This window comes from Celeribacter sp. (assembly GCF_048259695.1).
In the GTDB taxonomy this organism is placed as follows: Bacteria; Pseudomonadota; Alphaproteobacteria; order Rhodobacterales; family Rhodobacteraceae; genus Celeribacter.
Genome location: NZ_JBLXHL010000002.1, coordinates 394082 through 449731, shown reverse-complemented (window position 1 = coordinate 449731; position 55650 = coordinate 394082). Strand labels below are relative to the sequence as shown.

Here is a 55650-nt window from a genome sequence, read left to right as displayed (position 1 = left end):
GATCGAATAGGGCTTTTTGGCACGGCCAAACACATCGGCGTCCACATCGGCCTTTTCCAAAGACGCGCGGATGTCGGTGGTGATTTTGTGGATCACGTCGCCTGTTTCACGCTGCAACGTGATAAAGCGGCGAATGATCGAGTTACGGGCCTCGGGGTTGATGACACGGAACGAGAGATCCTCAAGCTCCTCGCGCATCCACTGCATCCCCATGCGTCCAGCGAGGGGCGCAAAGATGTCCATCGTCTCGCGGGCTTTTTGCTGTTGCTTGTCGTCGCGCATGGATTTGATCGTGCGCATATTGTGCAAACGGTCGGCGAGTTTGACAAGGATCACCCGCAGATCCTTTGACATGGCCATAAACAGCTTGCGGAAATTTTCCGCCTGTTTTGTCTCTGTCGAGGACAGTTGCAGGTTGGTCAGCTTGGTCACACCATCGACGAGCTCGGCCACACCGGTGCCGAACCGGCGCTCGACCTCGGCGTAAGACGCGCGGGTGTCTTCGATCGTGTCGTGCAAAAGGGCGGTGATGATTGTCGCGTCATCAAGCGCCTGTTCGGTCAGGATCGCGGCGACCGCAACAGGGTGCGAAAAATACGGCTCGCCGGAGTGGCGAAACTGCCCCTCATGCATCTCTAGGCCATAGGCATAGGCCTCGCGAATGAGGTCGGCATTTGTTTTGGGATTATAGTTGCGGACCAATGCGATCAGGTCTTCGACGTCGATCATGTTCGGTCCGCAAACTCCGTTTGTGGGATCCCTTTCGGGCTCTCGGTCTTATTGCTGTCCTTGCGCTTCCATAAGGGCGCGGAGCAGTTTTTCTTCGGACATGTCGTCATCGGCGGGCTTGTCAGCCTCTTGACCCATCAAAAGCGCCATCTGGTCTTCTTCGGGTTCGTCGACTTCGATCTGTGTCTGGTGGAACTCGATCGCACGTTCGCGCAGGGCGTCGGCGGATTGTGTTTCGTCGGCAATTTCACGCAGGGCAACAACGGGGTTTTTGTCATTGTCACGGTCGACAGTCAGGGCGGACCCTGCGGCGATCTCACGCGCACGGTGAGAGGCGAGCATGACGAGCTCAAAACGGTTCGGAACCTTGTCGACGCAATCTTCTACGGTCACGCGAGCCATGGGATCTCCAATTCTTAACTGTGCGGGGCAACAAAGGCACTATCTAGGGGCAGATACCCCGCATTGCAAGTTGAGAATACCAAGAAACCGCCCGCAAATCCCCCGTTCACAGCGGTTTTATCGCCGCACGTTCACTTTCGGACAGATCATCACACATCTGCGCAACTGTTTTGCCCGAAAGGGGGTGAACCCAGTCGGGGGCCACATCGCGTAAGGGAATCAAGACAAACCCGCGATCCTGAATGCGCGGATGCGGCAAAAGCAGGCCGCGTGGCGTGCGGTTGCGTTGCTCGTCCGCAGGCATCGTGATCCACCCGGACACGGTTCTGGCATCGGGATAGACTGTGGCCCCGAGAGCCAACAGATCGATATCAAGGGTACGGCCCGCCCATCGCGTTTGGCGGACCCGACCGAATCGCGCCTCGATCCGGTGCAACAGCGCCAAAAGATCCGCCGCCCCCTGACCCGTTTCGACAACGGCACAGGCATTTACAAAATCGGGACCCGCGCCAGCCGGAAAACACGGGGTGAGATACAAGGGGCTGACCGCCCGTAGCGACAGCCCCGCCACGGCGCCCAGTTCCGCAAGGGCCGCACGCAGGGTTTGCGCCGGCCGCCCGACAGGCGAGGCCAGATTTCCCCCAAGGGCAAGATACGCAAATTGTCGCTGATCCTGATCAGGCATGGTGGCGTCCTCTCTCCCCCCTGTATTTTCTGGCACGTTACAGTTATGTGAATTTGGCTTTACTGGTAAGAATGGTTTCGTCGCGATATATCTTCGACAGAATTCACTCAGGCATACGTAATAAGTCCGATAAGCATAAAAGGGCAAAACATGTTTTATAAAGACGAACGACTGGCTTTGTTCATTGACGGGTCAAACCTTTACGCCGCAGCAAAGGCGCTCGGGTTCGACATCGACTACAAACTGCTGCGTCAGGAGTTCATGCGCCGTGGCAAAATGCTGCGTGCGAACTACTACACCGCCTTGTTGGAGAATGATGATTATTCACCCATTCGACCGCTTGTCGACTGGTTGAACTACAACGGCTTCACCATGGTCACCAAGCCCGCCAAAGAGTTTACAGACTCGATGGGGCGCCGCAAGATCAAGGGCAACATGGACATTGAACTTGCTGTCGACGCCATGGAATTGGCGCCACGCATCGACCATGTCGTGATCTTTTCGGGCGACGGCGATTTCCGCCCCCTTATTGAAAGCCTGCAACGTCAGGGTGTACGGGTCTCTGTGGTCTCCACGATCCGCAGCCAACCGCCGATGATTGCCGATGAATTGCGCCGTCAGGCGGATAACTTCATTGAGTTGGACGATTTGCGCGACGTAATTGGCCGCCCGATGCGCGAACCACGCGACCTTGACACCAACACGAGCAACTAAACCGCGACCGACGACACAGGTCACATAGCGCCTCCGCATCGCCGGAGGCGTTTTCATCCGGGCCGCAACGGGTGGCACAGGCATTGCCAAGCCGCGCTCAAGCCAATACCTCTAGGGCCAAGGAGCGCACACCATGACACAATCCCCTCTCACCCTCTATCTCGCCGCCCCGCGCGGGTTTTGCGCCGGCGTTGACCGCGCGATCAAGATCGTCGAAATGGCGATCGAGAAATGGGGGCCGCCTGTCTATGTGCGCCACGAGATTGTGCATAACAAGTTTGTGGTCGACAGCCTCAAGGACAAAGGCGCCATTTTCGTCGAGGAACTTGACGAATGCCCCAATGAGCGCCCCGTTATTTTCTCCGCGCACGGCGTGCCTAAAGCGGTGCCGGCAGAGGCCGCAAAGCGCGAAATGATCTATGTCGACGCCACCTGCCCGTTGGTGTCCAAGGTCCACATCGAGGCCGAGCGCCATCATGCGGACGGGTTACAGATGGTGATGATCGGCCATGCGGGCCATCCCGAGACCATCGGCACCATGGGGCAGTTGCCTGAGGGCGAAGTCTTGCTTGTGGAGACCCCCGAAGATGTGGCGGGTCTTGAGGTGCGCGACGCCGAAAAGCTCGCCTTCATCACCCAGACCACGCTTTCAGTCGACGACACGGTGGATGTGATCGCAGCCCTGCGCGCACGGTTCCCCACCATCGTCGGCCCCCACAAGGAAGACATCTGTTACGCCACCACCAACCGTCAGGCCGCGGTGAAAGCCATCGCGGCCCACATCGATGCGCTGTTGGTCATCGGTGCGCCGAACTCGTCCAACTCACAGCGCTTGGTCGAGGTGGGCCGCGCCAATGGCTGCACCTATAGCCAACTCGTTCAACGCGCCACGGATATTGATTGGCGCGCCCTTGACGGGATCACAAACGTTGGCATTTCGGCGGGAGCCTCCGCCCCCGAAGTGCTCGTCAACGAAGTGATCGACGCGTTCAAAGCGCGGTTCAACGTGACTGTGGAACTGGTCGAGACCGCACAAGAGAACATCGAATTCAAAGTGCCGCGCGTTTTGAGGCAGCCCCATGTCGGTTGAGTTTTTAGCCACCGCATTCATCGTCTGTCTGGCCCCCGGGATTGGTGTGATCTTTACCCTGTCCACAACGCTCGGGCGCGGATTACGGGCCGGGTTTTGGGCCATTACCGGATGCACTCTGGCAACCGTGCTACACCTGTGCGTGGCCCTCGCGGGGCTTGCCGCGGTTTTGCAAACCTCCGCCGTGCTGTTCTCCGCCATCAAATATGCGGGCGTGGCTTACCTGCTTTATATGGCGTGGAGCACACTCAAAGGCACGGGGTCGCTCAAGGTCACGCCTGACAGCACCCCGCTGTCTGCGCACCAATTGGTGCGGCGCGGGTTGGTTTTGAATATTCTCAACCCGAAGCTGCCGATGTTTTTCGCGGCGTTCCTGCCGCAATTCATTCCCGCACAGGCGGCCCACCCGACCCTTTTGTTAATCGAACTCGGCCTCGGCTTTGTCATCATGACCTTTGTCGTGTTTGTCCTGTATGCTCTGGCTGCCGGATGGCTGCGGGTGCGGGTTGTCGAAAGCGATCGCGCAATGGCATGGATGCGGCGCGTCTTTGCCGCGTCCTTTGTGGGACTTGGCGCGAAACTTGCACTGGAACGGGCGTAACATCCCCGATGAGAGGTCGATAAATGCCCGAAATTCACGCTTGGACAGATGGTGCTTGCTCCGGAAATCCCGGCCCTGGTGGTTGGGGTGTTTTGATGCGCGCCATGAACGGGACCGAGATCGTCAAGGAACGCGAACTCAAAGGTGGCGAGGCGGACACGACCAACAACCGCATGGAGTTGCTCGCCGCGATCAACGCCCTTGAGACCCTGACGCGCCCCACCGACATCACCATCACCACCGATAGCGCCTATGTCAAAAACGGTGTGACGGGGTGGATTCACGGCTGGAAACGCAACGGGTGGAAAACCGCGAACAAAAAGCCCGTCAAGAATGTGGACCTGTGGCAACGCATCGACGCGGCGCAAGAAACCCATACCGTGACGTGGAAATGGATCAAGGGTCACGCCGGTCACGCCGAAAACGAGCACGCCGACGAGCTTGCCCGTGCGGGCATGGCCCCGTTTAAAAAGGCGTCCAAATGACCCTGATTGAATCCCTCGATTATGCGGCTGTTGTGGTCTTTGCGATCACGGGGGCGTTGGCGGCCTCGCGGGCGCAACTCGACATTGTCGGCTTTGCTTTTGTCGCCTCTCTCACGGCGGTGGGCGGCGGCACGATCCGTGATCTGTTGTTGAAACGCGAGGCGGTGTTCTGGGTCGAAAACACCAATTATATCTTCTTTGCCGTCATCGCGGCCTTTGCCGTTTTCTTTGCCGCGCACCTGTTCGAGAGCCGTCTGAAAGCCCTGATGTGGCTGGACGCCGTGGCGCTTGCCGTTGCGGTTTCCGCAGGGGCCGGTGTGGCGATGGAGATGGATCAATTGCCACAGGTCGTGGTGATTATGGGCATCGCCACGGGATGCTTTGGCGGCTTGATGCGTGACGTGGTGTGCAACGAAGTGCCGCTTGTTCTCAAGCAAGGCGAGCTGTACGCCTCCGCCGCTTTCGCCGGGGCCTTGGCCGCCGTCATCGCATCGTTTGTAACGGCCTCGCCCCTTGTGATCAGTTTGGCCTGTGCGGCCACAACATTCATCCTGCGCGCGGGCAGTCTGAAATTCGGGTGGTCCTTACCGGTGTATAAATCCCGCCCGCCACGCAGCTGAGCCGTTAGAAAAAGTCGGCGTAATATTCGGTTGCAAGCAGGGCAAGGATACAGGCCACGGCCCATCCACCGGGGCGAAACATCAACCAGATGCAGGTGCCAACCACGATGCGCAGGGCCAAGCGCGGGATCGCCAGAATTGCAAACATTTAGCGGCGGTCCGACAGCTTCTTCCAGATCCAGATCAGCGCCATCGCACCAAGGATCGCGCCGACAAACCCCGCAGCCATCCCGAACAAGGCCCCGACAAGGCGCAAGATCAAGGTCCCGAACAACGCCCCCGCAATGCCGATGGCGATGGTAACGGGTACGGATGACCGCAAATCCAGGAGCCGTGTGGCAATAAACCCGGCCGCGGCACCAACAATCACGAGAACCAAAACGGGCATGGGTTACCTCCGCCGCCAATGGGTTGGGATGATGATAAGCGCACCCAGAGACGAGACAATCGCGTTCACCCCCGCAGGGCGCAACCCGATCCCGAACATCAGTTTGACGAAATACGCCAAAAACGCGCCGCCGACACAGATGATGATGGATTGCAGGTAGCCGTTGCGGGTAAAGCCGACCTTTTCGGAGGCATAGCCCACGATACCTGCGATCACCACGGTGCCGATCATGACGGGAAACATATGCGATCCTTTACGCGAACTTGGTGCCTTCGGGCATATCCAACCCTTTCAGAATTTCGGCGACAGGCATAGCCCGTTTTCCCTCGCGCTGCGCCGTTGTGATCTCGACCGCACCCGCCCCACACGCGATGGTGAAATCACCGATGACCTCCCCCGCCGCACCATCCGCATCCACGACACGCGACATGTGGAATTTGATCCGCTCGCCGTTCAGATCCGCCCATGCGCCCGGAAACGGGGTGAGGCCACGGATTTGGCGGTCAACTTCGGTCGCGGGGCGCGACCAGTCAATTCTGGCTTCGGCCTTGTCGATCTTTCTGGCGTAGGTCACACCCGTCTCGGATTGAACCTCGGGCGTCAAAAGCCGCAGCGTATCAAGCGCCGTAACGATGGCATCCGCGCCCATATCGGACAGGCGGTCATGCAAGGTCGCGGTGGTGTCGTTGGCCGCGATGTCGGTCTCCTGACGCAATAAAACCGGCCCCGTATCAAGGCCCGCCTCCATCTGCATAATGCACACACCCGTGGCCGCATCGCCCTCGATCACCGCGCGATGAATGGGCGCCGCGCCGCGCCACCGCGGCAACAATGACGCGTGGATATTGAGGCAGCCATGTGTGGGCGCATCAAGCAACGCCTGTGGCAAAATCAGACCGTAGGCCACCACAACCGCCACCTCCGCGTCAAGCGCCGCAAAGGCCGCCACATCGGCGGGGTCTTTGAAGTTGAGCGGATGACGGACGGGCAAGCCAAGTTGTTCGGCGCGGGCCTGAACCGGTGTCGGGCGATCTTTTTTACCCCGACCGGCGGGACGGGGCGGCTGACAATAGACACAGGCGATCTCGTGCCCCGCCTCGACCAAAGCATCGAGCACAGGCACAGAAAACTCCGGCGAGCCCATAAAGGTCAGTCTCATTTGATCACCCCGAGCTTTTTGGCCTTTTTGAGGAACATCTGGCGCTTCACCGGTTTGAGATGATCGAAATACATCTTCCCGTTGAGGTGGTCGATCTGGTGCTGCACCGAGGTGGCCCAAAGACCGACAAAGTCACGCTCTTCGTGCTCGCCTTGCGCATTCATGAACGTGACCGTGACGGCACGCGGGCGCGAAATCACGGCAGACATCGTGGGCAGGTTCGGGGAGGCCTCTTCGTGTTCGCGCGGTTGCGCAGAGGCGTGCAGGACACGCGGATTGGCCATGCGTACCGCGCGGCCACGTTCGTTGGAGCAATCCACAACGGCCAATTGCATCATCACACCGATCTGCGGCGCGGCAAGCCCGTAACCGGGCATGGCGTCCATCGTTTCCACCATATCATCCCAGATCGCGCGCACCTCATCGGTGACCGCCTCAACGGGCGGCAAAGCCGTTTTCAGACGCTTGTCAGGATAGGGGATAAAGGGTCGGGCCGCCATTGTTGTCACCTTTGACTGTCAGGCGGAGACCGCCCGTGAGCGCATATTTCAAATGGCGTCAGTCGCGCATTTGCTCGCGCTTGAGTTTTTGCATTTTGCGCGTGATCATCTGACGCTTCATCGGTTTGAGATAATCAATGAACAAGGTACCGTTGAGGTGGTCGATCTCGTGCTGCACACAGGTCGCCCAAAGGTCATCGAACTCCTGCTCGTGGTCTTTGCCCTCGATATCCTGCCAGGTCACGCGCACCATTTTGGGGCGCTCGACATCGGCGTACTGACCCGGGATCGACAAACAGCCCTCTTCATACACATTGCGCTCTTCGCTTTCCCATACCACATTCGGGTTCACGAGGATCATGGGGGCGGGCGCTCCGCCCTCTTCCTTGACGCAATCCATCACCATCAGGCGGTTCATCACGCCGATCTGCGGTGCGGCCAAACCGATGCCCGGCGCGTCATACATGGTTTCAAGCATATCATCCGCCAAAGCCGCGAGTGCTTTGTCGAATTCAGTGACGGGATCACATGCTTTTTTAAGGCGCGGGTCGGGATGTATCAGGATGTGCTTCAGGGTCATATCGCAGCATGTAATCAATGCGCCGCCACTTCGCAACTGTGCGTGATCATGTGGCGCAATACCTCAAATCAAAAAATGTGGTTTTCTATGTGTCACGATGCGCTTTAGCATGGCGCAAAACAGATAAGGACAGACTATGAGCCACTCCCCCTTCGACGACCTCATCGACCGCCACGGCACCCACAGTGCAAAGTGGGACAGCATGGAATCGCTTTACGGCGTCCCGGCGTCTGACGGGATCGCGATGTGGGTCGCCGATATGGATTTCCGCCCGCCTGCCTGTATTCAGAACGCGGTCGAGGAGATGGCCGCACATGGCGTCTACGGATACTTCGGGGATGAAAGCGACTATAAGGCCGCGATCGGGTGGTGGATGCAAAACCGCCACGGATGGACCATCAACCCCGACTGGATTTTCACCACGCACGGTCTGGTCAACGGAACGGGGCTATGCCTTGACGCCTTTACCAAAGAGCGCGACGGCGTGGTTTTGACGACCCCCGTTTACCACGCCTTTTCCCGCACGATCAAAGCGGCCGGGCGCACCGTTGTCGAATGCGAACTGGCGTTAACGGACGGGCGTTACGAGATGGATTTCGACACTTGGGACGCGCAAATGACAGGGTCAGAGACCATGTTCATCCTGTGCTCGCCCCACAACCCCGGTGGTCGGGTCTGGACCCGCGACGAATTGCAAGGCGTCGCGGATTTTTGCGTCCGTCACGATCTCATACTGGTGTCCGACGAGATCCACCATGACCTCGTGTTCGGCGGCCATAAACACATCCCGATGGCACAGTTTCGCGATATATCCGACCGCTTGGTGATGATGACCGCGACGACGAAAACCTTTAACATCGCAGGCACCCATTCGGGCAATGTCATCATCGAAGACCCCAAACTACGCGCACGGTTCGCGAGCCGCCTTATGGCATTGGGCATCTCGGCCAACTCGTTCGGTCTGGCCATGGCAACGGCGGCCTATTCCCCCGAAGGGGCGGCATGGGTGGACGATCTGGTTGCCTATATTGACGGCAACCGCATGCTCTTTGACGAGACGGTCAATGCCATTCCGGGCCTCACATCCATGCCACTTGAGGCCACCTATCTGGCGTGGGTCGATTTTTCGGGGACGGGCATGTCGCGACAGGAGTTTACCGACCGCGTACAAAAAGGCGCACGGATTGCCCCCAACCACGGGCCAACGTTTGGCAAAGGGGGCGAGAGCTATCTACGGTTCAACCTTGCGACACCGCGCTCGGTGATCGCGGAGGCCTGCGCACGGCTACGCGACGCGTTTAGCGACCTGCAATAACGCGGACCCTAGCGCGCGAGCAATGCAACCGGCGCATCATCGGGCCGGTCGTAATCCAGTGGCGCCTTGTCGACCGCCGCCGTGGAGCGCTTGAACTCGAACGTCATCTCGTGGCCGTCATCCTCGCTTGCGACGATGAGCGCCTGATAGAGGTGGTTCGCGCCATCATACAGGTCCACAAGACCACGCAGATGGGCCGCGTCATCATGGTCCAACGCAAACCCGCCATCCCACAGCCGCAACACGCGAAATGTCTCGCCTCCGGCCTGTACCCGCAAACGCGAACGCTTTTTCAGGCTCGCTTTGCGGGCCATTTCCAAGCCCTCACGGACTTCTTTGGACAGGTATTCGGACACGCGCTTTCTCCTTTTTCCTTGTCACCGAAGCGACAGTCAAAAGATGGGGCATTCATGGTTTCAGTCAAGTTAACGTTCTGTGACACAGCGGGATTGACGCGGTGACAGTTACCCTATTGCCGCACTTTCGGGCGCAAAACGTGAGGCATATCAGGATCATAAAGTGCGCTATCCTTGAAATCGGCCACCTCGCCAAGGGCCGGCCCGACAAGGATCAACGCCGTACGGGTGATTTTTTGATCCCGCACTTTCGCGCGAATATCGGCCAATGTGCCACGGATCAGCATCTGGTCGGGCCACCCAACACGGTAGGCCACGGCAACGGGACAATCCGCACCATAGTACGGCGCCAACTGACGCTCAATTTCACGCAGGTTGCGCACGCCAAGGTGGATGGCAAGTGTCGCCCCCGTGCGGGCAAAGTTTTCCAACGTTTCGCCGGCGGGCATGGACGTGGATTTCATCGACACACGGGTGAGCACGATGGATTGCGCAATCTCGGGAATGGTCAATTCCTGCCCCAAGGCGGCCGCGGCAGCGGCATAGGCCGGCACCCCGGGAATAATCTCATAGTCGATCCCGTCCGCCCGCAAACGCCGGATTTGCTCGGCAATTGCACCGTACAAAGACGGGTCGCCACTATGCACCCGTGCAACATTCTGGCCTTTGGCATGGGCGGCTTTGATCTCGGCGTGGGTGTCGTCCAGTGTCATCGGTGCCGTGTCCATCACCTTTGCTCCCTCGGGCGCACAGGCAACGACTTCGGCGGGGACAAGCGAGCCCGCATAGAGGCACACAGGGCATTCACCGATCAGGCGCTCGGCCTTTTTGGTCAACAGTTCGGGATCGCCGGGGCCAGCCCCGATAAAGTAAACAGTCATGACGCGTCCTTGTCATCGAGGTGGCGGTTGCCAACGTTTTCGAGGTCACCGTCAATCCGGCGGGAATAGCCACGCGGGGTATACATGCGCGGGCCCTCACCAAGGAGCGCAAGGCGCGAATTGGACGAGCCGATCAACACAACGGTGAGCATATCCACCTCGTCCACCTCCAACGCGTCCAAGCGGCGATAGCGCACATTCTCGGTCGGACGGCCAAGGTTCGAGGCGAGCATCACGGGCGTATCGGCGGGGCGGTGCTCTAGCAAAATATCACGCGCCTCGGCCAACAACGTGCGGCGCGTGCGGGACACGGGGTTGTAGAACGCAATGACGAAATCGCCCTCGGCGGCGGCCTTGAGACGGCGCACGATATCGGCCCGTGGCGTCAGCAAATCCGACAGGGAGATGGCGCAGAAATCATGGCCAAGAGGCGCACCCGCGCGGGCCGCAGCGCCCTGAAGCGCCGAAACACCGGGCGAACAGACAATCTCTGACCGCCGCGCCGCATCCGACACGCCATGCGCCTCGGGTCCACGGTCGAGCAACTCGAACACCAGTGCGGCCATGGCATAAATGCCCGCATCGCCCGAACAAACGAGGGCAACATTCTTACCTTTTGCTGCCTGTTCAAGGGCATAGCGGCAACGATCCTCTTCACCACCAAGGGGAAAATCGGATCGTGTTTTGCCCGTCGCCAAGGGGCCAAGCAGGTCAAGGTAGAGGCTATAACCGACAAGTTCTTCGGCCTCGGCCACGAGTTTGGAAACCTCCGGTGTGCGCCATGCGGCCTGACCCGGACCGATGCCCACCACAGACAGCCGTCCGCGCGGGCGGCCATTAAGCACGGTGATCGGCGCGTCTGCTTGGGTCAGCGCACAGGTGGTATTGGCGGTTTTGCGTTTCTGCGCAAAGAGCGCACCGCCCGAGGCAAGGGCCGCACCCTCGGCCACGCCGTGGCAACCGACCTCGGCAAACACCACGTCCGACGGGTTGGCAAGACGGTCGGCAACGGCCTCCAGTTCAGCGGCGGTGAACAGGCGCAACGGCACGTTCAGACGTGTCGCGAGAGCGGTCATTGCGGGTTCATCCGCCTTCAGATCTATAGTCGCCACACAGGCAATCGCGCCCGCAGCAACCCCCGCATCCGCAAGCATCGCAGAGACGTTTTGCCATAGCTCCTCAGGGTCGGCATTGCGCGCACAGCCAACGCCAAGCGCATAGCGCTGCGGGTGGTAGACAAGCCGCGCTCCGCTGCCCTCAACAGGCGCATCGGTGACGGTCAATTCGACATCGCCGCCCGCGTCCTCAAGATCGAAAATATTGTGTCCTGACAGGGAGATACCACTACCGGACAACAGGTTCGCCATCGCGTCTTTGGCGTCCTCGGGATTGGCAAGGCGGTAGCCCGCGGGCGGCACATCCAAGGCCACGCCAAGCGCCAGATCCCCCGCCGTGGTCAGCGCCGCTTTGGCCCCCAAAGCCTCTGCAATGTCCTTGGCCAAGCGGTTGGCCCCGCGATGCCCGCCAAGCAGCGGAATCACCACCGAACCGTCGTCAGCCACGGAGAGCACGGGCGGCTCGGACCGCTTGTCATTGAGCAAGGGCGCCACGGCGCGAATGAGGATACCACTGGCACAGACCCCGATCACCGGAATGCCCGCCGCAAAGAGGTCGCGGATATGGTCTAAGGCATTGGGAAACATGACTTTTGCTTGGGTGCGACCTTCGCGGCCATGAAGCTGTGCGCCCAGAGCGACAGCAATCCGTGCGGCGGTTTTTTCACCCGCAGCGTTGAGGGCGATAACGACAGGAGTTAGAGCCACGGGTCGGCCCCTTTCACGATTAGGATCATTGAGAAATACGGTGCTTTTGCGGGGGCCTCGGCGAGCGGCAGGACCACCTCGTCGGGGCAGGAGGCGCGTTCGATATAGACGGCTTTATCCGTCAGGCCGGCGTCGGAAATCATGCTGCGCACCGCGTCGAAATGGCGGCCCAGTTTCATGATCACAAGCGTGTCGGCCTCCTGTCGGACATGTGTCGGACCTTTGTCGGGCAAAAGCCCGCCTTGGGCCACGAGGTGCGGCGCGGGAATAATCGTCACGACCTCGTTGCGCGCGGCCATCGGCACCCCCGCCACGGCGGCACAGGTGGTCACGGAGGAGACCCCGGGGACGACCTCGACCGCGTAGTCGGATTTGAGACGGGCAAAGAGATACATGAAGGAGCCGTAGAAAAACGGGTCGCCCTCGCACAGCACAACCACATCGCGACCGGCGTCAAGTTCGGCGCGGATGGCGGCGGCCCCTGTGTCATAGGCGGCTTGGGCGGGGGCGCGGTCGACCGTCATCGGCACGTCCATCACGATCTCGGGGGTGCCTGCCGTGATGTGATCCGCCGCGATGGTGCGGGCAAAGGACGTCCCGCCCGCAAGAGCCGGATAGGCGATGACATCCGCACCGGCGATGAGACGCGCCGCTTTGAGGGTCATCAGCTCGGGATCCCCCGGGCCAAGGCCGATACCGTATAGTGTTCCGCTCATTTGGTCAGGCTCCATTGGGTGACGGTCATCGACGGTTTCCATCCCGTCAGGCGGCCAACGGGCACGGCGCGCTCAACGGCGATGCGCGTCAGGGTCCCGCCGTATTGCGCGTGCAGGGACAACAGCACCGCCTCGCCTTCCAGTGTGACGGTGTTGGCCACCAGTCGTCCGTGGGGTTTGAGGGCGGCCCATGCGACCGCAAAGACCCCGGGGGTCAATCCGCCACCGATGAATACCGCATCGGGCGCGGGCAGGTTGGCGAGGGCTTCGGGCGCGGTGCCGTCGATCAGGGTGAGCGCGGGTGCGCCGAGCGTGATGGCGTTTTGGGCGGCAAAGGCGCGGCGGTCGGCACGGCATTCAACGCCGATGGCGCGGGCATCACGGGCGGCCCGCATCCATTCGATGGCCACGGACCCCGCGCCACAGCCGACGTCCCACAACAGCGCCCCGCGTGCGGGGGCCAGTTTGGCGAGGGTGATCGCGCGGACCTCTTGTTTCGTCATCGTGCCGTCAGAGGCAAAGGCGCTATCGGGTAGCCCCGTGCGCGGCAGGATCGCAGCCCCCTCCTGTGCGATGCACCGCACCGCAAGGGTGTGAAAGTCGGGCACCGCATGGGACCACGCGTCGGCGGTGCCGTCAAAGCGTGCCTCATCCGTGCCGTTCATATGTGCCAGAGCGGTCATTTGCGACGCGCCATAGCCCCGCTCGCGCAAAATCTGCGCAACTTTTGACGGGCTAGAGGCGTCTTTTGTCAAAATGAGCAAGTTTTGTGACGGAGCAAGGAACGGGATAACCTGTTCGGCGGGGCGCCCGTGGATGGTCAGTGTTTCGCAATCGGCAAGGCTCCACCCCATCCGCGCGGCGGCGAGTTGGAAGGCGGAGAGTTGCGGGTGAAACAGGATTTCGGTCGGGTCAATGTCGCGGGCAATCCGGGCGCCCACGGAATACCAAAGCGGATCACCCGTGGCGAGGACGGCCACGCGCTTTCCCTTGAGCGATTTGAGGTCCGCGATCAGCGCATCGAACGGCGAGGGCCACGCGCGGCGTGCGGCGGTCAGATGCGCGGTCAGATCGTGGTGCCGGTCCGCGCCAAAGATCACCTCGGCATCCTCCAGAATGCTCAGGGTTGCGGGGGACAGGCTGTCCGCGCCATTGTCGCCGATGCCGATCACATGCAGCCATGCGCTCATGTGTGCTCTCCGATTTCGGGCAGACCAACGGCAAGCGCGTTGACGGCGGCCGAGGCGATGGCGGACCCGCCGCGACGTCCGCGCAGGGCGACGAACTCACAGCCGCGCGGGTTGGCGGCCAGTTCGGCCTTGCTTTCGGCAGCACCGACAAAGCCCACGGGGAAGCCGAGGATCAGCGCGGGTTTGGGCGCACCTTGGTCGATCAGCTCCAACAGGTGAAACAGCGCGGTCGGCGCATTGCCGATGGCCACGACAGCGCCCGCAAGGTGGTCGGCCCAGAATTCGACCGCCGCCGCCGAACGGGTGTTGCCGATGGATTTGGCGTGATCGGGCGTGCGCGGATCGTTGAGGGTGACGATCACCTCGTTATCTGCGGGCAGGTAGCGACGGATGATACCCGCGCCGACCATTTCGCAATCGCACAGGATCGGTGCTCCGCCCGCGAGGGCCGCGTGACCCGCCGCGTAGGCATCGCGCGAAAACGCCAGACGGTCGGCCACTTCGACCATGCCACAGGCATGGATCAGCCGGATCGCAAGCCGTTCCATCCCCGCGTCGAAACGGTCCAGACGGGCCTCGCGGCGCACGGTGTCAAAGCTCGCGGCGTAGATCGCGGCGGGGTCTTTTTCATAGGGGCGCACGGGTTATCCCTTTGCCTTACGGGCGCTTTCGGGACCGTGGGGGTGTTTGGCGTGCGGGTAGACGGGGTGCGCATGATCGTGGTCATGGTGGTGGTGATGACCGTGGGAATGAGCGTGACTGTGGCCGTGGTCATGTGCGTGGTCGTGACTGTGCGCATGGCCGTGGTCGTGGTCGTGGTGATGATGGTGGTCGGGGATGTCCAAACGGCACACGCCCGTACAGAAGGTATCGCACAGGGTGCAATCGGCCACGTTTGATCCCGGTGCGGAGGCCCCTTGCCCCTCGACGTGGTGGTGGTGGCTTTCCTGTATCGCGCCGACCTCGGCCTCGAAGCCAAGCACTTCGACACGGTATTTGCACAACACACAGGTGGGCGGCGGGGCGGCGGCAAGGGCGGGATGGGCCGCAGCGCGGTCTTCGGCGGTGATTTTTGTCCCGTCCCCGGTGGCGAGTTTCTGGGTGCGGAACGGGCAGATCCCACAGTTGGGCACAGGCACGGGGCCGGTTTGCTCGATGATGCGTTCGGCAAAGGTTTCGAGCACCTTGGGGTGGTCATTGAGGTAGCCGGCCTTGACGAACTGAATGTCGGGATGCGCGGCGGCCACCTGATCGGTGAAGCCGTAAATACGGTCGATCAGGATGCCGGTGAACAGGAAGTACGGAAACACGATGACGCGTTTGTAGCCCAGTTTCGAGACGTGTTGCAGTGCCGGTTCCACGAGCGGGAAGGTGACGCCGGAATAACCGACCTCGCACCAGCCAAAGCCCATGCCCTCCCACAACATCCGTGCAATTTTGGACACGTTGCCGTTGGCATCGGGATCAGATGCGCCGCGCCCGATCACGACCAGGGCGGTCTCGTGCAGTGGCAGCGCGCCGTGTTCGGCATTGGCCGCATCGACGGCGGCGCGCACGCGTGCGCCTGCGGCGGCGATCATTTTGGGGTCCACGCCCAACTCGCGCCCGTAGGACACGTCAATGCCGTGGGTCGCGGCATAGGTGTTGAGCACGGTGGGGATGTCGTTTTTGGAATGCATCGCGGCGAACAACATGCCCGGCACGGCGAGGATACGGTCACATCCCGCCTCGCGCAGCCGGTCCAACCCGTCACGGATCACGGGGTTGGCAAACTCCAGATAGCCGTAATCGACCATCCAGTCGTCCGGCAAAAGCGCGGGCAGCTTTTCGGCCAGAACGGCAAATTCATCCACGGCGGCCTGGCTGCGTGACCCGTGGCCGCAGATCATAACTCCGGTTTTCATAATAGCTTCAAGCCTCCTGCGGCTCGGCGTCGACCTGACCCTCGGCCTCCGGTGCGTCTGCGGATTGCGCGCCTGTTTCTTTTGTGCCGCTGACGGCCCCCCAAACGGCGATCCCGGCGGCGATGCCCAAGGCGATCCCCGCGACCCAATGGTCATGCCCTGCGACGTCGGCGAGATGTCCGACATGTGCAAAGGATGGGGGGGCGATAAGGGTAAAGAAAAACGCAAGAACGCGGGTCATGTCTATTCCTTGTTGTTTGTCCCGATGGTCGGGGCGTTGCACTCAAGGAGGCTAGGCACAGATGGAAACCTGTCCCTTTGACGATGCTGTGCGAGATCCCCGATGTGGGTCAATCTACCGTCAGCCAACCTCTCTGGCCCTCCGAAGCGAGGGCGTCGTCGCCCCCCGTATAGGATGCGGCACGGAGATTCTCAAACGCTTTAGCGATAACAGTCACGCGTCACGCGGCGGCGCATTGTGCGAATGCGCACGCTTCTTGCGCCTTGGTCGGCATTTGCGCTTATACGCGATTGCACTAGGTGTCTGTCACACGCAATGGAGGACGCTATGGGTTATCTTGAAAACGGCAACTGGAATGACGGGTGGTATGACACCGCCAAGACAGGGGGACGGTTCGAGCGTTCGACCGCGGGGTTTCGCAACTGGATCACAGCGGACGGCAGCGCAGGTCCGACAGGTGACGGCGGGTTCGAGGCCGAGGCGGATCGCTATCACCTGTATGTTTCCTACGCCTGTCCGTGGGCGCACCGCACGCTGATTTTTCGCGCCCTCAAGGGGCTTGGCGATCTCATCACCGTATCCGCCGTGCATCCCGATATGTTGAGCGAGGGGTGGACCTTTTCGACCGATTTCGACGGGGCCACGGGTGACGATCTGTTCGGGTTCGACTACCTGCGCGAGGTCTATACAAAGGCCGACCCCGGGGTCTCCGGTCGCGTCACCGTACCGATCCTGTGGGACAAAAAGCGCGGGACAATTGTGTCCAACGAAAGCTCGGAAATCATCCGCATGTTCAACACGGCCTTTAACGGTCTGACGGGCAATACCGATGACTATTACCCCGAGGCGCTGCGCCCGCGCATCGACGAGATCAACGACCGCATCTATAAAACCGTGAACAACGGTGTTTACCTTGCGGGGTTTGCCACGACACAGGCCGCCTATGACGAGGCCATCGGGCCGCTGTTCGACAGTCTCGACTGGATCGAGGGCATTCTGGAACAGAACCGCTACCTGACGGGCGACCGGATTACCGAGGCCGACTGGCGTCTGTTCACCACGCTGATCCGGTTCGATATGGTGTATCACGGCCATTTCAAATGTAACCGCAAACGGATCGCGGACTATCCCAACATGTGGGGTTACCTGCGCGCGTTGTATCAGATCGACGCGGTGAAAGAGACCGTGCGCTTCGACCACTTTGTGCGCCACTATTATTATAGCCATGACGTGATCAACCCGAACCGTATCGTGCCGATCACACCGCACATCGACTTTGACGCGCCACACGGGCGGGGTGAAATTTAACTTGCACTTCGTCGCAGGCACGGCAAAACACGTCGACATGACAACATGGATCACAATTTGCGAAACCTGCAAGCGCGACGACTGGTCGGAGCGCGGCATGGAGAAAACCGACGGCGAGGTGCTCGCCGCCGAGATCGAAGCACGTGCCGGAGCCGCAGGGGTCAAAACCCGCCGCGTGGCCTGTACGATGGGATGCGACCGCGCCTGTAACATCATTGTTCAGGGCGCGGACGCAGGCGGTGTGGCGAAGATGGGCTATTCCTTGGGCAAGTTCGACGGCACGCCCGAGGACGCCGCCGCCATTGTCGAATACGCCGCTCTGCACGCCGCCTCGCCCACGGGTCAGGTGCCGTTCCGCACATGGCCGCAGGGGGTAAAGGGGCATTTCGTGTCGCGCCACCTGCCGTTGCCATCCGCGAGCGACACATGAGCAAACACCGCGATCACGGCGGTGGGTTGGACGCCGCTGTGGCCCGCTATGGCGGCGAGAAATTCGACTGGATTGATCTATCGACGGGCATCAATCCCGTCCCCTACCCGCTTGGCACAATCGAACAGGACGCATGGACCGCCCTGCCCGATGCCGCCGCGCAAGACGGGTTGATACAGGCCGCGCGAGCCTTTTGGGATGTGCCGCACGAGGCCGCGATACTGGCCGCACCGGGGGCCTCGAGCCTGATTGCCCGCCTGCCGATGCTGTGGCCCGCGGGGCGCGCCGCAATCCGGACCCCGACCTATAACGAACACGCCGGCGCGTTCGAGGCCCACGGGTGGACCATCGGGGCCTCAAACGCCGACAAAGGCACCACCGTGCAGGTCGCCGTGCACCCCAACAATCCCGACGGGCGGATGTGGCACGCGGATGCCTTTACCGCACCTGTCACGATCATCGACGAAAGTTTTTGCGACATTGCGCCCGAGGCGAGCCACATCGCCCGCACGGCGCGCCCCGACACGATTGTGCTCAAGAGTTTCGGAAAATTCTGGGGCCTTGCGGGGCTGCGGTTGGGGTTTGCCATTGGCGCCCCCGATCTCATCGACCGCCTGTCGGCCCTGATCGGCCCGTGGGCGGTCTCCGGCCCCGCGTTGACCATCGGCCGCGACGCGCTCAAAGACCCCGACTGGGCCGAGGCCACCCGTGCCCGACTGGCCGAAGATGCCGCGCGTTTGGACGGGCTTGTCACCGCCAAGGGCGCGCGCCTTGTGGGTGGCACCCCGCTGTTTCGGCTCTATGAGGTGGACGACGCGCGGGCATGGCAAAAACGTCTCGCGCAGGGGCGGGTCTGGTCGCGTATTTTCCCCTATTCGGAGCGCTGGATCCGTCTTGGTCTGCCCGCGCCCGATGGATGGGCACAGGTGGAGGCCGCGCTGTGACAACGGCATTGGCGTTGGCATTAGCATTGGCGATGGTCCTTGATGCGGTTTCGGGCGAACCCGAATGGCTGTGGTCGCGCGTGCCGCATCCTGCCGTTCTCATGGGCCGTTTGATCGCCGCCGCCGATCGCAGCCTCAACCACGGCACGGCGCGACGCCTCAAGGGCGCGGTGCTTGTCGCGGGGCTTGTGGTGGCGATGTGGGCCATCGGGTGGGGCCTGTCCCATATCCCCTATGCCGAGGTGGTGCTTGGCGCGATTTTACTGGCGCAACGCTCGCTCGTGGATCATGTGCGGGCCGTGGCCAAGGGGGTGCGGGGCAGCCTTGCGGACGGGCGTATGGCCGTGGCCCAAATCGTCGGTCGCGACACCGCCGACATGGACGCCGCCGCCATTTCCCGCGCCGCCATCGAATCAGGGGCCGAGAATTTCTCCGACGGGGTCATCGCCCCTGCGTTCTGGTTCCTCGTCGCGGGATTGCCCGGTATTTTGATCTACAAGGCGGTGAACACCGCCGACAGCATGATCGGCTACCGCACCGAAAACTACGAGGACTTCGGCAAGGCCGCCGCACGTCTGGATGATGTGCTGAACTGGGTGCCTGCCCGCCTCTCCGCGCTGCTCATTGCCACCGCGAGCGGACGCATTGATGTCGCCGGAATCCCGCGCGATGCCAAGCTCCACCGCTCGCCCAATGCCGGATGGCCCGAGGCCGCGATGTCGCGCGCCCTTGGCGTGTCGCTGTCCGGGCCGCGCTCCTATGAGGGCAAAATGACGGACTTTCCGTGGGTTCATCCGGACGGGCGCAAATCCGCAGGGGCCGCCGATATTGACCGCGCGTGTCACGTGCTGTGGCGTGCGTGGGGTCTGACCCTCGCGATTGTGATCAGTCTCGCATTTACCTGACCGCCGCTTCGCCGGTACGCTCACGACACATTTGAACCGACAGGATCTTTCATGCGCCATATTGCCCTCGCCGCCTCGCTTGCCCTTTCCCTCGCCGCTCCGGCCACCGCCGAGATTGCCTGTGGCGGCAGCTTTGCCTCTTTTGTCAAAGGCATGAAAGCCGAAGCCCTCGCACAGGGCCATGACCGCGCCACCGTCGACCGCTTTTTCGCCTCCGCACAGCACAGTCCCGCCGTGATCAACGCCGACCGTGCGCAGGGCGTGTTCAAGAAATCCTTTATCGACTTTTCGCGGGCGGTGATCAGCCAGAACCGTATGGACAACGGGCGTCACTACGGCGCCAAATACCAATCGGTGTTTGACAAGATCGAGCGCGACTATGGCGTATCGCGCGGGGTGCTTTTGGCGTTTTGGGCGCTGGAGACCGACTACGGTCAGGTGCAGGGCAATTTCAACACGCTCAACTCGCTGATGACCCTGAGCCACGATTGCCGCCGACCCGAATTGTTCCAACCACAAGTGTTCGCGGCCCTTGAGCTGTTTGAGCACGGCGACTTCGATCCCGCCACCACCGTCGGCGCATGGGCGGGCGAGATCGGCATGGTGCAAATGCTGCCCGAGGACATCCTGAGCAACGGGGTGGACGGCGATGGCGACGGGCATGTGTCGCTCAAAACCTCCGCCCCCGATGCGCTTATGTCGGGGGGCAAAATGTTACAGTCTCTGGGGTGGCGTGCGGGAGAGCCGTGGTTGCAAGAGATCACGGTGCCGAGCGACCTTGACTGGTCCAAAACCGGCCTCGAGACCAAGCTGACGGTGGATCAGTGGGCGGACATGGGCGTGGCGGCGCGGGCGGGATCGCTTGGCGCGGGCGGCTTGCCTGCCTCGGTGGTTTTACCGATGGGGCGCAATGGTCCGGCCTTTCTCGCCTATCCAAACTTTGACGTTTATTTCGAGTGGAATCAAAGCTTTGTCTATGTGACCACCGCCGCCTATTTCGCCACCCGTCTGGAGGGGGCGCCGGTTTATAACGCGGGCAATCCAGACGCGGGGTTGAGTGATGACCAGATGAAACAGCTGCAAACCAAGTTGCAAGCGCGTGGCTACGATGTGGGTGACATCGACGGTATTCTGGGCGCGCGCACGCGGTCGGCGGTGCGCACGGAACAGGCCCGTTTGGGGTTGCCCGCAGACGCATGGCCCACGGCGGCGCTTTTGTCGAAACTGTAAACGCCCGCGCCGCCTACGCGACCATTTGCTCGGCCTTTTTGAGGTCGACGGAAACCAGTTGGCTCACACCCTGTTCCTGCATCGTGACGCCGTAAAGGCGGTCCATGCGGGCCATGGTGACGGCGTGGTGGGTGATGATCAAAAACCGCGTGTCGGTCTGGCGCGTCATCTCGTCGAGCATGTCGCAAAAGCGCGTCACGTTGGCATCGTCCAGTGGCGCGTCGACCTCGTCGAGCACACAGATCGGCGCAGGGTTGGCGAGGAACACGGCAAAGATCAGCGCAAGCGCTGTGAGGGTTTGCTCGCCGCCCGACAGTAGCGACAGGGTGGAGAGTTTCTTGCCCGGAGGTTGGCACAGGATTTCGAGACCCGCATCCAAAGGATCGTCGCTTTCGACCAGAGCAAGCTTGGCCTCGCCGCCACCAAACAGGTGTTTGAACAGGTTGCCGAAGCTTTCGTTGACCTGTTCGAAGGCGGTCAGAAGCCGTTCGCGGCCTTCCTTGTTGAGCGCGGAAATGCCGCTGCGCAGGGTTTTGATTGCCTCTTCGAGATCCTGTTTTTCGCTCACGAGCGTGTCATGTTCGACGCGGACCTCTTCGCTGTCCTCCTCGGCGCGCAGGTTGACCGCGCCAAGGCTGTCGCGCAGACGTTTAAGGCGGTTCACATCCACCTCGATCGCGTCATGGCCCGGGATTTTTTCAGGGTCGATGTCCAACTCGTCCAACAGCGCCTTGGGTGTGGTTTCCAGTTCCTCGCGGATCCGCGCCACGGCGGCCTCGACGGTTTCGCGGGCGGCGTCACGGCGGGCCTGAGTGGCGGCGCGGGCCTCGCGGGCCTCCGATGCGACACGTTCGGCCTCGCGTTCGGCATTTACCCCGTCACGCAGCGCGGTCTCGGCCTCGGCCAGAGCATCGGCGGCGGCTTTGCGGCGGGTCTCGGCCTCGGTGATTTTGTCCATCAGGCCCTCACGGCGCGCGGCAATCTCGGCGGGTCGGGCGCCGGCGTCATGCAATTCGGCCTCCGAGGTTTCTTTGCGCCCGTTCAATTCGGCAATGCGTTTTCCGGCGGTTTCGAGGCGGTGTTTCCACCCCGAGAGTTCCTTGACCACCTCTTGGCTGCGCCGCGTGCGGGCCTCGCCCTCGCGGCGGATTTCATCGTGCGCGGAGCGTTTGGTCATCATGGTGATCCGCGCGGCCTCGACGGTCAGTTTGACCTCCTCGATCTTGTCGCGGGCGAATTGCAGATCGGGCAGGGCCGACAGGGCCTGTTGCGCCTCGTCCAGTCGGGTTTGCGCCGCGCGGGCCTCCTCATCGTGGCGCGACACGGCCAGTCCAAGGTTCTCGACCTTGCCCTCTGCGAGCGATTTTTCGTTCTCGGCCCGTGACAGGGCCCGCGCGGCCTCCGACAGGGCGCGGTCGGCCTCACGGCGGGCTTCGCGGGCGGATGTGTCGACCTCGGTGAGGCGCAGCAACTCGGCCTTGAGGTGTTCGTGGGCGTGGATCGCCCCCGCGGCCTTGGCCTCTTCGGCCACGGATTCCTGTTTGAGCGTCTCAAGGCGGTTGAGCTGTTGCAGGCGCAGTGCGGCGGCGGAGGGCGCATCCTCGGCCCCCGCACGGTAGCCGTCCCACCGCCACATGTCGCCCTCAACGGAGACAAGCCGTTGACCCGGTTCAAGGTCGGCCTGAAGCCGCGCGCCGTCCTCGGCCTTGACCAACCCGATCTGGCCGATACGGCGCGACAGGACGGCGGGGGCCTCGACATAATCGTGCAGCGGCTCGACGCCCATCGGCAGGTCTTGTTCATCGGGGTAATCGGGCAGCGTCACCCATCCAGAGGCCTGATAGGCCTCGATCGCGGGTTGGCGCAATTCATCGGCAAGCGCGGCGCCAAGCGCCTTTTCGTAGCCCGATGTCACCTTGATCAGGTCAAGCACCTGCGTGCCTGCGATCTGGTCGCGGTCGAGCATTTTGGCCAACGCCGCCACTTCGGCCTTGAGGGCGCCAAGTTCGCCCTCGGCCTCGGAACGCGCCGCGCGGGCCTGACTTTCGCGGGTGTGGGTTTCGGTGCGGTCCTCGTCGGCGGCAATCAATGCGGCCTCGGCCTCCTCGGCGCGAGCGGCCGCGATGTCCTGATCCATACGGGCCTGCGCAAGCGCTGCGCCCGCGCGCTCCAATGTGGCCTTTGCCTCGTCCACGGAGGCCCGCGCACGGTCGGCCTCGCCGCGTCCGCGATCCAGCGTTTTGCGGTTGTCCTCGACCAGACGGTTGGCCGATTGGTGACGGGCGGCCAGACGCGCCACATCCTCGGTCATCTCCGACAATTGCGTCTCGCGATCCTGCAACACCTCGTTGGCCTCGGTGGCGCTATAGGCGGCCTGTTCCAAACGCGGGCCGTGGCCCTCGGAGGCCTTGAGCAACTCGCGCTGCTCCCATTCGAGACGGTCGATGGTTTCGCCTGCGTCTTTGTTCAGCTGCTCCTCGCGGGCCATGTCGGCCACCAGTTGGTCGATGCGCCGCGTCAAGGTGCCGATCATCTCTTTGGCGCGGGTCTCTTCCTCGGTCAGTTGATCGCGCTCGACGGTCAGGCGTTGCAACACGGCCGCCGCAATCGCCTCTTCCTCGCGCAGGGGGGGGAGCGCCGCCTCGAAGGCCTCGCGGCGCGTGGTGGCCGCACGGGCGAGGCGTTCGGCCTCGGAGGCCTGTTTGAGGCGGGTGCGCAACAGATCGTCGGCCTCGGCGCGGGCCTGATCGGCATCCCGCCACCGGCGATAGAACAACAGCCCCTCGGCATGGCGCAACTCGGTGCCGATTTCGCGGTACCGCGCGGCCTGACGGGCCTGACGGGCGAGCGAGGCGAGCTGTGCGGCCAGTTGTTCAATCACATCATCGACGCGGGCCAGGTTGGTTTCCGCGCCTTTGAGTTTCAACTCGGCCTCATGGCGGCGTTGATACAGACCCGAAATCCCTGCGGCTTCCTCAAGGATGCGACGGCGGTTTTTCGGCTTGGCGTTGATCAGTTCGGAGATTTGCCCCTGACGGACAAGCGCGGGCGAATGCGCCCCCGTGGAGGCATCGGCGAACAGCATAGAGACATCGCGGGCGCGGACGTCTTTGGCGTTCACCTTATAAGCGGAGCCTGCGTCACGGGTGATGCGGCGGATGATTTCGACGCTATCGCTTTCGTTGAAGCCCGAGGGCGCGAGGCGCTCGGAGTTGTCGATCATCAGCGCCACTTCGGCAAAGTTGCGGGCCGGACGCGACGAGGCCCCCGCAAAGATCACATCCTCCATGCCACCGCCGCGCATCGCCTTTGGACGGTTTTCGCCCATGACCCACCGCAGGGCTTCGAGCAGGTTGGATTTGCCACAGCCATTGGGACCGACCACACCCGTGAGCCCGTCCGCGATCACCAGATCGGTCGGGTCGACAAAGCTTTTGAAGCCGTTCAATCGCAGGCGGGTGAAACGCAAGGGGACCCCTTTGCCGCTGATTCCATTAGGGGGCGAGTTTTTGCCCTTGGGGCGGGCCTGTCAATGCCACCCTCCCGATATCTGGAGGCCGCGCCCGAGTTATCCACAAGATATCGTTGGGGTTCGGGGCGTATCGGGCAATATTATTGCGCTGCGGCATGTTAAACCTTGACCCCACCCCCCCTCAGACGCCAAATGGGGCCGCTAAGGTTCCCCGCACATGCCGCCAAGCGGCAGGGGAGAATTGGGAATTCGGTGCGAGCGACCCACATCGGGGTTCAAAACCGGAGCCGCCCCCGCGACTGTAAGTGGCGAGTAGGCTGTCGATTGACCACTGGAGCAACCGCTCCGGGAAGGTGACAGCGCTGCGTTGACCCACGAGCCAGGAGACCAGCCTTGCCTCATATCAACCCGCCGTCGGGGATGACGGCTCAGGAGGACTTAAAATATGCATATCGAACCCGGACTCGTAACTGGCGCGAAACTCGCCCTCTCTGTTGTCACGGCTGTTGGCGCGGCAGGCTTTACCGTCAAGCACGCATGGAACGCCGTCAAGGAAAGCGGCGTCACATCGCTCGCGGCACGCTCCGCACTGGCCATGATCGCCACTGTGTTCGCATTCCAGGTGTTGCCCCACGCCCCTGCGGGCGTCTCGGAAGTTCACTTTATCTTCGGTTCTACGCTGTTCTTGCTGTTCGGGGCCGCGCCTGCGGCAATCGGACTTGCGCTTGGCCTTTTGGCTCAAGGTATGATTGTCGAGCCGATTGACCTGCCGCAATACGGCATGAACGTCACAACGCTTCTCGTGCCGATGTTTGCAATCAAAATGGTTGCGGACCGGATCATTGCGCCAAACACGGCCTATGCGGACGTGACCTATAAACAGGCGCTCGCGCTGTCCACGACCTACCAAGCGGGCGTTGTGGCATGGGTCGGATTTTGGGTCACCTACGGCCACGGTTTTGGCGCAATGGGCGAGATTGCCACATTCGGCGCGGCCTACATCGCCGTGATCGCCATCGAGCCGTTCGTCGACCTCGGTGTCCTTGCAGGGGCCAAGGCGCTCAAGGGTCTGGGCCGGACCGGCCTTGTGTCGCCGCGCACGTTCAACGCCGCGTAATCGCCCCACATTCAAACGTATCGCGCCGGGGCCTCACCGCTCCGGCGTTTTCACGTAAAGGACACCAACATGGCTGCCAAAATTCCTGCTACCGTCGTTACCGGTTTTCTGGGCGCGGGCAAAACCACTCTCATCCGTCACATGCTTGCCAATGCAAACGGCAAGCGCATTGCGCTGATCATCAACGAGTTCGGAGATCTGGGCGTGGACGGCGATATCCTGAAGGGCTGCGGTGACGAGACCTGCACAGAGGACGACATCATGGAGCTGTCGAACGGCTGTATCTGTTGCACCGTGGCCGATGATTTCATTCCCACCATGCAAAAGCTGCTCGCGCGCGAGAACAAACCCGATCACATCGTGATCGAGACCTCCGGTCTGGCGCTGCCGCAACCGCTTGTACGGGCGTTCAACTGGCCCGAGATTTCCACCAAGGTCACCGTTGACGGCGTGATTACCGTGGTCGATGGCAAGGCCGTGGACGAGGGCGTGTTCGCCCATAACGTTGCCGCCGTCGATGCCCAACGCAAGCTCGACGAGAACCTTGATCACGAGACCCCGTTGTCGGAACTGTTCGAGGACCAGATTGCCTGTGCCGACATGATTGTGGTGAACAAGGCCGATCTGTTGGGCGAGGCACAGGCAGACGCGCTTGTGGCCAAGCTCAAGGCAGAGGCCCGTAGCGGCGTTCAGGTAGTGCGCGCCGCGCATGGCGCCCTGCCCGTGGATGTGTTGCTCGGTCAGGGCATTGGCGCCGAGGCCGACATGGCGGGACGCGACGAGGTGCATCACGGCCACCATCATCACGACGATGATGATCACGACGACCACCACGATGACGACCACCACCACCACGACCATGATCACGACGACTTCGAAAGCTTCGTGGTCAGCCGCGATGAGGTCAGCGACCCCAAGGCCTTTGCCGCACAGATCGCCGATGTGATCCGCGCCCATGGCATTTTGCGCCTCAAGGGGTTTGTGGCCGTGACGGGCAAGCCGATGCGCCTGACGGTTCAGGCCGTTGGCCCGCGTGTCGATCACTATTTTGACCAACCGTTCGGGGCCAACCCGCGCGAGACCCGTCTGGTTGTGATCGGTCAGGCCGGTCTGGACCACGCCGCGATTGACGCCGCTTTGAAAGCTTGACGCCATGATTATTGTCGAACTTGGAAACCCGCTTGACCCGCAACCTGCCGCCCTTTTGGCGCAGGCCCAGGCATTGCAGGCGGAGATTTATGACGAAGAACACAATCACGCCCTGCCCACGGATGCGCTTGCCGCCGATGACGTACGGTTCTTTATCGCGCGGGAGGGCGACGTGGTGTTGGGCGTTGGTGCCTTTAAAATCTACGGGACCTACGGCGAGGTGAAATCCATGTTCACCTCACCCGACGGACGCGGCAAAGGCATCGCGGGCGCCCTGATGCGGGCGGTCGAGGACATGGCCCGCGACGAGGGGTTGACCGCGTTGAAACTGGAGACAGGCGACGAACTGGACGCCGCCTGTCGTCTGTATGAGCGCCACGGGTTTACCCGCTGTCGGGCCTTTGGCGATTACGAGAACAACGGCGTTTCCGTGTTCTACGAAAAGGCGCTTTAGTCCGCCTTTTTGGTCGCTGCCGCTTTCATACGGGCGAGCAACTCGGCCTTCGGGGCCGCTTTGCCATAGGGGTTTTTTGACGACCCTTTAGCGTTGTGTTCCGCGTGACGCGGGGCATTTTTGCCGATCTTCGGCGCGCCTGATTTACCATAGTCCATGAGATCACCTTTCGGGGTTTTCTCGCTGATGCCGTAAACCGCGCGGCTTTTCAAGGAGAGACAGATGCATCTGTTGGCCGCCACCCCCGGATCGATCGACGATGGCAACGAGGCCTTCGACCTCGGCCAGTCCCCTGCGGACCTTGTGGTGATCTCCGCCGCCGATACCGAACTGGCCGCCCTGTCCCATGCGCGGGCGGGTCTGGACACGCCGCCATCGCTGCGCCTGTCGCAACTGATGCACCTGCGCCACCCGATGTCGGTGGATCTGCACCTTGACGATTGCGCCACCAAATCGCGCATGGTCATCGCGCGGGTTCTGGGCGGATCGGGCTATTGGACATACGGGTTGGAGCAATACGCCGCACGGCTTCACGAGGCGGGCATTCCGTTTGTGGCGCTCCCCGGCGATGACAAGCCGGACGCGGAACTGGCAGGGTTATCAACGGTTTCGTCACAGGACTATCACGCGCTTTGGGCCTATCTGGTGGAGGGCGGTCCCGACAATGCGGCGGCGTTTCTGAGCTATGCGCAAGCGATGTTGGAGGGCGGTGAAAAACCCGCACCTGCTGCACCGCTGTTGCGTGCGGGGGTCTATTGGCCCGCCAAAGGCGTGTGCGATCTGGACACCGCACGGACGCACTGGACGCAGGGCGCACCTGTTGTGCCGATCACCTTTTACCGTGCGTTGGTACAGGGGGCGGGCCTTGCGCCGGTTGATGCATTGGTGGCTGCGCTGATCAAAAAGGGGCTGAACCCCCTGCCCGTTTTTGTGGCCTCCCTCAAAGACCCGATTTCGGTCGCCACACTGGAGGGGCTGTTTTGTGATGCCAGACCCGATGTGATTCTCAACTGCACCTCCTTTGCGGTCGGCACCCCTGACAAGGCCGGCAACAATCCCTTGGCGGCCGCGTTCGCCAATGAGGCACCGGTGTTTCAGGTGGTTCTTGCCGGCTCGTCGCACGCGGTATGGGACACGGGGCTGACGGGGCTATCGGCACGGGACATCGCGATGAATGTGGCGCTACCCGAGGTCGACGGGCGGGTATTGACCCGCGCCGTATCGTTCAAGGGCGAGGCCTATTTCGACGCTGAGACCGAGTGCGCCATTGCGACCTATCAGGCGGACCGGAACCGTGTAGATTTTGTCGCGGAGCTTGCGGCAAACTGGGCCACGCTGCGTCACACCCCGCCCGCAGACCGCAAGGTCGCGCTGATCCTCGCCAACTACCCGAACAAGGACGGGCGGCTCGCCAACGGGGTGGGCCTTGATACCCCCGCGGCGACGGTGAACACGCTCGGCGCACTGGCGGATGCGGGCTACGGCGTCACGGACATTCCCGAAGACAGTGACGCGTTGATGGCGCAGATCCTTGCGGGGCCGACCAACTGGTTGACCGATCGCAGCGCGAGGCACGGTGGCGTGCGGATGCCCCTTGCCGCCTACCGCGCGTGCTATGATGCGCTGCCCGAACAGGTCCGCACACAGATCGAAGAGCGGTGGGGCGCGCCCGAGGCGGATCCGTTTTACGGCGCGGGCGGTTTTGCCCTCTCGGTCCTGCGGTTCGGAAATGCCGTGGTCGGCATTCAGCCCGCACGCGGCTATAATATCGACCCGACCGAGACCTATCACGCGCCCGATCTGGTGCCGCCGCACAACTACCTCGCCTTCTATTTCTGGCTGCGTCACGCGTTTGGGGCGCATGCGTTGGTCCATATGGGAAAGCACGGCAATCTGGAGTGGCTGCCCGGAAAGGCGCTTGCCCTGTCGCGGACCTGTTTGCCCGAAGCGGTGATGGGGCCGATGCCGCACCTTTATCCGTTTATCGTGAACGATCCGGGGGAGGGGACACAGGCCAAACGCCGCGCACAGGCCGTGATCATCGACCACCTCACCCCGCCGCTGACCCGCGCCGAGACCTACGGGCCGCTGCGCGATCTTGAGGCCTTGGTGGACGAGTATTTCGAGGCGGCGGGGGTTGATCCGCGCCGGATTGACGCGCTGCGCAAAGAGATTTTGAGCCTGAGTGCCGTGACGGGACTGGACCGTGACGTGGGCATGACGGGCGAGGATGAGGATAGCGATCTGGGCAAGCTCGACGCCTATCTGTGCGAGTTGAAAGAAGCGCAAATCCGCGATGGTCTGCACATCTTTGGCACCGCCCCGACAGGGCGGCTTGCCCGTGATCTCGCGCTTGCTTTGGTGCGTGTGCCACGCGGCGACGGGACGGGGAAAGACGCATCTTTGGTGCGGGCTCTGGCGGTGGATTTCGGGCTCGGGTTCGACCCGCTTGATTGCGAGATGGCGCAGACATGGACCGGTCCGCGCCCCGATGCCTTGGCGCGTATTATGGACGGCACATGGCGCACCAATGGCGATACGGTCGAGCGGTTGGAGGCGTTTTGCGCCGCGCTTATGGATGACGGCACGCCCGCCGCCGGCCCCGCGTCCCAAGCCGTTCTGGATCATTTGCGCGACCATGTTTTGCCAACCGTTGCGGCCTGTGGCCCCGCCGAGATGGACGGGCTGTTGTGCGGATTGGATGGCCGGTTTGTCCGTCCCGGCCCGTCCGGTGCGCCGACCCGCGGGCGCTTGGACGTGCTGCCCACGGGGCGCAACTTTTTCTCCGTCGATGCCCGCGCGGTCCCAACGCAAACCGCGTGGAGCCTCGGGTGGAAATCGGCCAACCTGTTGATCGAACGCCACCTTCAGGATCAGGGCGACTGGCCCCGTGCCATGCTCGTCACCGCGTGGGGGACGGCCAATATGCGCACGGGCGGCGATGACATTGCACAGGCGCTTGCCCTGATGGGGGTCAAACCGACGTGGGATACGATGTCGCGCCGCGTGACGGGGTTCGAGGTGCTGCCCGCGTCCGTGTTGGGGCGTCCGCGTGTTGATGTGACGCTGCGCGTGTCGGGATTTTTCCGCGATGCCTTTCCGCAACTCATTGCCTTGGTCGATAGTGCGGCGCGTGCGGTGCAAGAGATGGACGAGAGTGAGGCGGACAATCCCGCCGCCGCCCGCGCCCGGCGCGGCGAAAGCACGGCACGGGTGTTCGGGTCCAAACCGGGGGCTTATGGCGCGGGGCTTCAGGCGATGATCGACGAGCAGCTTTGGGGCGACCGCCGCGACCTTGCCGATGCCTACCTCGAATGGGGGGGCTATGCCTACGGCGCGGGGCGCGAGGGCGTCAAGGATCGCGCCGGGTTCGAGGCCCGATTGGGTCAGGTCGAGGCGATTGTCCAAAATCAGGACAACCGCGAACACGATCTGTTGGACAGCGACGATTATTATCAGTTCGAGGGTGGCGCGGCATCCGCCGTGGCGACGCTACAAGGGCAGGATCGCCCGATTTACCACAACGACCATTCGCGCCCCGACCGTCCGGTCATTCGCACGTTGGACGAGGAAATCGGGCGGGTGATCCGGTCGCGGGTGGTGAACCCGAAATGGATCGATGGCGTCAAGCGCCACGGCTACAAGGGCGCGTTCGAAATTGCCGCAACGGTGGATTATCTGTTTGCCTTTTCGGCCACGACACGCGCGGTCAAGGATCACCATTTCGACCTCGTTCACGCCGCCTTTATCGAGGACGACGACACGCGGGCGTTCATCGCGGATCACAACGCACCCGCGCTTGCCGAGATGGCGCAGCGGTTGTTGGAGGCGATGGATCGCGGGCTGTGGACGCCACGGTCGAACTCGGCGCGGGCCGCCCTTGAGGCGCTCGCATAGGCGGCGTTAGATCGGGCAATCCAGTTCGGCTTTGACCAAGGCCTGATCGCCGATGAGCGAGCCCGCCTTGATCGGGCAACCCGTGACGCGGGTGATTGCAATCGCGGCCTTGGCGACGATGGCGGTGCGCGATGGCGGTGGGACCATGACGTTTATGCGGTGCGCCTCGACGCGGTCGCCGCCGCCCATTTGGCGAAAGATGCGAAATGTCGCGCCCTCCACCACCACGGGTTGGGGCGTGATCAGAACCTTGCCGATTTGCGGGCTGTCCAGAGCGCAGGCCGTCAAAGCCGTCAGGCCAAGCGCCACGATGAGGGCACGGGGGACAGATGATTTGACAGGGGCGATGTGTTCCATGCCCTACCGTGGTAAATCTTGGTTACGAAAAGGTTAACGTTGGCCGGCCCGCAGCACAATCTGCTCACAACAGGTTGGATGCGCCCGTTTCCAACACATCGACCGTATCGCCAAGCACCACCGTACCGGCCTCTTCGACGACCGCGTTCTGGCCGAAAATAATGCGCCCCCGCGCGGATCTGTGCAGCTTGCCAAGGGTCGCCAATGGTTCATGGCGGTCGGTTTGCACTCCGGTATCGGGATCTTGTGTGGTCATCACGCAACGCTCACAGGGCTTGACGATCCGCAGCACGGTCGACCCGATCCGGATGCGGCGCCACGTATCCTCGGCCCACGGCGCGATGTCACCCTCGATCACCAGATTGGCGCGGAACCGGCGCATTTCGAACGTCTGGCCCGCAGCCTTGTTGAGCGCCATCAGGGAGGCTTTGGTGGTGATCAAAATCGGGTAGCCATCGGCAAATCCGGTGAAATGCGGCGTGATGCTATAGGCCGTATTTACAGCGCGCAGGGGCCGGTCGGGAAAATAGGCCAACCGCACTTCCCGGCCAAGGGCGGACGACAAAAAGCTCGCCGCGAAATTCCCCGCGTCCTCGACGCCTTCGATCCGGTTCGAAAAGACAAAGGCCGTGGTCTCGGCTCCCTTCGGGAGAGCAATCTCAAGGTGGCCGCCATCGTGGGAGATGGAAATCCCGTCCTCGATCTCGACAACGGAGATCCGCGACAGTTCGGGAAGCTCGCGCCGCGTTGCAACAGCGCCGGTTGGATACAAAACCGCCCAACGCCGATCCCCCTCCACACCCATAGACCCGACAGTCCGCGCGGCATGATCCGTCGCAGGCAGGCTTTTGACGGGATAGGTCGATATTTTGGAAAGTTTCATGGCGCTCCACACTGTCCGGCCCAAGGCCAATCGCGTTTTGACCTGAAGTAAGTCTAAAAATGATTAAAATGCAATGTAGCTTTTTCGACTGGTCAGGGGCTATATCAGCAATCCCCCGACAAACATAGACCTGTGCGGCACGTCCCCTACGTCAAACGACATCGCACCCGCCCACTTGATCCAGATCAAGGTGCGCATACATCTCTTGTTATATTCGAATTACTGAATGTGATTTAGGAGATCCGAAATGAAAACCTCGAAAGCAAGCGAGAGCTATGTGCCGCTCTACTTTTTGAGCTCCGTGGGGGCCGGTGGCCTTGCCGTGACGTTTTTTATGTACCTGATGTTCTGGGTCCCCCACCCCGGCCGTTCGGTTCCCGTGTTCGAAGACATCATGGCGGCATGGGCCACGGGCGGCACCGCCCTTAAATTCGCTATCTTCGTTGCGGTGGCGGGCATCGCCGTCTTTGTCTACCTGAACCTCAAATCGCTCTTTTGGAACCTGTCCCACTACGCGCAGTTCAAGAAAACCGAGCGCTATACAAAGCTGCGCACATCGAACGCGGAAACCACGCTCCTCGCCATGCCGCTCGCCCTTGCCATGTCGGTCAACGGGTTGTTCATTGCGGGTCTTGTGTTCGTGCCGGGGCTGTGGAGCATCGTCGAATACCTCTTTCCGCTCGCGCTGATCGCGTTCGCCGCGATTGCTTATAACGCCCTGAGCACCATCGCCGATTTCCTCGGCCGCGTGCTGTCCAAAGGCGGCGTTTTTGACGTCACGGCGCACAACTCGTTTGCGCAACTGTTGCCCTCCTTTGCGCTGATTATGGCCGCCGTCGGATTTTCCGCCCCCGCCGCCATGTCGACACAGCCGTGGATTGTCGCCATTTCGGTGATCGGTTCGACCCTGTTGGGCACCGCCGCCGTGATCTATGCGCTGCTTGCGGTTGTCACCGCCTTCAACTCGATGCTGCACTACGGCACCTCCGAAGAGGCCGGTCCGACATTGTTGATCATCATCCCCTTCGTGACCATTTTCTCCATCATGTTCATGCGTCAGGACCACGGATTGCACACCACCTTTAACGGCCACTCGACCGATGCGGATACATTGATGTTCCTTGCCAAAGGCCTCTCGATCCAACTCGTGTTCCTTGGTCTCGGCCTGACCGTGTTGCGTCGTCAGGGCTATTTCAAAGACTTCGTGTTCGGCAACAAAACCTCCGCAGGGTCCTATGCGTTGGTTTGCCCCGGCGTTGCGCTCTCGGTTTTGATGCAGTTTTTCATCAACAAGGGCCTCGTGGCGGCGGGCATGATCGACAAATACGACACCACCTATTGGGTGATCACCGCCATCGCCATCGCATTCCAGTTCGCCATGGTCGCACTGGTGTTCCGCCTGAACACGCAACACTACGGGGCACACACCCCCACCGCCATACCCGCTGAATAATCCCTTCCCAGCGGTTTCAAAGGGCGCGTCTCGTGTGGGGCGCGCCCTTTTCGCGTCGATGCGTTTGCGCCCTTGATGCCGCCCCGCTCCGCTGCGACTATAGCACCGAAGGGAGAGCGGCATGGTCATTCATTTGGGACTGTTTTTGGGATTTCAGCTTTTGGGCGAAATCATCGCACGCGTGTTCGCGCTGCCCCTCCCCGGCCCTGTGATCGGGATGGTGTTGCTTGCCGTGCTGTTGCTGATCCGCCCGACCATCGGCAAAAAGATCGAAGGCACCGCCGCGACCGTGCTGTCCTACCTGTCGCTTTTGTTTGTCCCTGCGGGTGTCGGCATTGTCCAGTATCTCGACCAGATGTCCGAGATCGGCCTGCCCCTCGCCGCCGCCCTTACGGGCTCGACCATCCTTGCGATTGGCGCGGGGGCGCTGACGTTCAAATATGTGGGCCGCGCCATGGGACAGCCTGACGAGACACCGCAATGACCGATATTCTCGACATCTGGTCCTATCTGGCCGAGGGGCAATTGCTATGGCTCACCGCCACGATCATCGCGTTTCTCATCGGTGACGGGTTGTTCCGGCTGTCGGGCAACAAGCCCTATGTGAATCCCGTGCTGATTTCGATGGTGCTTCTGTCGACCCTGTTGACGCTGACCGACACCAGTTACCGCACCTATTTCGAGGGGGCGCAGTTCATTCACTTCTTGCTCGGGCCTGCGACCGTCGCCTTGGCCGTTCCGTTGTGGCAGAACTGGCAAAAGGTGAAATCCGCCGCCGTGCCATTACTGGCCGCGCTCTTTGTCGGGTCTTTTGTCGCAATGGCGGCGGCCGTGGCCATCGGGGCGGCGATGGGGTTACGGGGGGATGTACTCTTGTCGCTTGTTCCCAAATCCGCCACCTCCCCCGTGGCCATCGGCGTGGCCGAAGCCATCGGCGGGCTGCCGACCCTCACCGTGGCCCTTGTGTTGATCACCGGCGTGATCGGCGCGATTGTCACCACGCCCGTCAACAACCTGCTTGGCATACGCGACTATCGCGGACGCGGCTTTGCCACCGGCGTCGCCGCCCACGGCATCGGCACCGCCCGTGCGTTCGAATGCCACGGCACGGCGGGGGCCTTTGCCGGAATTGGCATGGTGCTCAACGCCATTCTCACCGCGCTTCTCGCGCCCATCTTTGTGCAGATTTTTCTCTAAGGAACGCCCTATGACCGAGACCAACGACCACGCGCGTCACGCCACCAAAATGGCCAAAAAGAAAGTCGCCCGCGATAAAATCATGGCCACCAAGATCGACGAGAAAGGTCTGATCATCATCCACACGGGCAAGGGCAAGGGCAAATCCTCCGCCGCGTTCGGGATGATTTTCCGCTGTATCGCGCATGAGATGAAATCAGGCGTTGTCCAGTTCATCAAGGGCGGGATGGATTGCGGCGAGCGCGATCTGATCACCGCAAAGTTCCCCGAGTTGTGCGAATTCTACACAATGGGCGAAGGATTTACGTGGGAAACCCAGGACAAGGCCCGCGACATCGAGATGGCACAAGCCGCATGGGAAAAGGCAAAGGAGCTGATCCGCAATCCCGAGAACCGCATGGTTTTGCTCGACGAGATCAACATTGCGCTGCGCTATGACTACATCGACGTCAATGACGTGGTGGCGTTTTTGCAGGCCGAAAAGCCACCCCTCACCCATGTTGTCCTCACGGGGCGCAACGCCAAGGAGGAGCTGATCGAAATCGCGGATCTCGTCACCGAAATGGAACTGGTCAAGCACCCGTTCCGCGCAGGCATAAAAGCCCAGAAAGGCGTCGAGTTCTAAGGGCGCCGTCCCGTTACAGGCTCGCCTCAACCCGAAACGCCTCGGGGATGGCATCACGCCCCTCAAGGACCAGATCAATCAATCCACGGGCGGCGAGCGGGGCCATCCCGTAGCCAATCTTGAACCCGCCATTGGCGATGAAATGCCCCGTGCGCCCGGGCCACGCGCCCAACATCGGCGCACGGGATTTGGCACGGGGGCGCACGCCCGCCCACCGTTTGATCTCGCGGGCGTGGGCAATCTGCGGCATCGCCGCGATGGCGCGGGCCAAAAGGTCATCGGCCAAGGCATCGGTTTGATCGGCGCTGTCGAATTCGCGCTCCGAGGTCGATCCAATCGCGGTTGTGCCATCCTTGTGCGGGATGATGTGCAGGCTTTCGGCGTAGATTTGCGGTGAGGTCCGCATGTCAAAGTCGAGCAGGATTGCCTGTCCCTTGACGCCGCTTCCGACCTCGCGCCCGAAAGCGGCGTTGAGCGCTTGCAGCCCCGCCCAACCGCTTGCGTGGATCACCGCGCCATCCTCGAGCCCCTCGCGCAGCACCTCACCGCCCAAGGCCGTTATGGCCGCGGCAAGTGCGGCACAGGCACGGGCGGGATTGAGTCGCGCGGACAGGTCGTCGAAAATCCAAAATCCCGTGGGGCTGTCGGGCACCCATCCGGCAAACCGCGCCGCCACATCGTCCGCGTCCAGAACCGACCACGTGGCCATGCCGCGCCACAGCGCCACCGCATCGGCCGTGCGCTGATGCGCCAGATCCAGTTGACGCGCGTTTTGCACCGCTTGCAGCCGTCCCGTTCGACCATAGCCCGACGAGACGCCGCCCGTTTGCTCAACTGCGGGCCAATGGTCACGGGCCATGATCAGGCTGTTGAACTGGAACTCTTTCTTGTCGTTCCACCGCTCGGGCGTGTGGGGGGCAAGCGCGCCGACCACGCCGCCCGATGACCCTGCACCGACGCCAAAGGGGTCAATGACCCGCACCTTTGCGCCCCGTTTTGCCGCCTCATATCCGCATGACAGGCCAAAGGCGCCCGCCCCGTAGATCGTCATATCCGCTTTGCCCATTTGCACTTTTGCCCATTGCACTTCGCCGCGCGCGCCCCCACGATCGGGGAAACGTCCCCTATCTCATAAGGCATCCCATGCCCGACAACCAGACAGCCCGCATCGAATGGCGGGACGGGGTCATCCCTGTCTCGACGCAATTTGACGATCCGTATTTCTCGAATGCTTCGGGGCTTGAGGAAACACGCCATGTGTTTTTGGCGGGCAACGATTTGCCGGCGCGACTGACAGGCGGGTTCCATGTCGCCGAACTGGGGTTTGGCACCGGGCTGAACATGCTCGCCCTTGCCCTGATGTGGGAAGGGCCACAGATGATCCGGTTCACCTCGTTCGAGGCCTATCCGATGGCACCCGCCGACATCGCAACCTCGCTCGATGCCTTTCCCGAAGTCAAACCCATCGCCGCGCCGTTTCTGGACGCATGGGCGCAGGGGGCGCGGTCATTCACCGTGGGACATGTGGCGGTCGAGGTCATCACCGGCGACGCCCGCGAGACGCTTGCCGCATGGGACGGACAGGCCGACGCATGGTTTCTCGACGGGTTTTCCCCGCAGAAAAATCCCGAGCTTTGGGGCGACGATATGATGCGGGCCGTCGGGGCGCACACCGGTCAGGGCGGCACCTTTGCCACCTACACGGCAGCGGGGCACGTGCGCCGCAAACTGGCGGACGCAGGGTTCACAGTCACGCGCGTCGCAGGGTACGGGCGCAAACGGCACATGAGCAAAGGCACAATGCGATGACGCAGCAAAACCCGCGTCTGGGCATCATCATCATGGTGTTCACGATGTTCCTGTTCTCGCTTCAGGACGGGCTCTCACGTCACCTTGCGGGGCAATACAACGTCTTTATGGTCATCATGATCCGCTATTGGATTTTCGCGGCGTTTGTCATTGTCTGGTCGGCGCGGCGTGCCGGCGGATTACGCCTTGCGGCACAGTCCGCACAGCCCAGACTACAGTTCTTTCGCGGCGCTCTTTTGGCGGTCGAGGTCATCGTTATGGTGCTTGGCTTTGTCAAACTCGGCCTTGTCGAGAGCCACGCCATGTTCGCGGTCTATCCGCTGATCATCACCGCGCTCTCGGGTCCGATCCTTGGCGAGCGGGTCGGGTGGCGGCGGTGGCTGTCGGTCGCCATCGGCTTTCTCGGCGTGATGATTATCCTCATGCCCGGCAGCGGTGTTTTCTCCCCCGCCGCGATTTTCCCGCTCGGGTCCGCCGCGATGTTCGCGCTTTACGGGCTGCTCAACCGCTATGTCTCACGCAAAGATCCCGCCGCCGTGACGTTTTTCTACACCGGCATTTCGGGCGCCATTGTGATGACCCTGATCGGGGTGTGGTTCTGGGAACCGATGAGCCCCGCCGATTGGGGATGGATGGTCACGCTCGGCGGCTCCGCCATTCTCGGTCACTACCTGTTGATCCGCGCCTATGAACTGTCCGAAGCCTCGGCGATCCAACCCTTTGCCTATCTGCAACTGGCCTTTGCCTCGGGCGTCGGTGTCGTATTCTTTGGCGACATTATCCGCCTGAACGTGGCGATTGGCACGGGCATCGTCGTCGGCGCGGGGATATTTGCCCTCGTACGCGCACAAATGGTGGCACGCCGCGCAAGTCGCGCGGGGCCTACCGGGACTTGAGGTCGCGCGACAGTGTAATCGTGCGCGTGTCCCCCGTCAGGCGGGCGTGGTACACAGGCACGCTTTCGGCCACACGCATCACGTAATTGCGGGTCTCGCGAAACGGGATGTGCTCGATCCAGTCCACGGGATCTACGGCGCCGCCACGCGGATCACCGTAACGCGCGATCCAGTCGCGTGCACGGGTTGGCCCCGCATTATACCCCACCGCGACGAGCGGAAGGTTATTGCCGAACTCCTCGATCAGTTGCGCCAGATAGGCCGACCCAAGGCGGGCGTTCAGCACGGGGTCCGTCAGATCGTTTTCCACAAAACCCTCGATCCCGAGCTTGGCCGCCATCGCCTCGCCCGTGCGCGGCATCAACTGCATCAACCCGCGCGCCCCGACATAGGATCGTGCATCGGGATAGAACTCGCTTTCGCGCCGCGCAATCGACAGCGCCAATTCGGGTTTGACGGGCAGATCGGCCTTGGCCAATTCATGCAGCGGATAGTAGGCGCGGTTGAGAACAATGCCCTGATCGGCGGCAAATTTCGCGACGAGAACAGCGAGATAGGGATGGTGGTCAAGGGCGAGATCGGACAACTGCCCCAACTCTTGCGGTGTCAGGCTTTCGCCCAGATGACGCATGAACCGTGCGGCCTGTGGCAAATCCCCCGCCTCCTCCAACAGCAACGCGGCCTTGAGGACCGGGGACGACATGAACGCGGCTCCGTTGTAATCGGCAAACCGTGCCTCGCCCGTCAGGGCAGGATCAAGCGGCAAGCTCGCGCGTTCGGCGGCAAGCAGCCCGTAAAACGACGTCTGGAACTGCGCCCCGAATGTGTAGGCGGCGAGGGCGTCGTCCTTGGCCCCCATCGCCTCCAGAGCGCGGCCCTCCCAATAGCCGGCGCGCCCCAGTGAGATCGGCGTGGCAACGGATGTACGGAACTTGTTGAAATGGTCGAGCGCGGTCAGCGGCTCGTCGAGATAGCGCAGCGCAATATAGCCCGCGAGCCATTCCAGATCGGCGTAGTGGTCCTCCTCGGGCGTGAGATGGTGGCGCGCGGCGGCGGAATAGGCGATTTGGGCCTTGCCATCGCGCATCATCTGACGCGCCAAGGACCGACGACGGTCGCCCCACGCCAAGGGGTTTCCAAGTGCCTCACGCGACACCGATTGTTGCAAAAGCAAGGTCACCGCATCGTCATAGCGCCCCTTTCGTGCCCGCCATTCAAACCGCTCGAACGCCAGAACCGGCTCGCCCGCAAGGGTGGCGGGAACGGCCTCGATCGCGGCGTCGACACCGTTTGCATCCTCATCCAGGCGCGTGACCGCATCGATCAGCGCGGACCACCCCTCGGGCAGATAGGGACCAAGACGGGCGGCGTCCTTGAACTTGCCCTGCCACATCAACATGCGGGCGCGGTCGGGATTGTGCGGTGCGATCTGGGTCGGGAACTGCGTGAGAAGGTGGCTTTCGCTTTCGGCGTCCATGACAAGGGTTTGCCATCCGATCACCGCCTGTGCCTGCGCATCGCCATCCGCACCGGTGAGTTGGTAGGCACGGGTCAGCGCCACGGTCCCGGCCCCTGTTTGGGGCGGGTAGTTATTGAAATAGGCCACCACATCGCGCGGGTTCACCGCGTCCGAAATCGACGCCTCGCATTTCTCCGCCAGAAGCGGCAGGCCCGGCCAATCGGCGTGGCGCTCCAGAAAGGCGGCGCATTCGTCAAACCGTCCCTTGCCCGCACGCAGATATTGCCATTCGATCACATCGCGCCCGACCCCCGTGGCGGTCGTCCGCGCCGCTTGCCAATCCCCCGCAGCGCGCAATTTCACGGCGGCGTTCAGGGCGTCCGATTCGGGAGACGCAACAGCACAAACACCCGCGACCGAGAGGACGGAGGCGACCAGAATTGATTTGACGGGGCTAAAGTGGGGCATAAGGTCTTTCGTGTCTGCTCTATCAATCGGGCTGCGACTTAGGTGCGCATTTATCACGAGGGTAACGCAGGGTGGTGGCGGCGCAAGACACATTCTTGGCATTGTGCGCGAAGGCGGCTAGTTTCCGCCCGAAATCAATCGGGCGACTCACGCCCATCTCGAAGACGCAAAGGAGCGCATCATGATCAAAGGATCCATACCTGCCTTGGTGACGCCGTTTAAAAACGGCGAATTGGACATTGATACGCTCAAGAAGCTTGTCGAATGGCACATCGCACAAGGCTCGCACGGCCTTGTTCCGGTTGGCACAACGGGCGAGAGCCCCACGTTGAGCCATGCCGAGCATGAAAAGGTGATCGAGGTGGTCGTCGAGACCGTCGCAGGCCGCATTCCGGTGATCGCGGGCGCAGGGTCCAACAACACCGCCGAGGGGTTGGGCCTGATCCAACACGCCGCGCGTGTCGGCGCCGATGCTGCTCTCGTCGTGACGCCCTATTACAACAAGCCGACCCAAAAGGGCCTGATCGCGCATTTCACCGCGCTGCACGATGCCGCCGACATTCCGATCATTATCTACAATATTCCCGGCCGTTCGGTCATCGACATGTCACCCGAAACCATGGGTGAACTGGCCAAGTTGCCGCGCATTGTCGGCGTGAAAGATGCCACGGGCGATCTTGCCCGCGTTGGCAAAACCCGCATCACCTGCGGCACGGAGTTCGTTCAGGTCTCGGGCGAGGATCCCACCGCCGTGGGCTATAACGCGCAGGGTGGCGTTGGCTGTATCTCCGTCACCGCCAACGTCGCGCCAAAGCTGTGCGCACAGGTACAAGAGGCGACACAGGCGGGCGACTATGCCCTGGCGCTTGAGCTGACCGACAAGTTGATGCCGCTGCACATCGCGATCTTTGCCGAGCCGGGCGTATGTGGCGCGAAATATGCCATGTCGCTGTTGGGTCTGTGTTCGGACGAGGTGCGCTTGCCACTGACCCCGCTGTCGGACGCGACCAAAGCACAGATCAAAGCGGCGATGGAATACGCAGGCCTGCTTTAAGGTCACCGCCAAAACACGGTATCAAAGGGGGCTGCGGCCCCCTTTTTTTACGGGTGGGTGTTATGGGTTGGGTCCGCTGCCTAACGCGTTCTTGGCGGCCTCTTCGCGGGCTTGACGCAGGGCGTCGATCTGGTTGCGGCGCACGTGGCGGAGCACCTCGATCAACAGCGCGGTCATCATGCCGAAATTGAGAAATCCGTTAACCGCCGCCATGCCGCCGAGCAACCGCCACTCTTGCGGCAACAACAGATCACCGAACCCCAATGTCGTGAAGGCCGTCAGGGAAAAATACAGCGCCTCTTCGAGGTGGGCAAACATACCCAAGCCCCGAAAGGCGAGCGTCCAGATCCACACTCCCGCCGTGACCATCCACAACACGGTGATAACGGCACTGGCCAGAACCACGAACAGTTTGGGCGCATGCGGTTCGGTGATGAGCCATTTGTGCGCCCGCCGCAGACCGAGTTCATAAAGGCCAAACCCGACCGCCGCCACGACGACAGACAGCAGGATCAAAACAGTCCCGAGAAAGATCTGGATAAACATCAGCGCTCCGTATGTATTTTCGCGACCATACTGCGGCCTTTGCGCGTTGCGCTAGTGGACATGAGCGCACGGAGCCCTTATCTGCATATCCATCATGGCAAAGAAACAGACCGCAGAAGAGAAAAACTACAAGGTGATCGCCGAGAACCGGCGCGCACGCTATGATTATGCCATCGAGGATGACATAGAATGCGGGATCCAGTTGGCCGGCTCCGAGGTGAAATCCCTGCGCGTAGGCCAATCCAATATCGCGGAAAGCTATGCCTCCATTGACGATGGCGAGCTGTTTCTCACCAACTCCTATATCGCGCCGTATCAACAGGCGATGTTCCCCCACGAGGAACGCGCCAAGCGCAAACTGTTGGTGTCCAAACGCGAGCTCTCGCGCCTTGGTCAGGCCACGGGGCGTCAGGGGATGACGCTCGTCCCGTTGGTGATGTATTTCAACCATAAGGGCCGCGTGAAGATCAAACTCGGCATCGCCAAGGGCAAAAAGAACCACGACAAACGCGCCACCGAAGCCAAGCGCGATTGGGGCCGTCAAAAACAGCGTCTGCTCAAGCACGGCGATTAACGGCGCACTTTTGTCACGCATTGCTTGCGCATGTCCGGTCCAAACGCTATGGCAAGTTACGCGTTTTTAGCTACATATCGTAGGGTCAATGTCTCAATCCGATCCCAAAACTCTCGTGTCCACCGATTGGTTGGCCGATAACCTGAAATCTCCCGATCTGCGTTTGATCGATGCGAGTTGGTATCTGCCCCATATGAACCGTGACCCCAAAGCGGAATATGCCGCGGCGCATATCGCGGGCGCCCGCTATGTCGACATCGATGATGTGTGCGACGCCCGTAGTGCGCTGCCCCATATGTTGCCGCCCGTCGAAAAATTCCTGTCGCGGATGCGCGCCCTTGGCATTGGCGACGGCCATCAGGTTGTTGTCTACGACGGTATGGGTATTTTTTCCGCACCACGTGTGTGGTGGATGTTCAAATATTTCGGTCAGGACAATGTTGCCGTGCTCGACGGCGGTCTGCCCAAGTGGATCCGCGAAGGGCGCGATGTCACCGCCGAACCGCCCGTGATCCGTGACCGTCACATGGTGCCGAACGAACGTCCCGATCTGGTGCGTGACGTGACACAGGTGGCGGCCTCGGCCAAGTTGGGCGATCATGTCATCATCGACGCCCGCCCCGCCGACCGGTTCAAAGGCGAGGCACCCGAACCGCGTGCGGGCCTGCGTTCCGGCCACATCCCGAATTCCCGCAACGTTCCGTTCACGGCGGTGTTGGAGGACAACGGCACGATGAAAAACCCCGGCGAGTTGCGGCTTATTTTCGAGCGCGCAGGGGTCGATTTGACGAAACCGGCGATCACGACCTGCGGGTCGGGGGCAACCGCCGCAATTCTTGGTCTCGCGCTTGAGCGCATCGGCGTGAAATACGCACTCTACGATGGCAGCTGGGCGGAATGGGGCATGTATGGCGACCTGCGGGTCGCAACCGGAGAAGCATGATGCTGAACACACTCAAACCACAACCCGAAGACAAAATTCTGGCCCTTATGGCGCTGTACCGCGATGATCCGCGCGAGACCAAGATCGATCTTGGCGTTGGCGTGTACAAAGACGCCTCGGGCCACACCCCCATCATGCGGGCCGTCAAAGCCGCCGAAAAACAGTTGTGGTCCGCCGAGACGACCAAGTCCTACACCGCGCTGTCGGGGGACCCTGCGTTTGGGGCCGCGATGAAGTCGCTCGTGTTGGCGGATAGCGTTGATCATGCCCGCGTCGGGGCCATTGCCACCCCGGGTGGGACGGGCGCGCTCCGTCAGGCGTTCGAGTTGATGAAACTGGCCAACCCCGAAGGCACCGTCTGGACCTCGAACCCGACATGGCCAAACCACGTATCAATTCTCAAATTCATGGGACTCGACAACAAAGAATACGCCTATTTCGACGCCGCAACCTGTACCGTGGATTTCGACGCGATGATGGACAGCCTTAAGGGTGTTCAGGCCGGCGACATGGTGTTGCTGCACGGCTGCTGTCACAACCCGACAGGCGCGAACCTGACGTTGGAACAGTTCGACGTTGTGGCCGATCTGATCGTGGAAAAGGGCGCGATTGCGCTTGTTGATATCGCCTATCAGGGCTTCGGGGACGGTCTCGAAGAGGACGCTGCGGCAACCCGCTTGTTGGCGGCAAAGCTGCCCGAGATGCTCATTGCCGCATCCTGTTCCAAGAATTTCGGCATTTATCGCGAGCGCACGGGGTGCCTGATGGCGATGTCCGAAACGGCGGAGAATACCGCCGTGACACAAGGCACGTTGAACTTTCTCAACCGCCAGAACTATTCCTTCCCGCCCGATCACGGGGCACGTTTGGTCACGATGATCCTGGGCGACGACGCCCTGAAAGCGGACTGGATGGCGGAATTGGAAGAAGTGCGTTCGGGGATGCTTGGCCTGCGCACACAGCTTGCCGATGAATTGCGCCAACAGACAAATTCCGACCGGTTTGATTTCGTTGGACAGCACCGCGGCATGTTCTCGCGCATTGGCGCAAGCCCCGAGGAAGTTCTGAAAATCCGCGAAGAGTTCGGCATCTATATGGTGGGCGACAGCCGCCTGAACATCGCGGGCCTCAACGCCGAGACCGTACCGCTTTTGGCCACGGCTGTGGCGAAGACCTGTAAATAGGGTCAGGGACGGCTCGACCTAAAACAAGCGGCGCCTCACGGGGCGCCGTTTTGCTATTTGGCCGATGGTTTTTCCTGCGCCTATTTTTGGGCAGGGACGTCATTTTGCGCGACCTTTTCGGGAAAGGCCCGTGCCATGTGGCGGTCGAATTCGGCCCATGTCACCGTGGAGCGATTGCCCGCGTGGCCGTGGTAGTAGGATTTTCCGCTCGATGTCGGCAGCCCCGCCCAGATTTTGGCGAGGTTGTTCATGAACGATTTGCGCGACATCGCCCCCAGTCGCATCGCCTCCAACCCCGCCTCCTCCAACAGGACATCGGACAGGCGATCCTGAACCGCGGGGGAAAACATGACCTCCGGTCCGAGGTCCAGTTCCGTGACAACCCGCGCCAGGGTTTTGGGAATGAACTGATAGCGGCCAATGGCGTGCGGTTGTCCTGGCGTGTCCTTGATCCACGCAAAGATTTCCCCGAGCGTCATGGCCGTCGGGCGTTTGGGCGTTTTGCGTTTGGCCCCGTGTTGTACCGCGTCATAGCCATCGCGCCGCGATTCCGCCTTGCCAATGATCTGACGGATATATTCCACATCTTTTTGCGGCTCCATATGCGCCAATCCGACGGTGGGACGTTTCGGGGCCACCTCTTCGCGTGGTGGGTGCGGCGCGAAAAACGTGCCTTTTTCGCGGCCCGAAAACAGGCTCGGGCTGCGGGGTTCGGCCTCGCGAAAGGAAACCGGCAGGGGCCGCGACGAGGCCGCCATGAGGCTTGCCGTGGCACGTGGCAACACGTTTCCCGAGAGTAAGGACATCGGCTCTGCGTGAGCGGTGGCCGCAAATGTCACAGCGGCGGCAATCGTTAGGGCGCAATTCTTGCGGGTCATGTGATCCTCGGGAGACGGAGCATTTGCCCGTAAGGTGGATCAACATGGTTGAGATTTCGTTTCTGCTTTCACACTCTTTGATATTTCAGGCGGAAAACCCGGGCAATCGCTTGCCCGGGTCTGTGTCATGTCCGTGTCGGAGCGGGGATCAGCCGTTGCTGAACTCAGGGTAGGCTTCCATGCCCAGTTCCGCTTTATCAAGCCCTGTGATCTCGGATTCCTCGGAGACGCGGATGCCCATTGTCGCTTTGAGGACGGTCCAGAGGATCAAGGAGACAACGAAGACAAAACCACCAACCGCAGCAACACCGATGAATTGGGTCACAAAGGACGTGCCATCATTGGTAAGCGGAACCGCAAGGGTGCCCCAGATACCGGCGATGAGGTGAACAGGGATGGCGCCCACGACATCGTCGATTTTCAGTTTGTCGAGCATCGGCACTGCAAAGACCACGATACCGCCACCGATGCCACCGATGATCAAAGCCATGAAAAGTGACGGGGCAAGGGGTTCCGCCGTGATGGATACGAGGCCCGCGAGAGCGCCGTTGAGCACCATGGTGAGGTCGACTTTGCCGTAGACAACCTGGGTCAGGATCAGGGCAACGAGTGCGCCGGAGGCTGCGGCCATGTTGGTATTGGCAAAGATGCGGCCAACGTCGGTGATGTCGCCAACGGTGCCGGCTGCGAGCTGCGAGCCACCGTTAAAGCCGAACCAACCGAGCCACAGGATGAACGTACCGAGAGTTGCGAGGGCAAGGTTGGACCCGGGCATCGGGTGAACACGGCCGTCTTTGTATTTGCCGATGCGCGGGCCGAGAACGATGGCCCCTGCGAGGGCTGCAAAGCCACCTGCGGCGTGAACGAGGGTCGAACCTGCGAAGTCGGAGAACCCCATTTCGGACAAGAAGCCACCACCCCACTGCCAGGACGCTTCGATCGGGTAGATAATGCCGGTCAGGGCAGCCGTGAAGATCAGGAAGGGCCAGAGTTTGATACGTTCGGCCAGTGTACCGGACACGATGGACGCGGTGGTCGCACAGAACATCAACTGAAAGAAGAAGTCGGAGGCAACAGAGGCGTAGTCAAGCGACGCGTCTGCGGCGGCAAGGCCAACAGGCTCAAGCGATGTAACAGAGAACCATGGACCCATGATGCCTTCGATCACCCATTCACCTGGATACATAATGCCGAACCCGATGAGCCAGTACATGATGGAGGCAATCGCAAACAGGGCGACGTTTTTGGTCAGTTGGGTTGCAACGTTCTTGGAGCGCACAAGCCCCGCTTCGAGCATTGCGAAACCTGCGGCCATCCACATGACGAGAAAGCCGCCGATGAGGAACAACAGGGTTGTCATAATGTAAGGGCCGATTTCGTCAAAGGTCGGCGCAGCCGCTTCGGCGTCCTGCGCAAAGGCCATAAGAGGAAGCACACAGGCAACCGCAGAGGCAGATACAAGTTTGGTGAGTTTCATTTTGGATAGTCCTTTTCGTCTCTAATGGCGCACGCGGGTTAAACCGCGTCGTCGTTGGTCTCGCCGGTACGGACGCGCACAGCGCCTTCCACATCGAGGACAAAAATCTTGCCGTCGCCGATCTTGTCGGTCTTGGCGGTGGTGGCGATGGTTTCGACAACCTGATCCGCCATCGCATCTGCGACCACGATCTCCAATTTGACCTTCGGGACGAAATTCACGGCGTATTCAGCACCACGGTAAATTTCGGTGTGACCGGATTGTGAGCCAAAGCCCTTGATCTCGGTTACCATCATTCCGCGCACACCGATGCCGGTGAGTGCTTCGCGGACCTCTTCAAGCTTGAACGGCTTGATTGCAGCAATAATCAGTTTCACGTTATTCCCCTTCCGATTAAGCGGGCGCCTGCCTCCAGCGGCAGCCATGGGCTTACCAAAGGGCGACAAAGGCGCGTCCACAAGAAAGGGCAGTGGAGGCGGCGACGTGAAAACAGACATTAACGCCCAAAAATTATACAATTTGTGCGCTTCGCACACTTCTTGGGCGCAAAACAAAGGCGCGGAGCCGACTCAACCCCCTCTACATTCACGGCATGCCTTAGTATTGTGCGCGTGAGTAAACGCGGCCCAGACCGCAAACAGCAGCCGAGCAGAGCATATGACTGGACAAAAACGCGGACGGGGGAAACTTGTCGCTGAGCGCCGATACGCGGCGGACAGCAAGGCAGGGACGACCCCGAAACCCAAACGCGCCCCCGCCAAGAAAAAGCGGGCCGCCCCGAAACGCCAAAGCACACAGCCCTTTGTTGTGCGCGTCATTGCGGGGTTTGTGCGATGGATCCTACGGGTGCTTTGGGTCATCACCTCGCGCACCGCGCTTATCGTGGCCCTCGTGCTCGGGGTGTCGGTTGGCTACCTTTACACCACATTGCCCCCCCTCACGGAGTTGCTCGATGGACGCGCCCGCGGGTCGGTCACATTACTGGACCGTAACGGATCGGTTTTTGCGTGGCGCGGCGAACAGTTCGGCGGCCAGATCACGACCGACACCGTCTCGCCCCATCTCAAGAACGCCATTGTCGCCACCGAGGACCGCCGGTTCTACGGTCACTTCGGGGTCTCTCCGCGCGGCATCGCCTCTGCGGTCAAAATCAACCTGAGCGAGGGGCGCGGCCCGCTGTCGGGTCACGGCGGGTCCACACTGACGCAACAGGTGGCCAAACTTTTGTGCCTCGGCGTGCCATTCGATCCGAAAAAATGGGACGACCAAACCGCCTATGAGGCCGATTGCCGCGAAGGCACTATTGCGCGCAAGCTCAAGGAAGTCGTTTACGCGATGGCGATGGAAGCGCGCTATTCCAAGGACGAAATTCTCTCCATCTATATGAACCGCGCCTATCTTGGTGCGGGGGCAAACGGGTTCGAAGCCGCCGCACAGCGCTATTTTGACAAATCCGCCGCAGACGTGAACATCGCGGAAAGCGCCATGTTGGCGGGGTTGCTCACCGCACCGTCGCGCTATGCGCCCACCAACAACCTTACACGGTCACAAGAACGGGCGGGCATTGTTCTGCTGTTGATGAATCAGGAGGGGTTTATCACGGATGCCGAACGGGCCGAGGCAAAGGCCCACCCCGCCGAATTGTCCGACACCGCCGAAAAACGCGCGGGCGGATATTTTGCCGATTGGGTGATGGGCGCAGGCCCCGATTTCCTCACCCGCGACACCACCGAAGACGTCGTGATCGACACCACACTCGACCAACGCATCCAGACCGCCGCCGAGGACGCGCTGACCTATATTTTCGAGAACAAAGTCCGCGAGGGGTCAAAGGCGCAAGCGGCAATCGTGGTGATGAGTGCCGATGGCGCTGTGCGCGGCATGGTCGGCGGGCGCAAGCTCAAGGTGTCGGGCGCCTTCAACCGCGCAACCCAAGCCAAGCGCCAACCCGGATCAGCGTTCAAACCCTTTGTCTATGCCACCGCCCTTGATCTGGGATGGTCCTACGACAGTGTGATCGTCGACGAGCCGCTTACCCTCGACATCCCCGGGTCGGGCGAATGGACCCCGCAAAACTACGACCGGAAATTCCACGGCGCGGTGACGCTCACCGATGCCCTGCGCAACAGTTTCAACATTCCCGCCGTGAAACTCGCAATGGACGCAGGGTTAGAAAACGTACGTACGGTCGCACAGATGTTCGGCATCGAGAGCGATCTGGCCCAAGGTCCCGCCCTTGCGCTTGGCGCATCCGAGACGACACTTCTGGAGATGACAGGGGCCTATGCCGGCATCCTCAACGGCGGCTCTTCCGTGGCACCCTACGGGTTGAAATCGCTCCGGCTCAAGGGCGACGAGACCCCGCTCATGGGGCAGGACGGCGGCCTTGGCGAGCGCGTCATCACGCCCGAAAGCGCACAACAGCTCATCTACATGATGTACAACGTGGTCCAGAACGGGACGGGTGCGCGGGCGCAACTTGACGGGATTGAGGTGGCGGGCAAAACCGGCACCACCCAAGCCGCCCGCGATGCCTGGTTCATGGGCTTTACTGCCGATTACGTTGCCGGCGTCTGGATGGGGTATGACGACAACACGCCCCTGACAGGCGTCACGGGCAGCGGCCTTCCGGCCGAGATCTGGCATGAAACCATGACACGGGTGATGGCGGGGCTTGACCCCAAACCTCTGCCCATGATCCGTCCGTCTGAGCCGCCCACTGTGGGCACCCAGCCAAACGTTGCGCAATCAGGGTCAGGGCAACAACAAAACCATGACAAGGCAGACAACGTGCTGCGTGATTTGCTTGGCGCGATTTTTGGAACGGGGAACTAATCCGCGTACAACCGCGCCGACTCCACATAAAAAGGCGCGGGGATTGACCCTCGCGCCTTTCCGGATTGCTGATCGGTCAGGGCCGTTATTTCAACGCGGCCGTCAGTTTGGCGATTGAGCCGCCCGATTTATCGAGCATCGCACCGATTTCGGCCCGCTCGGATTTGAGCAGGGAAATACCTTCGATTTGCAAATCGATGAAACGGCCAGAGGCGTCATGGACGATGAAGCTGATCTCGAACGGGGGTTCGCCCCGCAGGATCGAGATACAGCGCACATCATAGATCGAATTGACCTTTTGCGTCGATTTCACTTCGATGCGGCCACCGATAAATTCGCGGAACCGCGACCCGTATTTGCGTGACAGATAGCCCTGAAACGCTTTGGTAAACGCCCCGAGTTCCGCCGAGGATGCCGAGCGGGCAGCAGGCCCAAGTGCGGATCGTGCGATCGACGGGACATCGGCATATGTCACCAAAACGCGCTCGAAATCGCCGTACATCGCCGTTTCGGATTTCCCCGAATTGATGATGGTGTTGATTTCCGCCACGGTTTTCTGGATGAGCGCATCGGCCTGCCCCGCCGAGAATGCAAACGACGGCAAAGGCATAAACGCCGTGACGGCGAGGGCTGACAGGCCGGTTAGAACCGCGCGGCGTTGAAACATGGGATTACTCATAGAAGTCCTCGTAAATGTCATATGTGACGGCACCGCCATTGGCGCCACCTGTGTCATCTTTTGCCCCGCCCAAGGGCGCGATCAATTCGTAGCGCCGCTTGTCGAGATAGGTCACACGCATGAGCGCGTAGCTATCTGCGCTGTCATACACCACCGATTCATACAGATCAGAGTAACGATACCGTGCATCCGCCAGACCCGCGACTGTCAGAGGTAACTTGTAGTCTTTTATCCCCGTTTCAAGGAGTGACACAGGATCAAGAGCAATATCGACCAAAAGGCCGAATGCATCACGCTGTGTCGACGGGCCGTAAAGTGGCAACACGACATAGCTGCCTTCGCCCACGCCCCACCGGTGCAGGGTTTCGCCAAAATCGGTGTCATGTTCATCAAGGCCGAATGCCCCCGCCACATCCAGAAGGCCGCCGATGCCAAAGGTCGCGTTCACGGTGAACCGCAGCGTGTTGTAGATCGCTTCATCAATGCGCAGTTGCAAAACATTGTTCACCACCACTCCCGGCAGGGACAGCGTGCGAGAGACATTCGTGATCCCGCTGACCACCGGCGCGGGGACAAGGGTGCCATAGGCGGTCGACGCGGGCTTGATAAGCGCACGGTCCGCCGACACGTTCAGCGCGTGGATTTTACGGTTCGTCACCTCATAGGGATCGGCAATGCCATCCACCGGCGCCGGAGCCGCACAACCGGCGAGTGACGCCGTGACCACGAGAGGAAAGATCAGTTTTTTCATATTGGCAAACATAATGGCCCACGCTTAAGCATCGATATACGAGCCGAGTGGCCCAAAGGGTGACCCTACGCGCCTATGCCCGTAAGGCCAATATTTACACACTATGTCGCATAGTCGTGTGACCGATAATCAACACCTCTTTAGGTGCATTGTGCATTGTCATAAGTATAGCGCAGTATGAACCCGAGTTTGGCCTATAATTCGCACATGAAAACAACGTCCAAAGACCAAATTCACAAAGGGTTCGAAGAGCTTTCACGCATTCGGACCCATTCACGCGGCCTCTATTGGGGGACGGCCGTTTTTTCGGTCATCATCAACGCCTTGATGCTCACCGGCCCGCTTTTCATGTTACAGGTCTATGACCGCGTTTTGGGGTCGGGATCGGAGGCAACCCTCGTCGCACTATTCGCCATCGTAGCCTTTTTGTATCTGCTCATGGGTCTTCTGGATGGTGTGCGCGGACGTGTTCTGGCGCGAATCGGGGCGCGGTTTCAATCCGCACTCGAAGATCGCGTGTTCAACGCCTCTATGGATCGCGCCGCCGCCGACCCGCGTGCCAAGACCCACAGTTCACCGATGGATGATCTGACCGCGATCCGCAGATACGTGTCCTCGCCCGTTCAGGCCGCCATGTTCGATTTGCCGTTCACACCGCTGTTCCTGCTCGGGATCGCCCTGTTCCATCCCTATCTCGGCCTCCTCGCCGTAGGCGGCGGCGTTGTCATTATCCTCGTGGCTCTGTGGCATCGCAATGCGGCGCAAAATTCACAGTCGAAATCGCAGCGTGCAGAAGTCACCGCCGCGCAAATGGCCGCTCGCATGTCGTCCTCGTCAGAGGCGCTGAAGTCCTTGGGGATGCAACGCGCCGCCTTTCGCCGGTGGCTTGCCGCGCGTCACATCGCATTGCAAAGCGCGGTGGAGACATCCGACACCACATTGAGCTTTTCAGCCACCTCCAAGGCGCTGCGTCTGTTCTTGCAATCCGCGATGCTCGCCATGGGGGCGTGGCTTGTGTTGGGGCGCGAACTGACACCGGGGGCGATGATCGCGGGCTCCATCTTGCTCGGGCGGGCGTTGCAGCCCGTGGATACGCTCATTGGTCAATGGGCGGTGTTACAGGCCGCCCTTCGGGGACGTCAAAACCTTGCGGAATTGCTTGGGGCGCATCCCGTGCTACCCGCACGCATGGAACTGCCCCGCCCCAAAGCGGTACTTGATGTGGCCAACCTGACCGTTATTCCACCCGGACAGCCTCAGGCCTCGCTGCGTATGGTGTCGTTCGATGTGCGCCCCGGCGAAGCGGTGGGCATCATCGGGCCGTCGGGTGCAGGCAAATCCACCTTGGCACGCGCCCTGACCGGTGTGTGGCCCGCAAGTGGTGGAACCATCCGTCTCGACGGGGCCAAACTGGACCACTATCCCGACGAGATCCGCGGCGGTTACATCGGGTATTTGCCGCAAGCCGTTGAATTGTTCGACGGCACCATCGCGGAAAATATCGCCAAACTGGCGATGGCACCCGACCACGAGGCCGTTGTCACCGCCGCGAAAAAGGCCGCGGCGCACGACATGATCCTTGCCCTGCCAGACGGCTACGACACGCAAGTGTCCTCCTCCGGCGGGTTATTGTCGGGAGGGCAATTGCAGCGCATCGGCCTTGCGCGGGCGTTCTTTGGCAATCCCGTTCTGGTCATCCTGGACGAGCCGAACTCGAACCTCGACAACGAGGGCTCGATCGCGCTTAACGCCGCGATCCGCACCCACAAGGCCGAAGGCGGCGCCATCCTCATCATGGCGCACCGCCCGTCCGCCATCGAAGAGTGTGAAAAACTGTTGGTGTTGAGCGCCGGCACCCGCCGCGCCTTTGGCCCCAAAGAGGCCGTCCTCAAAGAAACCGTACAAAACAGCGCGAGCATTCAACGTGGCGGACCAGGAGGTGTGCAATGACGTCTCCAACCCGGAACCAAATGCCCCGAGCCACGGGGCCGGACACCGACGAGTGGGCCGCATCACGCCTTTTGACCATCGGGTTTGCGCTTGTCGCACTTTTGGTAATCGGCTTTGGCGGATGGGCTGCCTTTGCCCGCATTGATGGCGCGGTTGTGGCCTCCGGCCAATTGCAGGTCGATCAAAACCGCCAAGAGGTCGCTCACCGCGATGGCGGTGTTGTCGCGACCGTGGACGTACGCGAGGGCGATGTCGTCATGGCCGGAGACACGCTTATGACGCTCTCGGCAAATGAGCTACAAAACGAGTTGCGCATCTCCGAAAGCCAACTTTATGACCTGATGGCCCGCGCGGCACGGCTTGAGGCCGAGCGCGATCAAAAATCCGGCCTGACCTTCCCGCAGGCGCTATTGGACCGCGCCGCAGCCGACCCTGAAACACAGCTTCAACTTGCGGGGCAACTGGATCTGTTTTCGGCGCGTCACCTCACGCGGATCAAGGAAATCGAACAGCTTGAAAAGCGCAAATCACAGATCGCGGCGCAAATCGACGGGCTGGATGCACAGCGTGACGCCCTACAAGAACAGCGTGTTCTGGCCGAGGCCGATCTGGTCGATCAGGCATCATTGCGTGAACGCGGCCTGACGCAGCAAAGCCGCGTAACGGCGCTGCGCAAAGAGGTCATCGGACTGTCGGGGGAGCTTGGCCGTCTTGAGGCAACCAAAGCACAGGCCAACGCACAAGTGACCGAGATCGACCTCTCGATCCTCAAACTCGGGTCGGACAGCCGCGAAGTCGCCATTGGTGAACTGCGTGAGGTGCAAAACAAGATTGCCCAATTGCGCGAACAGGTGGCGGCGCTCTCGGCCCGCAAGGCCCGCTTGGTCATCACGGCACCGATGGACGGGATCGTCTATGACCTCACGGTGTTCGGGGCAGGCGCGGTGATTTCCCCCGCCGAGCCTCTGCTTTATATTGTGCCGCGCGACCGTCCGCTTGTGATCGCTGCCCGTATCAACCCGACCCACATTGACCAAGTGTACCCCGGTCAAACCGTGCGCCTGCGGTTCACGACGTTTGACCAACGCCGCACGCCCGAACTGCTTGGCACGTTGAAACGGATTTCCGCGGATGCCTTTGTCGACGAGATGACGGGGGCCTCCTACTACCTTGCGGAAATATCGCTTTCGGAGGAACAGCGGCTGCGCTTGCCTGAGGGGACGGAGTTGCTTCCCGGCATGCCTGTCGAAACATTTATCTCCACGGGGGAGCGAACGGCCCTTGCATATCTGACCAAACCGCTCACAGATTACTTCAACCGCGCATTCCGCGAAAAGTGAAGGAAACACACCATGTCCGATATCGAAGCCCGCCTTGCCGCCTTGGGCCACACCTTGCCCGATGCGCCGATGCCCGCCGCCAACTACGTGCCATATGTCATCACGGGCAAACAGTTGTTCGTGTCAGGCCAGATTTCAAACGGGCCGGACGGGCTGATTTGCGGCAAACTCGGGGCCGACCTCACGACCGAAGACGGCGCGTTTGCAGCGGCAACATGCGCCTTGGCGCTTCTGGCACAAGCCAAAGCCGCGACAGGGGATCTGACCAAAGTTGCGCGACTTGTGAAACTGGTCGGCTTTGTCAATTCGACGGCCGATTTCACCGACCAACCCAAAGTCATCAATGGTGCCTCGGATTTGATGGTTGCGGTTCTGGGCGATGCGGGACGCCATGCCCGCTCTGCCGTCTCTGCGGTCTCCCTGCCCCTCGGCGTTGCTGTCGAAATCGAGGCCATCTTCGAACTGGTCTAAGCAATGACGCCCTGCGCCCTGCCCCCCTCTTTTCTCGCACGCCCCATTGCCCACCGCGCCCTGCATGACAGCAATGTGGCGCGGGTTGAAAACGGGATGGCCGCCATTGACGCGGCTATCGCAGGCAATTTCGGGATTGAAATCGACGTACAGCCAAGCCGTGACGGGCAGGCAATGGTGTTTCACGACTATGACCTCGGGCGGCTCACAACCACCACGGGCGCGATTGCACAACGCACGGCCAAAGAGCTATCCGAACTGACCTATACCACGGGGGAAACGGGTATCCCGACCCTGCCCGAGGTCCTGTCGCGCGTGGCGGGTCGCGTACCGCTTCTTATCGAGATCAAGGATCAGGATGGGCGCATGGGGCCAAATGTCGGCCCGCTTGAACACGCCGTAGCGGAGGCCATTTCGGACTACACGGGGGACGTTGCGGTGATGTCGTTCAATCCGCACGCGGTCGCAAAAATGGCGCAACTGGCCCCAACCGTGCCGCGGGGGCTGACCACCAGTGATTACCGCGCCGAGGATTG

59 protein-coding genes and 1 riboswitch (2 of these 60 only partly in view) are annotated in these 55650 nt (G+C 61.3%); of the genes, 30 read left to right on the top strand and 29 right to left on the bottom strand.

Annotated elements, in window-relative coordinates; all coding sequences use genetic code 11:
- The 3 genes from ACN0Q0_RS05735 to folK all read right to left on the bottom strand — a co-directional run.
- Positions 1-729 carry the 5' end (the start) of a RelA/SpoT family protein gene (locus ACN0Q0_RS05735; RefSeq protein ID WP_417242415.1) on the bottom strand. The gene continues 1389 nt to the left of window position 1, outside the view, so 729 of the gene's 2118 nt are visible here — the first part of the coding sequence; the start codon lies at positions 727-729; its stop codon lies off the left edge, out of view.
- A 48-nt stretch (positions 730-777) separates the two neighbouring features.
- Complete coding sequence (gene rpoZ, locus ACN0Q0_RS05730) at positions 778-1131, bottom strand: DNA-directed RNA polymerase subunit omega (RefSeq protein WP_417242414.1); 354 nt, start codon at positions 1129-1131, stop codon at positions 778-780.
- Positions 1132-1237: 106 nt separating this feature from the next.
- Positions 1238-1816, bottom strand: coding sequence for a 2-amino-4-hydroxy-6-hydroxymethyldihydropteridine diphosphokinase (gene folK / locus ACN0Q0_RS05725; protein ID WP_417242413.1), 579 nt, complete (start codon positions 1814-1816; stop codon positions 1238-1240).
- A 150-nt stretch (positions 1817-1966) separates the two neighbouring features.
- Here folK and ACN0Q0_RS05720 point away from each other — a divergent pair, with 150 nt between their 5' ends.
- The 5 genes from ACN0Q0_RS05720 (at position 1967) to ACN0Q0_RS05700 (ending at position 5326) form a co-directional block, all read left to right on the top strand.
- Positions 1967-2530, top strand: coding sequence for an NYN domain-containing protein (locus ACN0Q0_RS05720; protein WP_417242412.1), 564 nt, complete (start codon positions 1967-1969; stop codon positions 2528-2530).
- Between the two features lie 133 nt (positions 2531-2663).
- Positions 2664-3620 carry a 4-hydroxy-3-methylbut-2-enyl diphosphate reductase gene (gene ispH, locus ACN0Q0_RS05715; protein ID WP_417242411.1) on the top strand — a complete coding sequence of 319 codons (957 nt, stop codon included), beginning with the start codon at positions 2664-2666 and terminating at the stop codon, positions 3618-3620.
- The gene (locus ACN0Q0_RS05710; RefSeq protein ID WP_417242410.1) at positions 3610-4221 is read left to right on the top strand and encodes a LysE family translocator; all 612 of its coding nucleotides are present in this window, start codon (positions 3610-3612) and stop codon (positions 4219-4221) included. The genes ispH and ACN0Q0_RS05710 overlap by 11 nt, the downstream gene beginning before the upstream one ends.
- Positions 4222-4244: 23 nt before the next feature.
- Positions 4245-4706 carry a ribonuclease HI gene (gene rnhA / locus ACN0Q0_RS05705; RefSeq protein WP_417242409.1) on the top strand — a complete coding sequence of 154 codons (462 nt, stop codon included), beginning with the start codon at positions 4245-4247 and terminating at the stop codon, positions 4704-4706.
- Positions 4703-5326 carry a trimeric intracellular cation channel family protein gene (locus ACN0Q0_RS05700; protein WP_417242408.1) on the top strand — a complete coding sequence of 208 codons (624 nt, stop codon included), beginning with the start codon at positions 4703-4705 and terminating at the stop codon, positions 5324-5326. Before rnhA ends, ACN0Q0_RS05700 begins: the two co-directional genes overlap by 4 nt.
- A 4-nt stretch (positions 5327-5330) precedes the next feature.
- On the opposite strand, the gene ACN0Q0_RS05695 is transcribed toward ACN0Q0_RS05700, so the two are convergent.
- Genes ACN0Q0_RS05695 through def (ACN0Q0_RS05670) form a run of 6 tightly spaced genes read right to left on the bottom strand, consistent with a single transcriptional unit; the run spans position 5331 to position 7953 of the window.
- Positions 5331-5474: a hypothetical protein gene (locus tag ACN0Q0_RS05695; protein ID WP_417242407.1), complete on the bottom strand. Its 144-nt coding sequence runs from the start codon at positions 5472-5474 to the stop codon at positions 5331-5333.
- Entirely contained in the window at positions 5475-5714 is a 240-nt protein-coding gene (locus tag ACN0Q0_RS05690; protein WP_417242406.1) for a GlsB/YeaQ/YmgE family stress response membrane protein, read from the bottom strand.
- A 3-nt stretch (positions 5715-5717) separates the two neighbouring features.
- Positions 5718-5957, bottom strand: coding sequence for a hypothetical protein (locus ACN0Q0_RS05685; RefSeq protein ID WP_417242405.1), 240 nt, complete (start codon positions 5955-5957; stop codon positions 5718-5720).
- A gap of 10 nt (positions 5958-5967) precedes the next feature.
- Positions 5968-6873 (bottom strand): methionyl-tRNA formyltransferase, encoded by a 906-nt coding sequence (gene fmt, locus ACN0Q0_RS05680; RefSeq protein WP_417242404.1) that lies wholly within the window; start codon positions 6871-6873, stop codon positions 5968-5970.
- Positions 6870-7373, bottom strand: a complete 504-nt coding sequence (gene def, locus ACN0Q0_RS05675) for a peptide deformylase (protein ID WP_417242403.1) — start codon at positions 7371-7373, stop codon at positions 6870-6872. Before def (ACN0Q0_RS05675) ends, fmt begins: the two co-directional genes overlap by 4 nt.
- A gap of 58 nt (positions 7374-7431) precedes the next feature.
- Complete coding sequence (gene def, locus ACN0Q0_RS05670; protein WP_417242402.1) at positions 7432-7953, bottom strand: peptide deformylase; 522 nt, start codon at positions 7951-7953, stop codon at positions 7432-7434.
- Between the two features lie 136 nt (positions 7954-8089).
- Here def (ACN0Q0_RS05670) and ACN0Q0_RS05665 point away from each other — a divergent pair, with 136 nt between their 5' ends.
- On the top strand, positions 8090-9268 hold the full coding sequence (locus ACN0Q0_RS05665; protein WP_417242401.1) for a MalY/PatB family protein: 1179 nt from the start codon (positions 8090-8092) through the stop codon (positions 9266-9268).
- Between the two features lie 8 nt (positions 9269-9276).
- Here the strand turns inward: ACN0Q0_RS05665 and ACN0Q0_RS05660 are convergent, their stop codons facing one another.
- The 8 genes from ACN0Q0_RS05660 to ACN0Q0_RS05625 form a co-directional block, all read right to left on the bottom strand.
- Positions 9277-9624: a hypothetical protein gene (locus ACN0Q0_RS05660; RefSeq protein WP_417242400.1), complete on the bottom strand. Its 348-nt coding sequence runs from the start codon at positions 9622-9624 to the stop codon at positions 9277-9279.
- Positions 9625-9737: 113 nt separating this feature from the next.
- Positions 9738-10505, bottom strand: coding sequence for a precorrin-4 C(11)-methyltransferase (cobM, locus tag ACN0Q0_RS05655; RefSeq protein WP_417242399.1), 768 nt, complete (start codon positions 10503-10505; stop codon positions 9738-9740).
- Positions 10502-12328 (bottom strand): precorrin-3B C(17)-methyltransferase, encoded by a 1827-nt coding sequence (gene cobJ, locus ACN0Q0_RS05650; RefSeq protein ID WP_417242398.1) that lies wholly within the window; start codon positions 12326-12328, stop codon positions 10502-10504. The genes cobM and cobJ overlap by 4 nt, the downstream gene beginning before the upstream one ends.
- Positions 12319-13044: a precorrin-2 C(20)-methyltransferase gene (cobI, locus tag ACN0Q0_RS05645; protein WP_417242397.1), complete on the bottom strand. Its 726-nt coding sequence runs from the start codon at positions 13042-13044 to the stop codon at positions 12319-12321. Before cobI ends, cobJ begins: the two co-directional genes overlap by 10 nt.
- Entirely contained in the window at positions 13041-14234 is a 1194-nt protein-coding gene (cbiE, locus tag ACN0Q0_RS05640) for a precorrin-6y C5,15-methyltransferase (decarboxylating) subunit CbiE (RefSeq protein WP_417242396.1), read from the bottom strand. Before cbiE ends, cobI begins: the two co-directional genes overlap by 4 nt.
- Complete coding sequence (locus ACN0Q0_RS05635; RefSeq protein WP_417242395.1) at positions 14231-14875, bottom strand: precorrin-8X methylmutase; 645 nt, start codon at positions 14873-14875, stop codon at positions 14231-14233. The genes cbiE and ACN0Q0_RS05635 overlap by 4 nt, the downstream gene beginning before the upstream one ends.
- Positions 14876-14878: 3 nt before the next feature.
- Positions 14879-16138, bottom strand: coding sequence for a sirohydrochlorin chelatase (locus ACN0Q0_RS05630; RefSeq protein WP_417242394.1), 1260 nt, complete (start codon positions 16136-16138; stop codon positions 14879-14881).
- Between the two features lie 7 nt (positions 16139-16145).
- A complete protein-coding gene (locus ACN0Q0_RS05625) occupies positions 16146-16379 on the bottom strand; it encodes a DUF6732 family protein (protein WP_417242393.1) in 234 nt (77 codons plus the stop codon).
- A 327-nt stretch (positions 16380-16706) separates the two neighbouring features.
- Between ACN0Q0_RS05625 and ACN0Q0_RS05620 the strand changes: the two genes are divergently transcribed.
- From ACN0Q0_RS05620 to ACN0Q0_RS05600, 5 genes are read left to right on the top strand one after another with little or no spacing between them, the layout of a single operon-like run.
- Positions 16707-17687 carry a glutathione S-transferase family protein gene (locus ACN0Q0_RS05620; RefSeq protein WP_417242392.1) on the top strand — a complete coding sequence of 327 codons (981 nt, stop codon included), beginning with the start codon at positions 16707-16709 and terminating at the stop codon, positions 17685-17687.
- 37 nt (positions 17688-17724) lie between these two features.
- A complete protein-coding gene (locus ACN0Q0_RS05615; protein WP_417242391.1) occupies positions 17725-18117 on the top strand; it encodes a DUF1636 family protein in 393 nt (130 codons plus the stop codon).
- Positions 18114-19061, top strand: coding sequence for a threonine-phosphate decarboxylase (locus ACN0Q0_RS05610; protein ID WP_417242390.1), 948 nt, complete (start codon positions 18114-18116; stop codon positions 19059-19061). Before ACN0Q0_RS05615 ends, ACN0Q0_RS05610 begins: the two co-directional genes overlap by 4 nt.
- The gene (gene cbiB / locus ACN0Q0_RS05605) at positions 19058-19966 is read left to right on the top strand and encodes an adenosylcobinamide-phosphate synthase CbiB (RefSeq protein WP_417242389.1); all 909 of its coding nucleotides are present in this window, start codon (positions 19058-19060) and stop codon (positions 19964-19966) included. Before ACN0Q0_RS05610 ends, cbiB begins: the two co-directional genes overlap by 4 nt.
- A 51-nt stretch (positions 19967-20017) precedes the next feature.
- Positions 20018-21196, top strand: a complete 1179-nt coding sequence (locus ACN0Q0_RS05600; RefSeq protein WP_417242388.1) for a lytic murein transglycosylase — start codon at positions 20018-20020, stop codon at positions 21194-21196.
- A gap of 13 nt (positions 21197-21209) precedes the next feature.
- Here the strand turns inward: ACN0Q0_RS05600 and smc are convergent, their stop codons facing one another.
- On the bottom strand, positions 21210-24665 hold the full coding sequence (smc, locus tag ACN0Q0_RS05595) for a chromosome segregation protein SMC (protein WP_417242387.1): 3456 nt from the start codon (positions 24663-24665) through the stop codon (positions 21210-21212).
- Positions 24666-24855: 190 nt separating this feature from the next.
- A riboswitch (cobalamin riboswitch) is annotated at positions 24856-25079 on the top strand.
- A gap of 34 nt (positions 25080-25113) precedes the next feature.
- Here smc and ACN0Q0_RS05590 point away from each other — a divergent pair.
- The 3 genes from ACN0Q0_RS05590 (at position 25114) to ACN0Q0_RS05580 (ending at position 27388) form a co-directional block, all read left to right on the top strand.
- Positions 25114-25785 (top strand): energy-coupling factor ABC transporter permease, encoded by a 672-nt coding sequence (locus ACN0Q0_RS05590; protein WP_417242386.1) that lies wholly within the window; start codon positions 25114-25116, stop codon positions 25783-25785.
- Positions 25786-25854: 69 nt separating this feature from the next.
- Positions 25855-26934 (top strand): cobalamin biosynthesis protein CobW, encoded by a 1080-nt coding sequence (gene cobW / locus ACN0Q0_RS05585; RefSeq protein ID WP_417242385.1) that lies wholly within the window; start codon positions 25855-25857, stop codon positions 26932-26934.
- 4 nt (positions 26935-26938) lie between these two features.
- Positions 26939-27388 (top strand): GNAT family N-acetyltransferase, encoded by a 450-nt coding sequence (locus ACN0Q0_RS05580; protein ID WP_417242384.1) that lies wholly within the window; start codon positions 26939-26941, stop codon positions 27386-27388.
- Here the strand turns inward: ACN0Q0_RS05580 and ACN0Q0_RS05575 are convergent.
- The gene (locus tag ACN0Q0_RS05575) at positions 27385-27546 is read right to left on the bottom strand and encodes a hypothetical protein (protein WP_417242383.1); all 162 of its coding nucleotides are present in this window, start codon (positions 27544-27546) and stop codon (positions 27385-27387) included. The two genes, ACN0Q0_RS05580 and ACN0Q0_RS05575, sit on opposite strands and share 4 nt — an antisense overlap.
- Before the next feature lie 64 nt (positions 27547-27610).
- Here ACN0Q0_RS05575 and cobN point away from each other — a divergent pair, with 64 nt between their 5' ends.
- Complete coding sequence (gene cobN / locus ACN0Q0_RS05570; RefSeq protein ID WP_417242382.1) at positions 27611-31285, top strand: cobaltochelatase subunit CobN; 3675 nt, start codon at positions 27611-27613, stop codon at positions 31283-31285.
- 6 nt (positions 31286-31291) lie between these two features.
- Here cobN and ACN0Q0_RS05565 read toward each other — a convergent pair whose 3' ends face one another.
- Positions 31292-31642 carry a hypothetical protein gene (locus ACN0Q0_RS05565; RefSeq protein ID WP_417242381.1) on the bottom strand — a complete coding sequence of 117 codons (351 nt, stop codon included), beginning with the start codon at positions 31640-31642 and terminating at the stop codon, positions 31292-31294.
- A 64-nt stretch (positions 31643-31706) separates the two neighbouring features.
- Positions 31707-32525 carry an MOSC domain-containing protein gene (locus ACN0Q0_RS05560; RefSeq protein WP_417242380.1) on the bottom strand — a complete coding sequence of 273 codons (819 nt, stop codon included), beginning with the start codon at positions 32523-32525 and terminating at the stop codon, positions 31707-31709.
- A gap of 247 nt (positions 32526-32772) precedes the next feature.
- Here ACN0Q0_RS05560 and ACN0Q0_RS05555 point away from each other — a divergent pair, with 247 nt between their 5' ends.
- From ACN0Q0_RS05555 to cobO, 4 genes are all read left to right on the top strand, one after another.
- Positions 32773-33978, top strand: coding sequence for a TsoY family (seleno)protein (locus ACN0Q0_RS05555; protein ID WP_417242379.1), 1206 nt, complete (start codon positions 32773-32775; stop codon positions 33976-33978).
- 121 nt (positions 33979-34099) lie between these two features.
- A complete protein-coding gene (locus tag ACN0Q0_RS05550) occupies positions 34100-34462 on the top strand; it encodes a CidA/LrgA family protein (RefSeq protein WP_417242378.1) in 363 nt (120 codons plus the stop codon).
- Positions 34459-35175 (top strand): LrgB family protein, encoded by a 717-nt coding sequence (locus ACN0Q0_RS05545; protein WP_417242377.1) that lies wholly within the window; start codon positions 34459-34461, stop codon positions 35173-35175. The genes ACN0Q0_RS05550 and ACN0Q0_RS05545 overlap by 4 nt, the downstream gene beginning before the upstream one ends.
- A 10-nt stretch (positions 35176-35185) precedes the next feature.
- A complete protein-coding gene (gene cobO / locus ACN0Q0_RS05540) occupies positions 35186-35800 on the top strand; it encodes a cob(I)yrinic acid a,c-diamide adenosyltransferase (protein ID WP_417242376.1) in 615 nt (204 codons plus the stop codon).
- Between the two features lie 13 nt (positions 35801-35813).
- Here cobO and ACN0Q0_RS05535 read toward each other — a convergent pair whose 3' ends face one another.
- Positions 35814-36866 carry an NAD(P)/FAD-dependent oxidoreductase gene (locus tag ACN0Q0_RS05535; RefSeq protein ID WP_417242454.1) on the bottom strand — a complete coding sequence of 351 codons (1053 nt, stop codon included), beginning with the start codon at positions 36864-36866 and terminating at the stop codon, positions 35814-35816.
- 77 nt (positions 36867-36943) lie between these two features.
- On the opposite strand from ACN0Q0_RS05535, the gene mnmD reads away from it, so the two are divergent.
- Together mnmD and ACN0Q0_RS05525 are read left to right on the top strand one after the other, a co-directional pair.
- Positions 36944-37609: a tRNA (5-methylaminomethyl-2-thiouridine)(34)-methyltransferase MnmD gene (gene mnmD, locus ACN0Q0_RS05530; protein WP_417242375.1), complete on the top strand. Its 666-nt coding sequence runs from the start codon at positions 36944-36946 to the stop codon at positions 37607-37609.
- Complete coding sequence (locus ACN0Q0_RS05525) at positions 37606-38505, top strand: DMT family transporter (protein WP_417242374.1); 900 nt, start codon at positions 37606-37608, stop codon at positions 38503-38505. The genes mnmD and ACN0Q0_RS05525 overlap by 4 nt, the downstream gene beginning before the upstream one ends.
- Here the strand turns inward: ACN0Q0_RS05525 and ACN0Q0_RS05520 are convergent.
- Positions 38492-40432, bottom strand: a complete 1941-nt coding sequence (locus ACN0Q0_RS05520; RefSeq protein WP_417242373.1) for a lytic transglycosylase domain-containing protein — start codon at positions 40430-40432, stop codon at positions 38492-38494. The two genes, ACN0Q0_RS05525 and ACN0Q0_RS05520, sit on opposite strands and share 14 nt — an antisense overlap.
- 181 nt (positions 40433-40613) lie before the next feature.
- Here ACN0Q0_RS05520 and dapA point away from each other — a divergent pair, with 181 nt between their 5' ends.
- Positions 40614-41486: a 4-hydroxy-tetrahydrodipicolinate synthase gene (gene dapA, locus ACN0Q0_RS05515; protein ID WP_417242372.1), complete on the top strand. Its 873-nt coding sequence runs from the start codon at positions 40614-40616 to the stop codon at positions 41484-41486.
- 60 nt (positions 41487-41546) lie between these two features.
- Here dapA and ACN0Q0_RS05510 read toward each other — a convergent pair whose 3' ends face one another.
- Positions 41547-42032 carry an ion channel gene (locus ACN0Q0_RS05510; RefSeq protein WP_417242371.1) on the bottom strand — a complete coding sequence of 162 codons (486 nt, stop codon included), beginning with the start codon at positions 42030-42032 and terminating at the stop codon, positions 41547-41549.
- Between the two features lie 94 nt (positions 42033-42126).
- Between ACN0Q0_RS05510 and smpB the strand changes: the two genes are divergently transcribed.
- The 3 genes from smpB (at position 42127) to ACN0Q0_RS05495 (ending at position 44733) form a co-directional block, all read left to right on the top strand.
- Positions 42127-42606, top strand: coding sequence for an SsrA-binding protein SmpB (gene smpB, locus ACN0Q0_RS05505; RefSeq protein ID WP_417242370.1), 480 nt, complete (start codon positions 42127-42129; stop codon positions 42604-42606).
- 88 nt (positions 42607-42694) lie between these two features.
- A complete protein-coding gene (gene sseA, locus ACN0Q0_RS05500) occupies positions 42695-43549 on the top strand; it encodes a 3-mercaptopyruvate sulfurtransferase (protein ID WP_417242369.1) in 855 nt (284 codons plus the stop codon).
- Positions 43549-44733: an aromatic amino acid transaminase gene (locus ACN0Q0_RS05495; protein WP_417242453.1), complete on the top strand. Its 1185-nt coding sequence runs from the start codon at positions 43549-43551 to the stop codon at positions 44731-44733. Before sseA ends, ACN0Q0_RS05495 begins: the two co-directional genes overlap by 1 nt.
- 80 nt (positions 44734-44813) lie before the next feature.
- On the opposite strand, the gene ACN0Q0_RS05490 is transcribed toward ACN0Q0_RS05495, so the two are convergent.
- From ACN0Q0_RS05490 to ACN0Q0_RS05480, 3 genes are all read right to left on the bottom strand, one after another.
- Positions 44814-45611 carry a hypothetical protein gene (locus tag ACN0Q0_RS05490; RefSeq protein WP_417242368.1) on the bottom strand — a complete coding sequence of 266 codons (798 nt, stop codon included), beginning with the start codon at positions 45609-45611 and terminating at the stop codon, positions 44814-44816.
- 148 nt (positions 45612-45759) lie between these two features.
- Positions 45760-47088: an ammonium transporter gene (locus ACN0Q0_RS05485; protein WP_417242367.1), complete on the bottom strand. Its 1329-nt coding sequence runs from the start codon at positions 47086-47088 to the stop codon at positions 45760-45762.
- Positions 47089-47126: 38 nt separating this feature from the next.
- A complete protein-coding gene (locus ACN0Q0_RS05480; RefSeq protein ID WP_417242366.1) occupies positions 47127-47465 on the bottom strand; it encodes a P-II family nitrogen regulator in 339 nt (112 codons plus the stop codon).
- Between the two features lie 280 nt (positions 47466-47745).
- On the opposite strand from ACN0Q0_RS05480, the gene ACN0Q0_RS05475 reads away from it, so the two are divergent.
- On the top strand, positions 47746-49923 hold the full coding sequence (locus tag ACN0Q0_RS05475) for a transglycosylase domain-containing protein (protein WP_417242365.1): 2178 nt from the start codon (positions 47746-47748) through the stop codon (positions 49921-49923).
- An 85-nt stretch (positions 49924-50008) separates the two neighbouring features.
- Here ACN0Q0_RS05475 and ACN0Q0_RS05470 read toward each other — a convergent pair whose 3' ends face one another.
- Both ACN0Q0_RS05470 and ACN0Q0_RS05465 read right to left on the bottom strand, forming a co-directional pair.
- Positions 50009-50602 carry an MlaC/ttg2D family ABC transporter substrate-binding protein gene (locus ACN0Q0_RS05470; protein WP_417242364.1) on the bottom strand — a complete coding sequence of 198 codons (594 nt, stop codon included), beginning with the start codon at positions 50600-50602 and terminating at the stop codon, positions 50009-50011.
- Positions 50595-51353 carry a VacJ family lipoprotein gene (locus tag ACN0Q0_RS05465; protein WP_417242363.1) on the bottom strand — a complete coding sequence of 253 codons (759 nt, stop codon included), beginning with the start codon at positions 51351-51353 and terminating at the stop codon, positions 50595-50597. The genes ACN0Q0_RS05470 and ACN0Q0_RS05465 overlap by 8 nt, the downstream gene beginning before the upstream one ends.
- A 177-nt stretch (positions 51354-51530) precedes the next feature.
- Here ACN0Q0_RS05465 and ACN0Q0_RS05460 point away from each other — a divergent pair, with 177 nt between their 5' ends.
- The 4 genes in view from ACN0Q0_RS05460 to ACN0Q0_RS05445 are tightly spaced (at most 12 nt apart) and all read left to right on the top strand, a layout consistent with a single transcriptional unit that may run on beyond the window.
- The gene (locus tag ACN0Q0_RS05460; protein WP_417242362.1) at positions 51531-53303 is read left to right on the top strand and encodes a type I secretion system permease/ATPase; all 1773 of its coding nucleotides are present in this window, start codon (positions 51531-51533) and stop codon (positions 53301-53303) included.
- Positions 53300-54643 carry an HlyD family type I secretion periplasmic adaptor subunit gene (locus tag ACN0Q0_RS05455; RefSeq protein WP_417242361.1) on the top strand — a complete coding sequence of 448 codons (1344 nt, stop codon included), beginning with the start codon at positions 53300-53302 and terminating at the stop codon, positions 54641-54643. Before ACN0Q0_RS05460 ends, ACN0Q0_RS05455 begins: the two co-directional genes overlap by 4 nt.
- A 12-nt stretch (positions 54644-54655) precedes the next feature.
- A complete protein-coding gene (locus ACN0Q0_RS05450; RefSeq protein WP_417242360.1) occupies positions 54656-55114 on the top strand; it encodes a RidA family protein in 459 nt (152 codons plus the stop codon).
- A 3-nt stretch (positions 55115-55117) separates the two neighbouring features.
- Positions 55118-55650, top strand: partial view of a glycerophosphodiester phosphodiesterase family protein gene (locus ACN0Q0_RS05445; protein WP_417242359.1) — the 5' portion only. Its footprint extends 232 nt past the window's final position; the window shows 533 of its 765 coding nt (coding positions 1-533); the start codon lies at positions 55118-55120; the stop codon falls past the right edge of the window.

Coding starts and splice junctions, on each gene's coding strand:
- ACN0Q0_RS05475 (WP_417242365.1), top strand. CDS start 47,746: ATGACTGGACAAAAACGCGGACGGGGGAAACTTGTCGCTGAGCGCCGA.
- cobO (WP_417242376.1), top strand. CDS start 35,186: ATGACCGAGACCAACGACCACGCGCGTCACGCCACCAAAATGGCCAAA.
- ACN0Q0_RS05555 (WP_417242379.1), top strand. CDS start 32,773: ATGAAAACCTCGAAAGCAAGCGAGAGCTATGTGCCGCTCTACTTTTTG.
- ACN0Q0_RS05510 (WP_417242371.1), bottom strand. CDS start 42,032: ATGTTTATCCAGATCTTTCTCGGGACTGTTTTGATCCTGCTGTCTGTC.
- ACN0Q0_RS05490 (WP_417242368.1), bottom strand. CDS start 45,611: ATGACCCGCAAGAATTGCGCCCTAACGATTGCCGCCGCTGTGACATTT.
- cobM (WP_417242399.1), bottom strand. CDS start 10,505: ATGACTGTTTACTTTATCGGGGCTGGCCCCGGCGATCCCGAACTGTTG.
- ACN0Q0_RS05665 (WP_417242401.1), top strand. CDS start 8,090: ATGAGCCACTCCCCCTTCGACGACCTCATCGACCGCCACGGCACCCAC.
- ACN0Q0_RS05625 (WP_417242393.1), bottom strand. CDS start 16,379: ATGACCCGCGTTCTTGCGTTTTTCTTTACCCTTATCGCCCCCCCATCC.
- def (WP_417242402.1), bottom strand. CDS start 7,953: ATGACCCTGAAGCACATCCTGATACATCCCGACCCGCGCCTTAAAAAA.
- ispH (WP_417242411.1), top strand. CDS start 2,664: ATGACACAATCCCCTCTCACCCTCTATCTCGCCGCCCCGCGCGGGTTT.
- ACN0Q0_RS05520 (WP_417242373.1), bottom strand. CDS start 40,432: ATGCCCCACTTTAGCCCCGTCAAATCAATTCTGGTCGCCTCCGTCCTC.
- rnhA (WP_417242409.1), top strand. CDS start 4,245: ATGCCCGAAATTCACGCTTGGACAGATGGTGCTTGCTCCGGAAATCCC.
- ACN0Q0_RS05610 (WP_417242390.1), top strand. CDS start 18,114: ATGAGCAAACACCGCGATCACGGCGGTGGGTTGGACGCCGCTGTGGCC.
- ACN0Q0_RS05460 (WP_417242362.1), top strand. CDS start 51,531: ATGAACCCGAGTTTGGCCTATAATTCGCACATGAAAACAACGTCCAAA.
- ACN0Q0_RS05580 (WP_417242384.1), top strand. CDS start 26,939: ATGATTATTGTCGAACTTGGAAACCCGCTTGACCCGCAACCTGCCGCC.
- ACN0Q0_RS05495 (WP_417242453.1), top strand. CDS start 43,549: ATGCTGAACACACTCAAACCACAACCCGAAGACAAAATTCTGGCCCTT.
- cbiE (WP_417242396.1), bottom strand. CDS start 14,234: ATGAGCGCATGGCTGCATGTGATCGGCATCGGCGACAATGGCGCGGAC.
- cobI (WP_417242397.1), bottom strand. CDS start 13,044: ATGAGCGGAACACTATACGGTATCGGCCTTGGCCCGGGGGATCCCGAG.
- ACN0Q0_RS05470 (WP_417242364.1), bottom strand. CDS start 50,602: ATGAGTAATCCCATGTTTCAACGCCGCGCGGTTCTAACCGGCCTGTCA.
- ACN0Q0_RS05630 (WP_417242394.1), bottom strand. CDS start 16,138: ATGAAAACCGGAGTTATGATCTGCGGCCACGGGTCACGCAGCCAGGCC.
- ACN0Q0_RS05535 (WP_417242454.1), bottom strand. CDS start 36,866: ATGGGCAAAGCGGATATGACGATCTACGGGGCGGGCGCCTTTGGCCTG.
- folK (WP_417242413.1), bottom strand. CDS start 1,816: ATGCCTGATCAGGATCAGCGACAATTTGCGTATCTTGCCCTTGGGGGA.
- smpB (WP_417242370.1), top strand. CDS start 42,127: ATGGCAAAGAAACAGACCGCAGAAGAGAAAAACTACAAGGTGATCGCC.
- ACN0Q0_RS05565 (WP_417242381.1), bottom strand. CDS start 31,642: ATGGAACACATCGCCCCTGTCAAATCATCTGTCCCCCGTGCCCTCATC.
- ACN0Q0_RS05620 (WP_417242392.1), top strand. CDS start 16,707: ATGGGTTATCTTGAAAACGGCAACTGGAATGACGGGTGGTATGACACC.
- ACN0Q0_RS05590 (WP_417242386.1), top strand. CDS start 25,114: ATGCATATCGAACCCGGACTCGTAACTGGCGCGAAACTCGCCCTCTCT.
- ACN0Q0_RS05700 (WP_417242408.1), top strand. CDS start 4,703: ATGACCCTGATTGAATCCCTCGATTATGCGGCTGTTGTGGTCTTTGCG.
- ACN0Q0_RS05525 (WP_417242374.1), top strand. CDS start 37,606: ATGACGCAGCAAAACCCGCGTCTGGGCATCATCATCATGGTGTTCACG.
- sseA (WP_417242369.1), top strand. CDS start 42,695: ATGTCTCAATCCGATCCCAAAACTCTCGTGTCCACCGATTGGTTGGCC.
- ACN0Q0_RS05695 (WP_417242407.1), bottom strand. CDS start 5,474: ATGTTTGCAATTCTGGCGATCCCGCGCTTGGCCCTGCGCATCGTGGTT.
- ACN0Q0_RS05615 (WP_417242391.1), top strand. CDS start 17,725: ATGACAACATGGATCACAATTTGCGAAACCTGCAAGCGCGACGACTGG.
- ACN0Q0_RS05455 (WP_417242361.1), top strand. CDS start 53,300: ATGACGTCTCCAACCCGGAACCAAATGCCCCGAGCCACGGGGCCGGAC.
- ACN0Q0_RS05710 (WP_417242410.1), top strand. CDS start 3,610: ATGTCGGTTGAGTTTTTAGCCACCGCATTCATCGTCTGTCTGGCCCCC.
- ACN0Q0_RS05690 (WP_417242406.1), bottom strand. CDS start 5,714: ATGCCCGTTTTGGTTCTCGTGATTGTTGGTGCCGCGGCCGGGTTTATT.
- ACN0Q0_RS05485 (WP_417242367.1), bottom strand. CDS start 47,088: ATGAAACTCACCAAACTTGTATCTGCCTCTGCGGTTGCCTGTGTGCTT.
- rpoZ (WP_417242414.1), bottom strand. CDS start 1,131: ATGGCTCGCGTGACCGTAGAAGATTGCGTCGACAAGGTTCCGAACCGT.
- ACN0Q0_RS05550 (WP_417242378.1), top strand. CDS start 34,100: ATGGTCATTCATTTGGGACTGTTTTTGGGATTTCAGCTTTTGGGCGAA.
- ACN0Q0_RS05720 (WP_417242412.1), top strand. CDS start 1,967: ATGTTTTATAAAGACGAACGACTGGCTTTGTTCATTGACGGGTCAAAC.
- ACN0Q0_RS05600 (WP_417242388.1), top strand. CDS start 20,018: ATGCGCCATATTGCCCTCGCCGCCTCGCTTGCCCTTTCCCTCGCCGCT.
- ACN0Q0_RS05575 (WP_417242383.1), bottom strand. CDS start 27,546: ATGGACTATGGTAAATCAGGCGCGCCGAAGATCGGCAAAAATGCCCCG.
- cobW (WP_417242385.1), top strand. CDS start 25,855: ATGGCTGCCAAAATTCCTGCTACCGTCGTTACCGGTTTTCTGGGCGCG.
- ACN0Q0_RS05465 (WP_417242363.1), bottom strand. CDS start 51,353: ATGAAAAAACTGATCTTTCCTCTCGTGGTCACGGCGTCACTCGCCGGT.
- def (WP_417242403.1), bottom strand. CDS start 7,373: ATGGCGGCCCGACCCTTTATCCCCTATCCTGACAAGCGTCTGAAAACG.
- ACN0Q0_RS05560 (WP_417242380.1), bottom strand. CDS start 32,525: ATGAAACTTTCCAAAATATCGACCTATCCCGTCAAAAGCCTGCCTGCG.
- ACN0Q0_RS05685 (WP_417242405.1), bottom strand. CDS start 5,957: ATGTTTCCCGTCATGATCGGCACCGTGGTGATCGCAGGTATCGTGGGC.
- fmt (WP_417242404.1), bottom strand. CDS start 6,873: ATGAGACTGACCTTTATGGGCTCGCCGGAGTTTTCTGTGCCTGTGCTC.
- dapA (WP_417242372.1), top strand. CDS start 40,614: ATGATCAAAGGATCCATACCTGCCTTGGTGACGCCGTTTAAAAACGGC.
- cobN (WP_417242382.1), top strand. CDS start 27,611: ATGCATCTGTTGGCCGCCACCCCCGGATCGATCGACGATGGCAACGAG.
- ACN0Q0_RS05450 (WP_417242360.1), top strand. CDS start 54,656: ATGTCCGATATCGAAGCCCGCCTTGCCGCCTTGGGCCACACCTTGCCC.
- mnmD (WP_417242375.1), top strand. CDS start 36,944: ATGCCCGACAACCAGACAGCCCGCATCGAATGGCGGGACGGGGTCATC.
- ACN0Q0_RS05545 (WP_417242377.1), top strand. CDS start 34,459: ATGACCGATATTCTCGACATCTGGTCCTATCTGGCCGAGGGGCAATTG.